The sequence below is a fragment of the Motilimonas pumila genome (genome assembly GCF_003596335.1).
Lineage (GTDB): Bacteria > Pseudomonadota > Gammaproteobacteria > Enterobacterales > CBDFNC01 > Motilimonas > Motilimonas pumila.
In genome coordinates, this window is record NZ_QZCH01000019.1 from 1 (window position 1) to 56,777 (window position 56,777).

Here is a 56,777-nt window from a genome sequence, read left to right on the forward strand (position 1 = left end):
GGAGATTTATGAAGCAAGATGTGGCCGCTTACATGAAGTATTACAACCTAGAGCGACTACATTCAGCCAATGGTGATTTATCACCAGTGGAGTTTGAAAATTCTCAACTAAAAGTGTCCAGTTGTAGTTGACCAGAACAGACTTCTCGTGCTTGCAACTTTCTTCTTCAATTTGTTCTTTGGTCGTGTGCACCACGTTAGCAGATGAAATGAACAACTCATGGGTAATCATTAATGCAACGACTATTAAACTGTCAAGGGTTTCAGTGTGAAGGAGGTGAACCTAGAGTGAGAATGGCGGATGTTAAGATTAACGGTCAAAACATATTATGTCTTGTGGCTGTTTGGTTTTTTATCTTTGTGAAGGCGAAACCCTTTGATATAACTCTGATGTGAGTTTGAGATTGTTGATAAATAAACAAGATAAAATAGCGCCAATTACAATACTCTAGCAGCAATATGCTGAAGGTTTGGGTCACTTGCGCATCATTCATCCATTTATGTTTCTTTTGTCTATTACAGGCGCTTTACCTGGCATGGCGATTGCGTCGGCGGGGATCGAGTTTTCTCAGTTAGTACCGAACTACTTTGGCCTTGCTGGTGGGGTGACCCCTGAGTGGGCGGGTGCTAAAGATAACATGGCGGGTGTTGTGCCTGGGGCACGGATCAAGCTTGAAAATAACCGTTACGCTGAGTGGTATGGACCTTATGCTGGCATCAAGGTGAATCAAGACCTCAATTTTGAATGGGGCCCCGCCATGGTCATACGATTAGGGCGCCAAGACGTGACGAATGACGCCGTCGATGCCTTACCTGATATTGGCTATGGTCTTGATCTTGGAGGCTTTGTTGGCTACGCAGTAACACGCACAGATACCATGATTCCTTTTTATAGTCGAGTGGGATTACAGCTTACGACGGCGGTAGCCGGAGACACAAAAGGAACCAATGCCAGTGTTTATGCTAATACTTGGGTGCCCCTTAGCAGGCAAGTGTTTGTTGGTTTAGGTTTAGGGGCCACGTGGGCGGATGACAACTACATGCAACATCACTTTGGTGTTGATGCTGTCGCTGCCGCACAATCGGGCATTGCTGAGTTTGAGGCCCGGGCTGGTATCAGGCAATTTTATGCTTGGCCTGCAGTGATGTTTCAAGTTAATCCACAATGGTATGTGGCAGCAGGCGCTTATTATCAGCGCTTAACGAATGACGCAGCCAACAGTACGATCGTGGTCGAGCAGGGTGACAAGCATCAACTGACATACGGGTTAGGTTTGGGCTACGCCTGGTAAACAATGACGGCTGTTCAGTTTAGAACTCCAGCTCCTGGATAAATGGGCTGATAATTTTACTGAGCCAAGTGATTTTAGGTTCATGGCGACGACTGGCTTTGCAGATGATGGCAACATCAAACGCAACCTTTGTATCTTCGGTCACGCCGGTGGATACCACGCAGGTTTTATGTTGGTCCATCAATTGGTCGAGTAGCGCGTAATTATCGACCACAATCCCCGGGTGCAAACTAGGATCAATTTGTTGAAACCAGTTTTGGTGCTCGTTAAAATCATTGATCATCATTTTTACGTACTCCCCCGATGGATTGCCAATAATCGTGCCGGTTAAGCTAATCAACTTTCGTTGATAAAACTGTTGTGAGCGTTCTGTCATGGCATGGACAGCGAGGTCAACGTCCGCGCTCAATAAATGATTTTGCGTTTCATAGTCCCATTTTCGAAGTTCTATTTGTGCGTCCGTTTGTTGGCGGACCGCTTGGATAATATTTTTACCCACGTAAGGGATCAAGGGAGAAACGATATTGAGTGTGACTTTATTCAGGCGAGAAGGGTCAAATTCGTCCGGTGCTAGCGCCTGTTGTAATTGCTCAAGCGCGCGCTCAATTTTAGGCGCAATACTGTGGGCATAACTGGTTGGCTCTAGCCCTTTTCCGGTGCGCACAAACAGCGGGTCTTGCAAATCTTGCCGCAATTGCATTAAAACTTTAGAAATATAAGACTGAGAACGAGCCAATCGCACCGCAGCGTGTTGTGTTGAGCCTGTTTTATATACCGCCACAAATGCTTTTAAATGATTTAAATCAAGGGTTTGAAATAAGCTCATGGGGCAGCCTTATAGCCTTATATATATATTCCAATATTATATATCATAACTTTCAATATTCCATATGGAATATATCAAATTATCATTTTCTTGCGGCTTATTCATATACTGAGCTCATCTAAAGTCTTCGGGCTATTTAATGTCCCTACTAACATGACAGGTGAATAATGAGTGAGATGACAAAAACACCAGCAGTTGCAGAGGGTAAACCCTGCGCAGCCATCAAGATTAAACGGGCTGTTATCAATTTACTTAAATTTTGCACGGTAATGGCGCTGATAGTAGGGATGAGCATTGCGTTATCTCATTTAGGCGCAATTCACGGTAAAGAGTTACCCGAGGAATACTTTTCCAACGGTTATCCGACTATTTTGAAATTGCTCGATTCTGAAGTGTTTATGGGTTTTATTTTTGTGGTGACAATCGGTGCATTTGGTTACGTGTTGTATTTGTTGTGGCAATTACACGAGGTGGCGGTGCATAAAGCCCAAGCCATGTCGAGTGCTCATACCCAATTAGTATTTGCATTGTCTTTATGTGGTTTATTTATTGATAAAACCTGGTGGGTGTTAGCCATTATTATTGCCTTTGCAAGGTGGGATATTTTGTCTGACAAGCTGTCGTTCATCATCAACAAAGGTGTTAAAGGAGACAAATAATGAAAGAGATAATGCTGCCTTATATCTTAGTTGTGTGGTTGTTAGTTAAATTAGGTGTGATCCAGTGGAATTTTCGTAATGCGGTGATCAGTACGGGTTTAGGATGTTTTATCGCATTTATGTTATTTACTGCCCACCGTTTTTGGTCGCCTGCTGACTTAACAGACAGTACGACGGTGAAAGCGCCTCATGCGGTGTTAAGTCCATTATTTGCCCAAGAGGTTGAACAAGTATTTGTAGTGCATAACCAAGAAGTGAAAAAAGGCGATGTCATCTATACCTTGGTGGCAACCGATAATGAAGAAGAAGTGGCGGCTTTGCAGGCGGATAAATTGGCCGCATTGGCCGATATTAAAGCCATTGACGTACAAATTCGCAACGATAAACGAAACCTAGACCGACTTGCCCGCTTAGATGACTTTGCCAGCCAAGCAGATCGCGATAACTTATCCGCCAGCATTGATGCTTCACAAGCCGGAAGAGTGGCAGCTGAAGCAAGGGTTAAAACGATCGATGCCAAGATTGCTAAAGCGCAGTGGCAAGAAGATCGTAATCGTGTTGTCGCGCCATTTGATGGCCAGGTATCAATTACGAACATCACCGAAGGCACTCGCGTGGGTAATATGCATTTATACGACACCAGCAAAAAGTTTGTTGAAATGCGCATCGCTGACCAAACGTATCGCAACATCGAAAAAGGGCAATTTGCGGAGTTCTACTTAGATGCATATCCGGGTGAAATTTTCCGTGGCCGCGTTCACAGCTTAACAGCGGGTACCGGTGAAGCCATGATAGATGTGCGCAATGGTGACCAACACGTTCGTCGTCATGTCGGCAACAACAGCAGCAGTCATGGCCGCACCGTGATCATCGAGTTCGAGCAACCGGAAGGCTACAATGTGCCTATCGGCGCCACTGGCTCCGCTTGGATTTCTGCTAATAAACCTCACGAAAAGCTTGGGTTTATGGATATCATCGGTGGCGCGGTAGTGCGTCTGAAGTCTTACAAAGCTTACTTAAGTGCGGTGTAAGAGAAAGGTAAGTATTTGCTGGTAGGTTAATCGATACCTACCAGCAGTTGCGGTATTTCTGTTTTATCGAATGTTGGGTATTGCCTAGCATATTGCAACGCGGCCTTAAACCGACTTGGTCCAAGTTTATTTACCAGGGCGACAAGGTAGTCTTCTAAGACATCAAATTGCTTCGCATGAGCGCTAATGGCCGATGCGACATTGTTATATTGAATACCGTCAAACTCGAAATGGCGGTCTGGCATAATGGCTAACTCAACGCCGTCAAGGGCCAATGGCCAACCCGCAAACTCCACCCTGTCTCTGGCAATTTCAAACATCATCCATGCACTTTTCTTAAAGCCTGCAAAACTTTTATCTTCAAATTCAGATAGTTCCAGCTCTTGCTTCGTCCAATTATTACCTATGTCTAAGTGTTTACGGTATTTTTGGCGAAGCGCTTGGTGCAGTTGCTGACGTAATTCAGTGGCGTCTTGCGCTGTTACTTTTGCACTATTAGCAAGGGATCCACACTCTTGGCAAACAGGTAAACTAAGAGGCGGGTGTGGGCAGTCTAATCCCTTTGATGGGTTTTGTGGTAAGGCTAACCAGCTTAAGCTGGGCTCGGCACATATCCAACAAGTGTGGCGGTATTTAAACGGGAGATCGATTTTAGGATAAGCCATGTAACTGATTATCACAGTGGTGTTGAGTTAACAAGAAAGATGCCAGAGCGTTGCTGTTAAGTCTAGCGAGCGACGGGATTAACCAGTAAAAAATCGGGGCTCTGCAATAAAAAACCACTGCCTTGGCAGTGGTTTTATAGAAGCAGATACATAATAAGGCCTATTAGCGAGCGCTGTTGCGGATGGGTTTAATTTGTTCGTCTGATTCAATGGGTAAAAATACGTGTTTAGGGTTCCATACACTGAACCATAAATGTCGTTGACGTAAGTTCTTTCTTTTATTTCTCATCATAATTCCTCTTTGTGTTGATGCGTATTCATCCTGACGCTTGTATATGACAAACCCGTGACAACTTGGTTCCCTAATTAAAAAAATTTTGCTGAGATACGATAACAACAGGCATATTAATTTAAAGCTGTTGTATTTTTTCGTCACCTTGATTAAAAAAACAGCAGGGTAGGGCGAACAGCGGCAAAAAAAAGCATTATTTTGCGAAAGAACAAAGAAAAAGTGGAATTATTACATCATAATACGCAAGCTAATAAGCTAGTATGAATTAGAGCATCGCTTTGGGTAAACCGACCCTGGTGTAACAAAGAAGCTAAGCGCTTTAGTAAGTGTTTACGATGCTCTAAAGGGGCAAAAAATGCCCCTGACATTGGTTTGTTCGGTATAATGGCAACGCATTAGCCAACAAGCACTCAAGCCATGTAGGTTGGCGAATAACGGTTTTTAGCGAGCTGGGTTTTCCGAGCTTGTAGATGGATTAGATTTATCAATTGGTCGAGGTAGCAAGTGATTAAAAAAATAGGCGTACTTACCAGTGGTGGCGATGCCCCAGGAATGAATGCTGCAGTACGTGCAGTGGTTCGAGCAGGTTTAGCCGAAGGCATGGAAGTGTATGGTATTTATGATGGTTACTACGGTATGTATCATGATCATATCGAGAAGCTTAACCGTCAAAACGTATCAGACATTATTAACAAGGGCGGTACTGTTCTTGGATCTGCACGTTTCCCTGAGTTTAAAGAGCCTAGCGTTCGTGAAGAAGCCATTAAAAACCTTAAAAAACACGGTATCGAAGCCATTGTAGTGGTTGGCGGTGACGGCTCTTACATGGGTGCGATGAAGCTGAGTGAAATGGGCTTTCCTTGTATTGGTCTTCCAGGCACGATCGATAACGACATTTCAGGTACAGATTACACCATTGGCTTTATGACAGCCCTGGATACAGTTGTTGACGCGATTGACCGTTTACGTGATACGTCTTCTTCTCATAATCGTATTTCTATTGTTGAAATCATGGGCCGCCACTGTGGCGACCTGACTTTATGGGCGTCGATTGCCGGTGGTTCTGAGTACATTATCGTTCCTGAAGTAGACTTTGACGAAGAAGAGTTACTACGCCAAGTTGCAGAAGGTGAAGCAAAGGGTAAGAAACACGCGATTATCGCGATTACTGAGCACGTCGCTGACGTCAATGCCATGGCCAAGCGCATTGAAGAGCAAACGGGTCGTGAGACGCGTGCTACCATTCTCGGTCATATTCAGCGTGGCGGCGCGCCAAATGCATGGGATCGCGTTCAAGCGAGTCGCATGGGAGGCTACGCGGTTGAGCTATTACTGAAAGGTGAAAGTGCACGTTGTGTTGGTATTCAAAAAGGTCAACTGGTGCATCACGACATCATTGATTGTCTCACTAACATGCGTCGTGCTTTCCGCCAAGACTTGTACGATCTTTCGAATCGCTTGTTCTAATGTAAAAAAGCCTGCTTCGGCAGGCTTTTTTATTTCCTATCCTGGCTCTCTACGCTCCCTTATTGTGAACGGTTTTATCGGCGATGACTGACGCTGAACTTGAAATTTTATTCCAACAACTTGATACCTGCTTATATCAGCATCGTGCGTTGTGGCAATTTGCCCCATTTGCTCAAGATGACGTGCCTTGGCAGGCTACTTACCCCGCACTTTACCAGGCATTATCCGCGCTAAGCGATGAAGATATTGCTCAGATAAGCACGATAGATGACGCTGTTTCACCTTGGCTAGAATCGTTGTCTGATCTTAAGGCATTATATCAATCCCCTTTATTACGGCATTCCAGTCATCAACCTGACACAACGGATGTCCCCTTTTGGCTGATGCAAGGTGTTAAAGGCAGAAAGCAAGATCAAATAGCGCGCTTTGTGTCAGCTTTACCAACGAATGCAGGGCAATCTCATTTACTAGAGTGGTGTGCGGGTAAAGGTCATTTAGGGCGTCTAGCAGCATTTGATCGACGGCAAGCTTGCACGTCTTTAGAGTGGCAATCGGACCTGTGTGATGACGGTCAGGCGTTATCCGCCAAGCTGGATATTGCGCAAGAGTTTGTCCATTTAGACGTGTTAAAGCAGAGTGTGGGGCCTTTTATCCAACCCCATTCGGGGGTGATGGCATTGCACGCTTGTGGCCAACTTCATCAGCGTTGTATTGATGAAACGGTCAAAGCCAATGCTGCTTGGTTAACTTTAAGCCCCTGTTGTTATCACCTCATTTCTGGCGAGCATTATCAAGGCATGAGCCAAGCAGCTAAAGCAAGCAGATTAACACTTTGCAAGCTTGATCTTAAGTTACCATTGCAGCAATTGGTCACAGGCGGTGAACGGCAACGGCTGTTACGGGAAAAAGAGTTACTTTGGCGGCTCGCATTTTCACATTATTGCCAGCTAACTCAAGTTGCTCAAGGTTATGTCAGTTTGCCTAATTTCCCCAAAATTTTACTGTCCGGTAATTATTCAGATTTTGTCTCCTGGGCGATCGCTGCGAAAGCGAAAAGTAAGCAGCCTTTGGCGCTAACATTTGTGCCTGAGCTGCTCGAATTGTCGTTACGCGTCGGCCAACAACAACAAGGTATGTTGGCGCGTATAGAAGTGGTTCGCCAGCTCTTTAGGCGGCCTTTAGAGTTGTGGTTGTTGCTAGATAAGGCTTTGTTTTTAAAACAACATGGTTATCATATTAGGTTGAATACTTTCTGCGACTTTAACGTCACTCCACGGAATTATTTGCTTATCGCACAGCGTCAATCTTTACCGCCTTGTTGATAAAATCGCTGTAGTTCGAATTCATCAGCAATGGCTCCAAAGGCCTGCTCAAGTTGCACCAATAGTGCTGGTGAAATTAGGTTTTCTGGGGTGATTTTAGCGGGATAATAGGCGTTGACCAAGTCGACCAAACGGCGGTATTTTTGTTCTGTTAGCCAAAAGCTGTCAGCAACACTGTCAATCTCTTGTTGGGTAAGTTGCAGCGATAGTCTTAAGCAAGCTGGTCCACCACCATTTTTCATGCTTTGTAGTAGGTCGACATAAACGACCTTGCTGATGCTGTTATCAGCAAGCGTTAATGCCGATAGGTAGCGAGCAACCTCCGGAATTTGCTGGCATTGAAGCGGACAAACTAACGCTTTTTGTTGGCCTTTCAAAGGCACTAATTGACTATTAAAGAGGTAGCTTTTCACTGCTTGTTGTAGCGATATTTCTGCCGATTTTACGGCAATCAGCTCAATTTTTTGAGTGCCAAAGTGTTGCGTAATTAAGGCCAAAAGAGCTTCGCTGTCCGTAAAGGCAGTTTGGTGATAAAAAAGCGTATTTCCTTGGCTCACTGCAATCACATCATTATGAAAAACGCCGGCTTGAATGGCGTCATTATGTTGTTTTACAAAGCCGGTATCGGCCGCTGGCAAACCGTGCAATCTTGCCACTGCTTGGCTGGCCAATAAACTCTGCCTGGGCGTAAAGCCATGACTGTATTTTTCAGTGTCATCATGAGCGCGACCATAGACAAAAATTGTTAGCTGTTTATCCGCTGTTTCCAGGCTCATTATGTTCGCTGCGCCTTCATCGGCAAACTGCATTTGCTGGGGTAAAGGCAAGTGATGAGTGAAATAGGCCGCGTCGTGAAAAATGCATTTCAGTAATCTTTGGGTTAACCGTGTTTCCAGACTGCGATGCAGTTGACTGACAAGATTGGCAGGGGTGATTTGTACCTTGTTATTGATACTATGTCGGCTGCTGCTAATGCTGGCGGCATTTGCAACCCACATGTTAGAAGCAGAATACGCGGGCTCAACAAGGCCTGTTAACTCACTGGCTTGGGCTATTTTTTGTGCTGCAGAGCCATGGCAACCAAGGCGTGATAAAAAATTGAGGTCAGGTCGAGGTAAGGGCGGAATAATGCCTTGAACCAAGCCGAGACTCTGCAACATGCGCATTTTTTTTAGCCCCTGTAAAGCGGCTTGCTTAGGGCTTGAATTATGGCGTGCAGACAGGGCGCTGGCGAGGTTACCGCTGGCCAGCCCTGCAAAATTATGGCTTGGGCCAATTAAACCGTCAAAATTCACGTAATGGCGGTGATTTTTAGACATTTATGACCTTCCAGCATGGCTAATTAGTTGATATGGTTGAGTATGGTTCATCAACCAGTATAAAAAAAAGCGTATTTCGGTAAAACGCACATTTTCTCAACAAAATTTACAATTTAATCTCTTGCAAAGGTCATAATGGCCGCTAAAATCCGCCTCGGATTGAATAAAATAAAAAAAAATATTGATCTTCACTGATTCACAAGCAATATAAATAAGAAAGGTCCTGAGCGCACGATCCTCAGCTATCAGGGAATATTTTTCGTCATTAAAATAGAGTTAAGCTGAATTTATGGGCAAATCGTTAGTTATTGTCGAGTCACCGGCGAAAGCCAAGACCATCAATAAATACTTAGGCAAAGACTTTGTAGTGAAGTCCAGCGTCGGACACATCCGAGACTTGCCAACCAGCGGCAGCGCTAAAAAAGCACCTGCTAAAAAGACGTCGACCGCTGGCATGACCCCAGAGCAAAAAGCTGCGCTGAAAAAGAAAAAAGATTATAAAGCGTTAGTGGCTCGTATGGGGATTGACCCAAATAAAGACTGGGAAGCCGATTATCAAATACTGCCGGGCAAAGAAAAAGTTGTTAATGAGTTAAAGTCACTTGCAGATAAAGCTGACACGGTTTATCTGGCAACGGATTTGGACCGCGAAGGTGAGGCGATTGCGTGGCACTTACGTGAGATCCTCGGCGGCGAAGACAAACATTATCAACGTGTGGTATTCAACGAAATCACCAAAAGCGCGATTCAAGATGCTTTTAGCCAGCCCAGTGAATTAAACATGGCGCGGGTGAATGCCCAGCAAAGTCGCCGGTTTCTTGACCGTGTTGTCGGTTACATGGCTTCGCCATTGCTTTGGAAAAAAGTAGCACGCGGTTTATCCGCTGGTCGAGTTCAGTCGGTAGCAGTGCGCTTGGTGGTAGACAAAGAAAGAGAAATCAAAGCATTCAACCCGGAAGAGTTTTGGGACTTGCACGCAGATTTAACCACCCCAAAAGGGGCGGAGCTGCGCATGGAAGTTGTGAAGCATCAGGGCGCGAGTTTTAAACCGGTTAATGAAAGCCAAACACAACAGGCTGTTGATGCATTAAAAGCCAGCCCATTTTTACTTGATAGCCGCGAAGACAAGCCGACTAAGAGCAAACCTTCTGCGCCATTTATTACGTCAACCTTGCAACAAGCGGCCAGTACTCGATTAAGTTTTGGCGTTAAAAAGACCATGATGTTGGCGCAACGTTTGTATGAGGCCGGTTATATCACCTACATGCGTACCGACTCCACGCATTTGAGCAAAGATGCCGTGGAATCTGTTCGTGATTACATCAGCGATAACTACGGTAAAAAGTATTTACCCGATAGCGCTAACATGTATGGCAGCAAAGAAGGTGCTCAGGAAGCTCACGAAGCGATTCGTCCTTCGGATGTAAATGTGTCTCAAACTGACATCAAAGGCTTAGACAGAGACGCACAGCGCCTGTACGAGTTAATCTGGCGCCAGTTTGTCTCATGCCAAATGGTTCCCGCTTTGTACGATTCATCAACGCTTTGGGTGAGCGCGGGTGATTATTTACTCAAAGCGAAAGGCCGAACCCTGCGTTTTGATGGTTGGACAAAGGTTCAAACTGCGGTTCGTAAAAACGCTGAAGATGTCCATTTGCCCGATATTGCCAAGGGTGAAACACTCAGCTTAGACAAGCTTGACCCACAGCAACACTTTACCAAGCCGCCGGCACGTTATAGTGAAGCCTCTTTGGTTAAAGAGCTCGAAAAACGTGGCATTGGTCGGCCATCTACCTATGCCAGTATCATTTCGACCATTCAAGACAGAGGCTACGTAAAAGTTGAAAATCGTCGCTTCTTTGCAGAGAAAATGGGCGAGATAGTGGCTGACCGTTTGCAAGTAAGCTTTAAGAAATTGATGAGCTACGACTTCACCGCTGAAATGGAAGGTGAGCTCGACAAAGTGGCTAACGGTGAACAAAATTGGAAAGCTCTGCTGAATGATTTCTACAGTGATTTCTCAAACCAACTGACCACCGCCGAATTACCCGAAGAAGAAGGCGGCATGCCACCAAACGAAATGGTGATCACCGATATTGAGTGTCCGACTTGTGGCCGTGAAATGGGGATCCGTACCGCCAGTACTGGGGTGTTTTTAGGCTGCTCGGGTTACAATCTACCGCCAAAAGAACGCTGTAAAACCACCATCAACTTGACCCCAGGTGAAGAAGCTGTTGCCGAAGGTGAAGACGCGGAAACCGAAGCGTTAATGGCCAAGCGTCGTTGTAGCAAATGCGGCACCGCGATGGACAGCTATTTGATAGATGAAACCCGCAAATTACACGTCTGCGGCAATAATCCTTCGTGTAGCGGCTTTGAAGTGGAGCAGGGCAAGTTTAAGATCAAGGGTTACGACGGCCCCATTGTTGAGTGTGACAAATGTGGCGCCGACATGCAGTTGAAAAATGGGCGTTTCGGTAAATACATGGGTTGTACCAATGAAGAGTGTAAGAACACCCGTAAGATCTTACGCAGTGGTGAAGTGGCACCGCCAAAAGAAGACCCGGTTCACTTACCTGAGTTACCTTGTGTTAATAGCGACGCGTATTTTATCTTGCGAGACGGCGCTGCGGGCATCTTTCTAGCCGCCAGTACCTTCCCTAAATCCCGTGAAACTCGTGCGCCGTTAGTGGCTGAGTTGGTGCAGTTTAAGGACCGTTTGTCGCCTAAATTTACGTATCTAACGGAAGCACCACAAGCTGATCCTGATGGCTTACCTGCGGTAGTGCGTTACAGTCGCAAAACCAAAGAGCAGTACGTGATGACCGAAGTAGAGAAAAAACCCACAGGTTGGGTTGCTAAATACGTCGACGGTAAATGGATAGAAGAACAAACGAAAAAGAAAGCAGCCAAAAAACCGGCTAAGAAGAAAAAAGCCAGTTAGTCACGATTAACTCGATATAGATCTAAAAAGCGACCCATAGGGTCGCTTTTTTATTGCGTCAACTCCCACTTTGAATCCTCTGTTACAGCATTTTGACAATCAGTTTCTAACATTAATTTAACGAATCATACTTTTTTCATCATTCTGGTGAAGTAAATGGGCATGGCCTAACTGATGAGACAAATGTTGGCAGGTAACACAATGGCAAACAGGTTTACCACAGCTTGGACAGACGTTGACAAAGAAATCTTATTATTTGGTCGCGAGGTCGAAGGGCGCAGTTCAACCTTTTGGAATAGTCAGCAATCTTTCAGCGATGAAGATATCAGTTACGTCAAAACCAAAGGGGAATTTGTGCTTTGGCAGCAAGGCAAACGCCCGTTTAGCGCGGAAGAAGTGTTGACGAACAAATGGGTAAAAACCAATCCCGGAGGCCATACCACGCAGCTGTTTTTTTATCCCGATGGTACGTTGCAAGACGTTTCTTTGTTTGATGGCGTTACACTTAGCGGGCATTGGCAACTCAATCACGGCAAAATTGCGGTTACTATTGAAGGCCAGTTTCACCACTACACGTTTGATATCGTGGCCAGTGAAGATGATCATATTCACTCCGCTGTTGAGTTTGAAGATGGTTCATTAAGCACGTATTTGAAAGTGTTTTGTATTCGCTAACTGATCCTTTGCCGCAAGTTAAAGGGTATTCACTATAGTTAACATAAAGTCAGACTGACTCAGTCGGCAACCACACGCAATTCCAACCTCAATGAAAGCAATGACGGCAAAGGAGTGATGTATGGGTATTTTGATTGTCATTATAAGTTGTCTACTGATTGTGTTGTTTTACTCTCCAATACGCAGGCAGTGGATCAGCGAACCTGTGTTTAAATATTTCAAAAGTATTCTGCCTCCACTTTCCGCCACAGAGCAAGAAGCCATGAATGCAGGCACCGTGTGGTGGGATGGTGAGCTGTTTCGAGGCAAGCCAGATTGGCAGGCTTTGTTGAACATGCCAAAACCGAAGTTAACCGAGCAAGAGCAAGCGTTTATCGACAATCAAGTCGCGACCTTGTTAGCCATGACAGACGATTACAAAATTGTACAGCAAGACAAGGACTTACCTGAAGAGATTTGGCAATACCTTAAGCAAGAAGGTTTTTTCTCTCTGATCATAGGAAAAGAATACGGCGGTCTGGCATTTTCTGCCCTCGCCAACTCCACGATTGTCAGTATTATTGCCAGCCGCAGCTTGTCTCTGGCGGTTACCGTGATGGTGCCCAACTCCCTTGGCCCAGGTGAACTGCTTTCTCACTATGGCACGCAGGAGCAAAAATCTTATTGGTTGCCTCGACTTGCCGATGGTCGTGAAGTCCCGTGTTTTGCCCTAACGGGACCTGAATCGGGTTCTGACGCAGGCAGTATCCCGGATAAAGGCATTGTTTGTGAGCAAATGTTTGAAGGTGAAATGACCTTAGGCATAAGCCTTACTTGGGATAAGCGCTACATTACGCTGGCGCCAGTCGCGAGTGTGTTAGGGTTAGCATTTAAGTTACACGATCCCGACGCGCTACTAGGTCAGCAAAGCGATTTGGGCATCACTTGTGCCTTGATACCGACTTCTCACCCAGGTGTTATCATCGGCAGACGTCATCTGCCGATGGGGTTGGCCTTTCAAAATGGCACCACGCAAGGCAAAGACGTATTTATTCCAATTGACTGGATCATTGGCGGCCAAAGTTACGCTGGCAAAGGCTGGCGAATGCTGGTGGAGTGTTTATCGGCGGGGCGAGGTATTTCATTACCAGCACTTGGCGCGGCATGTGGCCATTTAGGCACCCGTATGACAGGCGCGTATGCGTTGGTTCGTAAACAGTTTGGTTTGTCAGTCGGTAAATTTGAAGGGGTGCAAGATGCTATGGCACGCATCGGTGGTTTAACCTACCAACTTGAAGCAACACGCAGGTTAACCACGGCGGCACTGGATTTAGGTGAAAAGCCAGCCATAGTTACGGCAATTACCAAATATCATATGACAGAGATGGGCCGGACCGTGCTGAATGACGTGATGGATATTCATGCTGGCAAGGCTATTCAAATGGGGCCAACCAATTACTTAGGGCAAATGTACTTAGGTATTCCCATTGCGATTACCGTGGAAGGTGCCAATATATTAACCCGTAGCTTGATGATTTTTGGTCAAGGCGCGACGCGCTGTCATCCTTATGTATTGCAAGAATTAGAGGCCGCGGCAAATCCAAATGCTGCTGAGGGCTTAGACGCTTTTGACCAAGTATTACTCAAACATTTGGGGTACGCGAGCAGCAACATTTTTACCTCACTGGCTTATGGTTTAACCGCGGGCAGGCTAATCAGTGCGCCGACGCATGGCGTGAGTGCGCCATATTATCGCCAGCTTACACGAATGAGCCGAGGTTTGGCTGTGTGCGCAGACATTGCAATGTTGGTATTAGGCGGAAACCTTAAGCGCAGAGAGATGCTCTCTGCGCGCTTAGGGGACGTGCTAAGCCAGTTATACATGGCTTCAGCCACGTTAAAGTTCTTCCAAGACAGAGGATGCCCTGAGAGTGACTACGCGTTTCTCAGGTATGCGCTGGACAATAACTTGTACCAAATAGGGCAAGCATTTGAAGGCTTTTTTGCTAATTTTTCTAACCCTGTCATTGGGCAAGTGTTAAAACGCTTGGTATTTCCTTGGGGCATGTATTATACCCAGCCAAAAGACAGTTTAGCCGCTGATATTTGCCAGGTTATGATGCAGCCGGGTGAACTCAGAGATGCATTGACCCACTTGTGTTACATCGGTGACAAGGAGCAAGATCCAACCGGTATAATAGAGCGCAGCTTTGACGCCATGCATCAGTGTGTGAATATCGAGCAATTAATTGTCGCGGCGGTGCAAGCGGGAGAGGTTGTTAAAGGTAGCGCCAGTGAAATGGCTGCCAGCGCCGCAAAGCAAGGTGTGATCAGCCAAGAGCAATACCACCAATGGCAATCAATGGATACCCTAAGAAAGCAAGCCATTGCAGTGGACGATTTTGCGAGTTTGTAATCCAGTGAGCTTTTTCTAGGGCCAAAAAAATAGAGCCTTATGGCTCTATTTTTCTTTTCAGGCCGTATGAATACAGCGACAAAACTTACTCAACGGTTAAGATTTTGCACGTGTTGGTGCAGCCTTTCACGTATTCATCACCTTTGGTAAATAGTACCTGATCGCCGCTAGCCACGAGGCCTAAAGTTTTTAAATGTTCCACTGCCAATTGCGTGATTTTACCTGACTCCGTTTCAGCACCGCTGCAGAAATCAATAGGGGTCACACCGCGGTATAATGCACATAAACTCAAGGTTTTTTGTGAGCGAGACAAGGCGTAAATCGGCAGACCAGAACTAATACGGGACATTAGCTTAGGCGTGGTGCCAGATTCGGTCAGCGCCACAATGGCTTTTACGCCCTCTAAATGGTTCGCCGCGTACATGGTCGACATGGCAATGGTTTCTTCAATCGAACTAAATTTATAGTTGATCCTGTGGTTTGATACATTGATGCTTGGGTGAGCTTCTGCCCCCGTACATACCTCAGCCATTGCCGTCACTGTTTCAACGGGAAAGTCGCCGGCCGCTGTTTCACCTGATAACATGACCGCATCGGTTCCATCAAGTACTGCGTTAGCCACGTCCATCACTTCTGCGCGCGTTGGCATCGGCGCTGAAATCATTGACTCCATCATTTGCGTTGCGGTGATCACTACACGGTTCAGCTTACGCGTCATCCGGATCATTTTCTTTTGCACGCCCACAAGGTTAGCATCGCCAATCTCTACACCAAGGTCTCCGCGTGCTACCATTACAGCATCAGACGCTAGGATAATGTCTTCTAAGGCTTCATCAGTTGCTACCGCTTCAGCACGCTCTACCTTGGCGACTAACTTGGCATCACACCCTGCCGCCTTTGCCAACTCTCTGGCGTAGCGCATATCTTCGCCGTTGCGAGGAAACGAAACCGCGAGGTAGTCAACATCAATCAGCGCAGCGGTTTTAATGTCTTCTTTGTCTTTGTCGGTTAATGCTGCGGCGCTTAAGCCACCGCCTTTTTTATTGATGCCTTTGTTGTTTGACAAGTCACCGCCAATGGTGACTTTTGTAAACACTTTATTGCCATCAACTGAGTCCACTTGCAGTTGCACACGGCCATCGTCCAGTAGCAGGGTGTCACCTGGTGCAACGTCTTTTGGTAACTCTTTGTAATCCAAGCCTACGCTAAGTTGATGACCTTCACCTTTAGGCAAGTCGCTGTCTAGGCAAAAAGTATCGCCGACGGTGAGGTGCACCTTTTTATCTTTAAAAGTTGAGATGCGAATTTTAGGGCCTTGCAAGTCACCAAGAATCGCCACTTGCGTACTATGCTTTTTGGCTAACGCGCGCACTTCGTTGGCTCGTTGAACATGATCTTCCGGGCTACCATGGGAGAAGTTCATTCGCACCACGTTCGCGCCGGCTTGAATGATCTTTTCTAAATTGTTGTCACGATCCGTTGCTGGACCTAACGTGGTTACAATTTTAGTACGTCTACACATCTCAAAACTCCATTAACTGTCTTAATACACTCTTCATAACAAAGCCTAATAAATTTTAGGCAATAAAAAAGGCTCAATTGAGCCTTAAAAAATTGGTTTTTCGAAACGAGAGTCTTTAATACTCTCTTTTACTTTCTTCAAATTCTCTCTGAACTTCACCCCGCGTCTGAGGGTGAACCCCGTTGCTAACACGTCAATCAACACTAGCTGTGCCAGCCTTGATGCCATCGGCATGTAAATGTCAGTGTCTTCCGGTACATCCATGGACAAGACCAAACTCGATTCACGAGCCAACGGCGAGTCTTTCGCGGTTAAACTGATAACCGTTGCGTCATTTTCTCGGGCTAAGCTGGCGACTTCTACCAATGACTTGGTGCGTCCTGTGTGGGAGATAAGTACGATCACGTCTCCTGAGCCACTATTAATGCAGCTCATTCGTTGCATTAAAATGTCATCGAAGCATTGCACAGGAATGTTAAAACGGAAAAACTTGTTCAGCGCATCATGGGCGACAGAAGAAGACGCGCCCAGACCAAAGAATGATATCTTGTTTGCTTGCGTCAATACGTCGACTGCGCGATTAACGGTGCCAATATCTAATGAGCTTTTTGCTGCATCTAAGCAAGCCATTGACGACTCGAATATTTTAGATGTATACGCGTCAGGGCCATCTTCTTCATCAACGTGGCGATTAACGTATGGCGTACCATTAGCAAGGCTTTGGGCTAAGTGAAGTTTAAAATCGGGAAAGCCCTTAGTATCTAAACGGCGGCAAAATCGGTTCACCGTTGGCTCGCTGACATCGGCCATTTTTGCCAGTGCCGCGATACTGGAATGGATCGCCGTTTGTGGCGAAGCCAGGATCACTTCCGCTACTTTGCGCTCTGATTTACTAAAGCTGTCTAAACTTTTTTGAATTTTTTCTAAGGTGTTCATTATTATAATCCTGCTTGCTTCCGAGCTTTTGCTAAGTAGTGCATGTCCATGCGGTGTATGACTTAGGCTAAGCATGAGCTCACTATACTGAAAATGATGGACCTGTCGGGCTTTATCTAATAAAAGCATGATATAAGTCTAAAAAAATTTCAGAAAAAATGTAACTAGGTAACAAAAATGGCTCTTTTATGAGCTTTTTGCCACTTTTTTTGTTTTAAATTTACATTTGTGAATAGTAAATAGCCAGTTGAATCTACTGGTTTTACCTTAAGTAACTGTTGCTTATTGGGTTTTACTTCGAGTTGTCATTTGGTAAGTGGTCTTAGAATAATTACATTGAGCTAGGACAATAAATGTAAATAAATAACAAAAAAATAAACCAGCGCATGCTGGTTTATTTTTTATTAAAAAGGCTAAAGAGGAGGGCTTAAATTTTATCTGCCATCGCGTTTATCCCCGCTAAGGTGCTTTTGGGCAATACCTGAGCTAAGGCTTGTAAAGTATTTGCAAGCTCGCTACGGTCGGGAGCACTGACGTTAATATGCCCCATTTTCCTTCCAGGTTTATTGGTTTTGTTATACCAATGCAGCGCGACTTCTGGCAATGCCAACGCCGCTAAATCCACATGGTCTTCACCCAGTAAATTGATCATCAGGCTTGGCTGTATCAATCGCGTATCCCCTAACGGGTAACCGCACACTGCACGAATGTGATTCTCAAACTGACTGGTAAAGCATCCTTGTTGCGTCCAATGGCCTGAGTTGTGCACGCGTGGGGCAATTTCATTGACCAATAAAGCGCCGTCAAGGTCGAAAAACTCTACCGCTAACACGCCGACATAGTCCAGCGCGTCAACGATGGCGCTAAACATATTGCTGGCTTGTTGTTGTAAATGCGCATTGTCGCCGAGTGCCAAAGAGACACTTAATACGCCATTTTCATGGTGGTTTTCAGTTAACGGGTACGTTTTGATTTCACCGGCGGCATTGCGTGCGCCGATCATCGAAACTTCACGCTGAAAAGGAATGAACTTTTCTGCGACGATGGCTTGTTCGCCTTGGCTATCGGCAATCACTTGCGCCATTTCTGGCCATATATTGGCGGCGTCAGCAGCGTCCTTTAGACGCCATTGACCTTTACCGTCGTAACCGTCTTTGGCAGTTTTAAATACCAGTGGCAAGCCTAAAGTGGCGATGGCTTGCTCAAAGTCTGCCTGTTGGTTAATAATGAAGTACGGCGCATTAGCCACGTCTGCCTGTTCCAATAGTGCTTTTTCAATCCGGCGATCTCCTCCGGCTTGAATGGCTTTTGCCCCTGGCTTGAATTTGCCACTCGCATCTGCCAGCGCAAGTACATCTGCTGGAATATGCTCAAACTCAGCCGTGATCACATCCGCTTGCGCAATCGCTTGCTGATAGCTTAAGGGCTCAGGTTGTTGAGTCAGTGGATGAACAACCGTGTTGTTGCCGACGTCATAAGCCAAGGTTTTAATATTCAGCGGCTCAACCGCTAAGCACATCATGCGGGCCAGTTGACCAGACCCTAAGATTAACACTTGCATCTTAGTCCTCAGACGGATCAGGGTTAGCCAGTACAGTCTCTGTTTGCGTTTTTCTAAACGCGTCAATTTTCGCCATTAGTTCAACATCGCTGGTCGCTAAAATTTGAGCTGCAAGCAAACCGGCATTGGCTGCGCCTGGGTCGCCAATGGCTAAGGTGCCCACGGCAACGCCTTTTGGCATTTGCGCGATAGACAATAAAGAGTCTACTCCGTTCAGTGCTTTTGATTTGACCGGTACACCCAGTACCGGCAAGCTGGTGAATGCCGCAGCCATACCCGGTAGGTGAGCTGCGCCGCCGGCGCCAGCAATAATGACTTTAATACCGCGTTCACAAGCTTGTTCAGCGTATTGAGCAAGTAGATGAGGAGTGCGGTGGGCGGAGACGACTTTTGTCTCGTAAGCAATGCCAAATTGTTCCAACATTTGTGCTGCATTTTGCATGGTTGGCCAATCTGATTTTGACCCCATAATGATACCGACTTTCATATTGCTTCCTTTGTGCTTGTGATCTCATTTCGCCCATGGCTACCAATAGCGATAGCCGCCATTCACTTATCTGAGTGCATAGCGTCTGGGACAGTGATAGAATTTTGCCGGCATTAATACTACACCCTGTCTATCAGAGTCAAATAAAAGCGTGAATTTTAGGCCTTGCTAAAGCCGAATGTTGGTAGTGATAGTAGGGGGTAACTAACTGGATTTTATGGAGTTTGTGATGATCCAACAACAAATAGAAGAAAAACTGCAACAAGCTTTTGAACCTGACCATTTGGAAGTGGAAAACGAAAGTCATAAGCATCGCACCGAGCGCGGTGCAGAGAGTCATTTTAGGGTGGTGCTAGTATCGGATCAGTTTGAAGGGTTACGCTTGCTGGCGCGACATCGTGCGATAAATACCATTTTGGCGCAAGAGTTAGCCGGGCCTGTTCATGCTTTGGCGTTGCACACTATGACTCCTGCTGAATGGCAAGCGAAAGGCGAACAAGCGCTGCGTTCACCAGCCTGTCGTTAGGCGCGAAAATCGATGTCTGACTTATTACTCTCTGGCAGCCCCGTTGAGCTGTCACATTTTCAAGGGCAAGATTTTTACATCAAGCGTGATGATCTCTTGTCTGCCGACTTTAGTGGTAATAAGGCAAGAAAGTTTCATTTTTTACTTCAGCAAAAGCCTCATCAACTGCAACGGTTAATTGCTTATGGTTCGGCTCAAGCCAATTCTCTGCTCAGTTTAGCGGCGTTATGCAAGCACCAAGGGTGGCAGTTGGAATACTATGTTAACCGAGTACCGCCGATGGTGCAGCAAAGTGGCGCAGCCAGTAACTATCAACGTGCCATCGCGTTGGGGGCAAGCGTGATAACTTGGCCTGTGGAATTATCGTCCTCTCAGGTAGAAGGGTATTTACAGGCCAAAGCCGCTAAAGATAACACCAGCCTGTTTGTCAGTGAGGGGGGGCGCATCCCTGAAGCAGAAATTGGCATTGCCGAGCTTGCCAATGAATTGCAAGCTTGGGCTGACAAAAATAGTATTGCGGATTGGGTGGTCGTGTTGCCTTCAGGCACTGGCACCACCGCGCTATTTTTACAACAACACTTGCTCGTGCCGGTTTATACATGCGCCTGTGTGGGCGGAGAAAGCTACCTTAAGCACCAGTTTTCCTCCCTTATCAAAGATACGTCTCGCCATCCCAAAGTGATAAACGCGAAGCAAAAGTACCATTTTGGGAAGTTAAAATTGAGCAGTTACCAAATCTGGCTAAAGCTATTGGCAGAGACCCGTATAGAGTTTGAATTATTATACGACCCTATGGCTTGGCAAGTGATTATGCCTTGGTTACAGCGACATCGGCCCAATACCACTGTGGTATATATTCATCAAGGAGGGGTTCGTGGCAATGTAACCATGTTGCCCCGGTATCAACGAAAGTATCCTCTTGAAGGTGAATAAGCGCTTGGATTTCGAAGCGCAGCAGCCTAAAATCCTCACTCTTTTGAATGCAGAGAGCCAATATGACAGACGCAACCACCAAACGGCTAAATAAATACATCAGCGAAACAGGCTTTTGCTCTCGTCGAGAAGCCGACAAACACATTCAAGCTGGCGCGGTCACTATCAATGGTCAGCGGGCAGATGTAGGCTCTCAAGTGGCTGCTGGGGATGTGGTTAAGGTTCATGGTAAGGCGCTCAAAGCAAAACAACAGGCCGTGTACATTGCATATAATAAGCCGGTAGGTATTACCTGTACCACCGAGCGTCACATTAGAGGCAACATTGTTGATGCTATCAATCATCCATTACGTATCTTCCCCATTGGCCGCTTAGACAAGCCTTCAGAAGGGTTGATTTTTTTAACCAGCGACGGTGATATCGTCAATAAAATATTGCGCGCGGGCAATCAGCATGAGAAAGAATATGTGGTTACAGTCGACAAGCCCATTACCGATGATTTTATTCGCCGTATGGGGCAAGGGGTACCGATTTTGGACACCATCACCCAGCGCTGTAAAGTATTTAAACAAAGTCGTTATGTGTTTAATATTACCCTTACTCAAGGGTTAAACCGGCAGATACGTCGCATGTGTGAGTACTTAGGATTTGAAGTAACTAAGCTCAAGCGTGTGAGGATCATGAATATTAACCTCGATAAATTGGCGAAAGGGCAATGGCGCGAATTATCCACCGCGGAAATGGCTACCATCAATCAGATGGTGGCGGGCTCATCAGGGACCGAACAAGCTTCAACACAGGTATCACAGACTCAGCAAGCAAGGGCGAAACGCTTGGGCTCGAATGCTAATAAACCTGCAGCGAAAGGTCGCACGCAACACAATCAAAGTAACCGTAACTCATCGGCGGCCAATCCCAAAAGAAAGCCGAAAAAAACGGCTTATGGTAAAAAATCGGCGCCTACAGGCAAAGCTAAACCCACAGGTACGTTATCGCTTAAAAAGTCCGCGCGCTGACGGAGTCGCAAGATCAGTTGTTTTTTGCTACTGACTCGGTTTGTTGTTGCAGTTTTTGCTGGCAATCATGCTGCACTATTTCTAATGCTTGTAAAGCCAGCGCCATGTCAATCTGGTTTTCTTCTAATAACTGGATTAGATCAACGGCAAGTTGCACATGTTTAGGGGCGTTTGCTAGGCTCATCGTCTGACTCGTTCGTACATTTTCTGAGAAGGGTTTTGTTCGTTACGCCTGATCCAGGCTTGAAATGCTTGCTGATGGGATTCGTCAGCATTTTGATACAATAACTTCAACTGGGTGAGAATGGTGTCTTGATCGGGCAATTGCTTGCCTTTTTCCAATTCTTCAAGCAGCGCCATGTTGGGACCATTTTGCCAACCAAAACGCTGAGCAAGTACCGCCTCATGGGGCAAGATTTGACCGTTGCTTTTGTCTATTAGGTTCAATTTAGGTTGCGCCACATAAGCCGCCGCTTCCTTACGGTTTCGTGGCCGTTTGGCTTGTAGCACTATGGTTTGCTGACCTTGGACATAGAAATACAGCACTATAGGGGAGGACAAATAAGTACTGTCGGCTTCACCATCAAATGCCTGTTGGTACTGCAACACCATTTGCTGCCGACCAGGCGTTAGGGGCAATGGCGCGCGGTTATAAAAGCTTTTTTGCTGTTCTTCACCATTTAGGTAGAGCAGCTTAAACATTGGCGGCACTAAAACTTGACTGTTTTGTGCCCAGCTGCAAAGTGGCAGCAGTAAGAGTATTGTTAATCCCAAAAATCGCATTAAAAATTCCCAATATATTCGCTTGAGGCTTCGTATTCTCTGACTTTTCGTTCAACGTCACGAGTTGCTGCTTGGCATCGTTGCAAGCGCTGTTTTAACGTGTCTAATTGCGTTTGTTCGTGATTTCTCGCAGTGCCGTACAATGCTTGTATTTTTACTTGGCTTTGCTCAATCATTGCCCCTAAACGCTGTTCATATTCATATTGCTTATGCAGCTTATGGTATAGAGCCTTCTCAACTTGGCTGGGTTTGTGGCTAAACAATGCTCCATTACCTTGCTGCGTTTGGCTTACCAATTTATTGAGTGCGGTAAATTGGTCGACTAAGGTTTCGCACATATGGCTGATTTTTGCTTCCGTCACCCCTTTGGCTTGATTTTCTTCTATCAATTGCAAGCTGCGGCTTACTTCTAAGGCGTAACCTGTGAGACTGTCGTGGTGCTGACTGAACAAGGCTCGGTTAAAATGAAACTTGCCATTGAGCTTTTTACTCAATTGATGGTCCAGTTGCTCACACGTGTTTTGTAATTGTGATACGCGTTGTTTTATGGGCGCCAGGTTTACCATGCTTCAACCGCCAATTTAATTGCCATTACCATTACTACGGTCACAAAGACAGGGCGAATAAACTTGCTGCCAAAGCGAATTGCAGAGTGCGCGCCAATGTAGGCTCCGAGCATTAAACACACGCCCATGCTTAGACCTAACACCCAATTGATGTGGCCTAACCAGATGAACGTTAATAGAGACAAAAAATTACTGGTAAAGTTCATTGCTTTGGCTAAACCAGAAGCAAGTAGAATATTGATTTTGTATAGCACTGCGCTGGATACTGTCCAAAACGCGCCTGTGCCAGGCCCTGCGACACCGTCGTAAAAACCAAGTGTTAAGCCTTGTAGCCATTGCTTTTGCGTCAGTACTCCGCCCTTTGTGGGCAGTTTACTTTTGTTATCCGGTGGGAATTTACTCACCATGGTATACACAGCGGTTGCCAAGATGACAATGGGCAATATTTTATCTAATAGTTCAGTAGAGAGTCTATCAACGATTAACGTGCCAACAACCGCGCCGATGGCAGTAGCGATAAACGATTTGCGCCAAAACATCGGGTTAAATAATTGTTTGCGATAATAGGTCCAGGCAGCTGTCGATGAAGCAAATGTGGCCGCTAATTTGTTGGTGCCTAAGGCAAGGTGCGGAGGCAGCCCGGCACTGAGTAAGGCGGGAATTGTCAGCATACCGCCGCCGCCAACCACGGCGTCAATAAATCCGGCAATTAATCCCACCGCGCACAGCATTAAAATTACGTTTAGTTCGATACCAATTTCTAGCATTATTGCTCTATATTTCGGGTAAAAGGAGGTAATGCGTCGAGCAGCCCTTGTCCATAACGGCGGGTGACCAAGCGACGGTCGAGGATAGTGATTCTACCCCAATCGTTTTCTTTTCTCACTAAACGGCCACAAGATTGGATCAGTTTTTTACTGGCCTCGGGGATCGTGATTTGAATAAAAGGGTTACCACCTTTACTTTGGATCCATTCGGCGTGAGCCTCTTCAACGGGAGATGTAGGGACAGCAAAAGGCAGTTTGGTGATAATTAAATTCGTCAAGTAATGGCCTGGTAAATCCAAACCTTCTGACAAACTGCCTGTGCCGAACAGTATGGCGGTGGTGCCTTTGTCACAATATTTTTTATATTTTTCGAGTAAGGCTTGGCGTGATAACTGACCCTGTTGCAGTATTTCTGCGTCAAGCTTGCCGTCAAGCTTTTCTGCTACCAAACGCATTTGCCAATAAGACGCAAACAAGATTAAGTTACCTTGATTCGGTTCAATGAATTGTTTGACCTTGTCACACAATTCGCTGTCAAAATTATCGGTTCCTGGCTCATAACGCATTTTAGGCAAGCTTAAGGTGACTTTGCGGTAATCAAAAGGCGATTTTAAGCGCAGGTATTGAGTGCCATCTTGTTGTTTTAATCCCGTTTGTTGGCGAAAAAAATCAAAGCTGCTTAAAGCAGACAACGTTGCTGAGCATAATACGCAGCCTGCAGCTTGTGACCAAAGTTGATGCTCTAATAGGCCCCCGACTTCAATGGGAGAAGCTGCCAGTAATATATCAGGCTCTTGTGCCTGTATTTTTTTAGCCCAGCAGGCCAAAGGCGCTTGCTTGGCGGAAGGCTCTTTCGCCAACATGTACCAAAGGTTAACAAAATTCTCTAATCGCTGAACCGCAATCCCTACCTCGGCCATCAAGGGCTCTGCTACTTTGGTTTTGACGCTGCCATCTTTTAATGACTCGGTAATAATACTGAGTATTTTATTGAGGGCTTTGAGACAAATTTTGCTTTCGTCTCGGATGGCGGCAGCAAACAGATTCAACGCATCGGGTAGCTCACCCATTGCAAAACGGCAACTATCATCTTGACTGAATAACTGAGCATTGGCGTTGAAAAACTCAGCCACCTTCGCCAGCTCTTTTTTCACCGCCAAACCTGATTCCACCATTTCAATGCCAGGGCCAATGCAGGAACGCGCAGTGACTTGCTGCGCCACTTTTCGGTTGAGTTGCTCTAACTTAGCAAACCAACTGATACTGCTGTTCAATTGAATATTGGCGCTGGAAAAGTCACGGGCGATACTGGGAATGTGGTGCGCTTCATCCATGATATAAAAGCACTGATCTGGCTCAGGTAAAATTACCCCACCGCCTAATTCAGTATCAGCCAGTAGCAGGGCGTGATTGACTACCAGCAAATCACTTTTATCCAATTCATCGCGAGCACGGTGAAAAGGGCAGTGCTGATGGTGAGATAAGGCGCGACTGCAGCTGTGCTTATCAGCAACGATCAGTTGCCAGATATTATCGCCGATGGGCGTCGGCCAACTGTCCCGGTCGCCTTGCCACTTGCCATCGCTATACGCTTTGTGAAGACGCTTGACCATAGCCAGATCTTGCTTAGTAGGTTTGTCTTGCCATAAAGGTAATTGATCGTTATTCGCGTCGGCCAGCTGAAACAGTTTATGCTCACAGCAATATCTTTGCCTGCCTTTTACTAAGGCAAATTTAAAGTTCAACGGACTGTGTTGTAAAAAGAAGGGGAGATCCTTGTTTATCAACTGCTCTTGTAAAGTCACAGTAGCGGTGGATACCACCAGCTTTTTATTTAATTGCATGGCGACCGGTAAAGCGCCGAGTAAATAAGCCAGAGATTTGCCTATGCCCGTGCCAGCTTCTGCCACCATGATCCGGCGCCGTTTGTCGTACTCTCCAGCCAAGGTTTTGGCGATTTCTGCCACCAAATAGTTTTGCTCTTTTCGTACTTGGTAATCTGGCAGCGCTTGGCTGATGTTTTGGTATGACTGTCGAATTATCTTCTTAACTTTATCGGCTAGCATGGCTTAGTCAGTGACGGAGGAAGGTTTGCAGTGTAGCAAGTTGCTCCTTGAGTGAATAGCTATCTGGTGAAGGTAATTAAGTTAGTAACGCTCATAAAAATGAAAACAAATCAAAGATGCAATTCACAATAAAGGAATCAAAGTGTTATGGATTTTCTAAAAAGTTCATTAAATCACACTTTTTTTTGAAAAAAATAGCAGGCTGAACTACGTTTAAATAACCTGATGTCAACATAAATCAGTTTTAACAACTGAAATATTAAAATAAATAAGTGATATCAGTTGCTTAAATCGTCCTATTGAGTGGATAAATAGGTTCGAGCGAGTTAATTTAACTTGCGAAATTGCTCAAGGAATGAACAAAAACTAATTCTTGTGACTCGTTTTGAGAAGAGTTGATGTTTTTTTGTCTATTGACGCAGAATTTTGACTTTGTCATTATCTGCGCCGCTAAGGAAGCACTGCACGTTTAATGGATTGAACAGATAAGAACACAATTCTTTCTGAAAACAATACTAATAGGCAGTGAAAACAATGAAAAAGACAATTCTTGCAGCGATGGTACCGGCACTTCTTGCAACAGGTACGGTAAATGCCGCTGAACTCTACCGCTCTGAAAATGGCTCAGTACTTAACATGTACGGCCGTATCGAAGCAAACTTCGTAAATCAAGATATCTATGATGCCAATGGTGACAAAGACAGCGAAACAGACGGTTCAGTCTACGCCCGTCTTGGTTTTAATGGTCGCCAATTAATCACTGCAGACACCGCCGTGATTGGCCAAGCGCAATATCAACTCAGCCAAGAGCCAGGCTCTAGCAGCACTGAATGGAATGCACGTTACGTGTGGGCCGGTTTAGATCTTGCTGAAGCGGGTCGTATTGAAGCGGGTCGTGTGGCATCGGGTTTGATCATGTTCACGGACATTGGTGATATTTTCTACGCCGGTGGCGACGTGGTAGCGGGTGCAAACGTTAACACCGTTGATACTGGTGCAGCGTTAGTCTTTCGCCAAGACGGTACTTTGCAATACCGCAACAGTCTAGGCGATTTTGACTTTACCCTTGCTTACATCACTAACAGCTCAATCGATTACGGCTATAACACAGCACTGCGTTACAGTTTTGATATGGGTAATGCCGGTTTACTACAGCCAGTGGCTATGTACCAATTCAACAAAGCCGACAGCGATGACAAAGCAAACTCAGGCGTAAAGGAATACCAAACGTACGGCGCAGGTTTACAGTACTTCTTGGGTGATTTTTACGCGGGTGCCACTTACGTAGAAGAGAAGTTTGACTTCTTTGGTGGCGGTAATGATAAAACCAAAGGTACAGATATTGTAGCGGCTTATGACTTTGGTCAATGGGTAGCGCGCGCGGGTTACCGTTACCAGAAGCTAGATGATGCAATGGCGGGTGAAAAGAAAATTCAAGACACTTGGATCATTGAAGGTCAATACAAGCTGACATCTCAATCTTCACTTTTTGCTAACTACAGCGATAACTCTGGTCATGGCGTGACAGGTGCCGATATGATCAACGGTTCGGGTAACCTAAACAAAGAGAAGGGCGGTGTAGCCTCTATTGGTATTCGTTACGAGTGGTAAAGTCCACTAACTAGTGCTATTAATTAAGCCAGCCACCGCGCTGGCTTTTGTCGTTTAAGTGCTTTATAAATTGAGGTTTTTTTAATGATAATAAAGAATAAGTGGTTACTGGTTTCGTGCCTAAGTTGGGCTTCTTGGTCTGTGGCGGCTGCAGAGTTCAGCGTGCCAGATAATTTTGAAATGCTGGTAGTCAACGGCAAGGGCGAAGGCAACATGTTTTATAAAAATGACGGTGATGTGACCCTTGAAGATAACAAGATGCAGCAAGTGGTGGTGCGTTTTACCGCACCAAGGGGCGTGACAAATACCGAAGACATGCGGGGCATTGCCAAGTCTCAGCCAGTGGTGTTGACCTTTGATACCAGTGGGCACAGCAAGATTGCGGTGGTGAAACCTCAGCTTCATACCGAGAAAATGGTCGATAAATACGCCAAAAAACCTGTCATTAAGTTGATTAATGACCAAGGTCAGGCCGTCAACTTTAAGCAAGACATGTTACTTACTCCAGGCATGCAGCTCACCCGAGATTACCCGAAAGAAGTGGCCATTTATAATCAAAGCACGGGCCCTGCAGCATTGGCAGAAATTGTAGCGCCGCAGCCTGTGATTGCGACCAGCAGTGGTCAAGCCATGGCCGCAACCACTGCGACTGATACCCGTCAGGCTGTCACGACTTCAGGAAAAGCAGCGGCTGTTACCTCTGCTAGTGTAGCGGCAAACAATAATAAAGCAGAAAAAACATCACAGACAGAGAGTGTGTCGCAATTAAAAGCCAATTTCTCTGAATTGTCTGAGCAAGACAAAAAAGCATTTATTCAGTGGGCTATTGGCCAGATGTAGGTCGAGAAAGGGCCAATAGGTTAGCGTCCTTGCTAACCTGCTCGTCTGAGTGTCATAGGCGAATAAAACCGTGTTTATTGTCGTTATTTTGCTGACATTTTTGGCATCGCTGCGCGGTGACTTGCGCGGCTAATATGTCGGCCTCAATCATTTCTTCACAGTCAGAGCATATACCGAACAGGCCCATGTCCATTTGACATAGTGCGGCGTCGATTTGTTTCAAATGTTGTAAAGGCTGGCCTATTTCATTCAAGGCAATAGGCTCTAGCGCATCGACTAAAGCGCTACTGCTCATTGTTGCGATTTGCGCTAACCAATGGGGCGTAACCGGCGCATGCTTTAAGATCTTAATCAGGCTTTGCTTACACGAGGTAAGCTCGTCTTCTAAACGGCTTTGATAAAGCGCCAATTCAGCTTGGGATAAATGTTCCATAACCATTATTCTGAGACAATTTGTTGCGATACATTATAGTGACTGATTCTTTATACAGACTGATTTATGTCAAATCTGACTTTTATAGCCGCTGTTTGGCAGCATTTTCAGCTTAAAACTTGCGCCAGATTAATGTTTAATCAATCAGTTAGCTAAGTGGTTCGGAATCAGCTACACGCTATGCGGTGACTTTTGCATGAGAAACCACTACACTGCCGCCGCAATCTGAGAGAGGTAATTATGCGTGTGATACTGGCGCCGATGGAAGGCGTAGTTGACCCATTAATGCGGCAAGTGCTTACTGCTATTAATGATTATGACTTATGCGTGACGGAGTTTGTCCGTGTGGTAGACATGCTGCTACCTAACCGGGTATTTCTAAAACTGGCCCCTGAGCTGACCCAAGGTGGCAAGACGGACTCTGGTACCAATGTGCGAGTGCAGCTATTAGGACAATCTCCAGAGTGGCTTGCTGAAAATGCGTTTCGTGCGGTTGAGCTAGGATCTTTTGGCATTGATTTAAACTGTGGCTGTCCGTCAAAAACGGTGAATGGTTCAAAAGGTGGGGCGGCTTTGTTAAAAGAGCCCGAAATCATTTATCAAGCTACTAAAGCGATGCGCGCTGCAGTGCCAGACAAACCGGTCACGGTAAAGGTACGCCTTGGCTGGGCTTGTAAAAATCAGAGCTTAGAAATAGCTGACGCTGCATACCAAGGCGGAGCGTCGGAATTAGCCGTGCATGGGCGGACTCGAGAGGACGGTTATCAAGCCGATAAAATAGATTGGCGAACAATTGGTAAAATCAATCAAGCGATTCAGATCCCAGTGGTAGCTAACGGCGAAATTTGGCACGCTGAAGACGCCAAATTGTGCTTGTTACAAAGTGGCTGTGACGATCTAATGATTGGCCGCGGCGCCTTGGCGATGCCAAATTTATGTGACGTGATTAAGCACCAAGCTCAACCCATGCCTTGGGGTGAGGTATTAGCCTTATTATTGAAGTACTCAGGGTTAGAATGCGCAGGCGATAAACATAAATATTTTGGTAACCGGATCAAGCAGTGGCTTAAATACGTCGTTAAGTCATACCCGCAAGCCGAAGTTTTGTTTACTGAAGTGCGCCGTCTGAAAAAAGCCGACGAGATACTAAAGGTGCTTGAAACACACTGGCAGCGAGCGCAAAGGTAATCCATGGTGTGGCAAAACGCAGGGCACCAATGACATGAAACGCGCATTTTATTTTTGTATCGGATTATTGAGTTTAGGCTTGGGGATCTTAGGCATCCCTCTGCCCGTGTTGCCTACCACCCCTTTTGTATTACTGGCGGCTTTTTGTTTTGCCAAAAGTTCGCCTAGGTTTCATCAGTATTTATTAACCCACCCTTGGTTTGGCAACATGATACAAGATTGGCAACAGCATCGACGTTTAGCGAGAAAAACGAAATATAAAGCCATCATAATGATGACGTTAACCTTTGCTATCTCTGTCTATTGGGTGCCTTTATGGGCGGTGAAAATTGGCTTGATCGTTTGTTATTTCATCTTGGCAACCTATATTTGGCGTTTAAAAGAGCGCTGATTTTGAAATTGCTAAGGCAGCACTTGCAAGGGGAGAGGCGAGTGAATAAGCTTATGCCAATCTGCCCACTCACATTTTTAGGCTCACTCATGGACCAATCTCGTTTAGACCTTATTACGAACAGTATTAAAACTATCCCCGACTACCCAAAACCGGGCATCATGTTTCGCGATATCACCAGTTTGATTGAAGACGCCGAGGCCTTTGCCGTTACGATTGACCTGTTGGTGCAAAAGTACAAAAACCAAGGCATTGTTAAAGTGGTGGGTACTGAGGCGCGTGGATTTATTTTCGGTGCACCTATCGCTGCCGCAATTGGCGCAGGATTTGTACCGGCCCGCAAACCCGGCAAACTGCCTCGCGCGACCGTTGTTCAGACTTATGAGCTGGAATACGGCACGGATATGTTGCAAATTCACAAAGACGCCATTTTACCGGGCGAGAAAGTACTTTTGGTCGATGACTTACTTGCCACTGGCGGTACACTCGAAGCCACTGTTAAGCTGATTCGAGAACTGGGCGGTGATATTCATGATGCCGCGGTTGTGATTGAGTTGCCAGCTTTGAATGGCCAGCAAAAGCTGCGTCAACATGACGTCAATGTATTCAGTTTGATCCAATTTGAAGGCGAATAACAACACATGAGTTATCAGGTTTTAGCCCGTAAATGGCGACCGCACAATTTTAAGCAAGTGGTTGGCCAGCAGCACGTGTTGACTGCCTTGATCAATGCTTTGCAACAACAAAGGTTGCATCATGCGTATCTATTCAGCGGCACCCGAGGCGTGGGTAAAACCAGCATAGCGAGGATCTTAGCTAAAAGCTTAAACTGTGAAACGGGCGTAACCGCTGAGCCTTGTGGTCAGTGTGACCACTGTCAGGCCATTGAGCAGGGCCGCTTTGTTGACTTGTTAGAAATTGACGCGGCCTCTCGTACCAAAGTAGAAGACACGCGGGAGTTGCTTGATAACGTGCAGTACAAACCTGCACAAGGGCGATATAAAGTGTACTTGATTGATGAAGTGCACATGTTATCCAAACATAGCTTTAACGCCTTATTAAAAACCTTGGAAGAGCCTCCGGAATACGTCAAATTTCTGTTAGCGACGACCGACCCTCAAAAACTGCCCATTACGATACTGTCTCGTTGCTTACAGTTTCACCTGAAAAGTCTCACTAAGTCAGATATTTCGGAACAATTGAGCCATATTTTACAACAAGAGCAGCACGGCTTTGAGCCACCTGCACTGGCTTTGTTGGCTAAAGCGGCTAATGGCAGTATGCGTGATGCTCTCAGCTTAACCGACCAAGCCATCGCATTTGGTAATGGCTCGGTACAATATGACAGTGTGTTAAGCATGCTTGGCACGTTAGATCATAAACAAGTCTATGAATTGCTGCGCAGCATTAGCCAAGGCGATGTGAATCTTGTATTTGACCAAGTGGCGCAGTTGGTCAGTTTAGGTCCGGATTTTGACCAAGTCCTTAATGAGTTGGCCAATGCGTTACATCAAGTTGCATTGGCACAGATGCTGCCTTCTACTGCCAGCGGCAATGATGATCATGAAGCCATAACCGAGTTAGCACGCACATTTTCGGCAGAGCAAGTGCAGCTTTGTTATCAAATAGCCCTAAAGGGACGTCAGGATTTACCGTTGGCGCCAGAGCCTAGAGTTGGCTTAGAAATGACTCTGATGCGCATGTTAGCGTTTCGCCCGGCCCCTTTAGTAGATATCGAGCCTACTATGATGGCGCCTGCGAATCAGAGCGCGCCCACAGCTGAGCTTCGAAGCCACGCGCAAGGGACGTCACAACGACAAGCGAGTACGCCAATCGCAAAGGCACTTCCTGCGCCTGAAGCCATTGCTAAGACCTGTGGGCAAAATGTCTCCGTTATGCCTGTTACACCTGAGCAGGAAAGCAGCCCTGCGAATAGCCCTGGACCCGCTCCTGAGCCACGGGTTAGGCCCCCGAAAGCCGATAATCAGGAGACTGCTAGCCATCACGCGCCTGCCTTAGACAGCGCAGATCATAGTATGCGCGAAGATAAACAGGCTGCTGAATCAGCTCCTTTGAATGAAAGTGTTGAGCGCGATACGCAACAAAATGCGGCAGTAAATACAGCAGAAACAGCAGGGCCGGAGCAGGCGAAGCAAACACAAAATGATGATAAGCCAGAGGTTAGCACTGCAGCTTCTGAACCTGTTTTGGGCGCGTTGGCGAAGCGAAATATGCTTCGCAGTAGAAAAAAGGCGCTGCAATCAGGGGAAAAAAAAACAGCCATCACGAGCCCTAAAGAAGCGCCAGCCGCTGCGCTGACGGCGTCAAAAGAAACGAATAGGATGGCAACGGCACAAGATGCTGCAATTTCTCAGCCTGCATCGGTAAAGCAGCCCGCATCCGTTGCTACGCCTTCCCATGAGCGCTCAATTGCTCAAGCTACGCCCCCATATTCGCGTCAGCCCGGCTCTGGCGAGACGCGCGATAAAGCGCCGATAAGTTCAGCGCCACAAGCGGATCCCCCGTCTTCGAGTAGCACGGGTCATCATCAAATTTCTCCTGCTATGGACCCTGAATTACCGCCATTAGATGCGTACAGTCAAGATTACCAAGCTTACTTTCAAGCCGACAACATGCCGGCACAAATGCCCGATGAGGCTTTTTCAGACGCGGTAAGTATGGCTTATGACCACAACAGTTCAAGTCAGCAACAGGATTACGGTCAAACCCATTTGCCTAAAACGGCCGAACCTGCTGTGGAGACCGAGCTTAATGCGGGCCAAATAGGTGACTCCGACAACGGCCAGCAAAGCCGTCATCTAATCCATAATCCGAGCAGCGACTCCAGTGGTAACCCAAGCAGTCATGATACTGCAATGCTGCCGGTGCCCAATACGTTTTCCCAAAGCAACCAAGATCCTTGGTGCCAGCAAATCAACCAACTGGGTTTATCGGGTATCTTACGCCAATTGGGTCTTAATAGTGTGGCGCAGACATTAGCGCCGCAACTGGCGTTAGTTTTACAACCGGCGCATCAACATTTAAATAACGAGAAAAATCAGCAGGCCTTGCTTAGCGCATGTCAGCAAGTTTATGGTGATAATGCGAGCGTCGCCATCACTATAGGACAAGTGCCAGAGCAGCAAACTCCGGTGGAGATTGAACAAGCCATTTATTTAGCGAGACTCAACCAAGCGAAGCAAGACATTGCAGAAGATGCTGCCATTCAATTTTTCATTCAGCGCTTTGCTGCGGTGGTCGATGAAGACAGCATAAAACCGATTTAATCCTTGAAAAAGATTGTTTAGGCCCCAATAGTCTAAATATAATCCCATGTAACAATGACAGCAGTGAGAGATAACTATGTTCGGTAAAGGCGGAATGTCAGGGCTAATGAAGCAAGCCCAACAAATGCAAGACAAAATGCAACAAGCGCAAGAAGATATCGCGAAAATGGAAGTCGTGGGTGAAGCGGGCGCTGGCATGGTCAAAGTCACCATGTTGGGTAACCATAACGTTCGTCGTATTGAGATTGACGAAAGCCTGATGGAAGACGACAAAGAAATGATTGAAGACTTGGTTGCTGCGGCAATCAACGATGCTGTTCGTCGAGTAGAAGAAGAAAGCAAAAGCAAAATGGCCGATGTTACCGGCGGAATGCAGTTACCACCTGGCATGAAAATGCCATTCTAACGGGTGGGGTGATGAATAAAAAAACCAAGGCTTGCCTTGGTTTTTTTGTTTTTGGCCAGGCACAATATGCATGACTCAACAGGAGCTAAGATGAATATTACAGAGCAAGAGCGTGATGCGGTCTATAAAACCATTTTTTCTCGTCGTGACGTACGCGGTCAGTTCTTACCAGAGCCGATTTCACAGCAAGTGATTATGCGTATTCTAAAAGCGGCACATCATGCTCCTAGCGTTGGCTTTATGCAGCCTTGGGATTTTATTTTGGTGCAAAATGCCGAGACTAAACAAGCTATAAAAAATGGCTTTGAGCAAGCGCACCAAGCCTCTGCCGAGATGTTCACTCAAGACAAGTCAGAGCAGTACCGGCAATTAAAACTCGAAGGTATTTTGGAAGCTCCATTAGGGATCTGTATCACTTGTGATCGCAGCCGCAATGGTCCGGTGGTAATAGGGCGAACCATTAAGCCAGAAATGGACTTATACAGCGCTGTTTGCGCGGTACAAAACCTATGGTTAGCCGCGCGTGCTGAAAACTTGGGCGTAGGTTGGGTCAGTATTATTGAAGATGAGGTATTACGCAGCGCGCTAGGGATACCACAAGATATCGACATTATTGCATACCTGTGTATCGGCAGCGTGTCTCACTTTAAAGATAAACCCGAATTGGAAACTGCGGGTTGGTTGCCGCGCCGGGCCTTGGAAGAGGCAATCCATCACGACGCTTGGCAGCCACATCAGGTTAACAATAGCAGCGAACGTTAAGCTTAACTGAGGTAAAGACACTGCGAAGTCGGGCTGAGAATAAACTAGCCCGAGCGCTGGTGGCCTCAATAAACTTTAACAACCAAACCTTTTAAATAAAAGCCTTCTGGGTAGCTGGTTCTGATTGGGTGATCGCCAGCTTGTGACAATCGCTCAACAATGTAGGCGTCTTTATTGGCATCCACCGCAGCGTCGGCTACTACTTTTTGGAACAGCTCGCTGGAAATTAAGCCAGAACAAGAGAACGTCAGCAGAGTGCCCCCTGGATTAAGCAGCTGCATCGCCACCATATTGATGTCTTTGTATCCGCGACAGGCTTTGACTACTTGGGATTTATTTTCCGCAAATTTTGGCGGATCCAAAATAATGGTATCGAACTTTTTACCCTCTTTGCGGTAGCGGCGCAGTAACGCAAACACGTCTTCGTTAATGTATGCGGCTTTACTGGTATCTAGCTGATTCAGTTCTGCATTTTTCTTTGCTGTACGTAAGGCTAGATCGGATACATCGACGTTTTCTACGTAATTTGCACCGCCTTTTAGCGCGTATACGCCAAAGGTTCCTGTATAACAAAAGCAGTTTAGCACTTGTTTGCCCTGACAGTATTTGGCGGCAATGGCGCGGTTATCTCTTTGGTCAAGGTAAAAGCCGGTTTTGTGGCCATTGACCACGTCAACGGAGATTTTTACGCCGTTATTTTCTTCAATGATCACGCTCTCTTGGGCAAGCTCTCCAAGCAGTGGCCCTTGGCTCAGTTCTAAACCTTCTTTTTTTCTTACCGCGACATCAGAGCGGTCATACACCACGCAATCTGGATATAGATTCGCCAATGCTTGTACAAGTGTTGATTTGTGGTATTCCGCCCCAGCGGACAATAATTGAGTCACCAATACGTTATCGTATTTGTCGATGGTAATGCCTGGCAAGCCATCAGCTTCAGCAGCCACCAGTCGATAGCCGGTTAGGCCTTGTTCGCTGATGAGTGGCTGACGCAGTGCTTGTGCTTGTTGTAATCGACGCTCAAAAAATGCCAGATCGATGATTTCGTCTTGCTGAAAGCTCCATACTCGCGCGCGGATTTGCGAGCTGGGAGACCATGCTGCTTTCGCCAGCCATTTGCCCTGATAATCCAGTATATCTACCGTTTCTCCCAGCTCAGCATCGCCTTGTGTTGTTTTGATTGCTCCGGAAAAAATCCAAGGGTGGCGTCGGCGCAACGATTTTTCTTTGCCTTTCGCTAAGGTAACGGTCAGGGTCATAATGGTCTCTTTTGATGTTTTGCGTGATTTTAAGTGTTATCAGCACCTTTGCCTACCAAAAAGAGCATAAATATGGGGTACAGCGCGAAGAAATGTCGTCATGCATTGGCTACACTGAATGCAAAAAGGGGGAAATATTATGGCTCATATTGGAGTGGAAGTACTCGTCTCTGGGGTAGTGCAGGGAGTTGGGTTTCGGTTCTTTACCACTCGAGAGGCAGAAAAGCTCGAGATTACAGGTCATGTCAGTAACTTGGCTGACGGTGATGTGAGAGTAGAAGCCTATGGTGACCCAGCTAATATAAAGACACTACTGGCTTGGTTAGAGCACGGTCCGAACAGTGCTAAAGTCGCGCACTTAGTCGCCAAAGAAATTCCGTTTAAGCAGGTGCATGCATTTACGGTCGAATAAAAAGATTGCTTTTCCAAGTCGTTAGTTGCTAAAAAGCCTGCTAAGAAGCAGGCTTTTTAAAGCTTGTGTAAATGAGCAGGCGCATTACATAATGCGCATACCCGGTTGAGCGCCTTCATCAGGACTTAAAATCCAAAGTTCATCGCCGCCTGGGCCTGCAGCCAGTACCATGCCTTCAGACACGCCAAATTTCATTTTACGCGGTGCAAGGTTGGCAACCATGACAGTCAGTTTACCTTCCAATTGCTCTGGTTCATAAGCGGATTTAATCCCGGCGAAGACTTGGCGAGTCTCTGAGCCAAGATCAAGGGTTAACTTGAGCAGCTTTTTGGCTTCTTTAAGTGATTCAGCTTTTACTATCTTGGCCACGCGCAAATCTACTTTGGCAAAATCGTCAAATGTGATTTCAGGAGCGATGGGCTCTTTTTCAAGCTCAGATTGCTGCGCTTTTTGCTGTTTCGCTTCGGCTTCCAGCTTAGCTTTGTTAGCCTTTTCAAAATTGGCTTTTTCTTCTGCCACCATGGCTTCAACGTGTTTAGGATCCACGCGTTGGAATAGGGCTTTAAATTTGCTGATTTCATGGCCAACTAACGGTTGACTTACACCATTCCAAGTTAACTCTTCGTTTAAGAAGCCCTCGGCACGTTTTGCTAGCTCAGGTAGCACAGGTTTTAGGTAAGCCATCAAGATGCGGAATAAGTTGATGCCCACAGAACATACGGCTTGTACTTCTGCCTCTTTGCCTTCTTCTTTGGCCAGTACCCACGGCGCCTTCTCATCGACGTAGCGGTTGGCTACGTCAGCCAGCGCCATGATTTCGCGAATGGCTTTACCAAACTCACGGTTTTCATAAGCGTTGCCGATACTATCAGCAGCATCCACAAAGCTCTGGTACAGTTCAGGCTCAGCAAACTCGGCCGCCAATTTACCGGCAAACTTTTTGCTGATAAAGCCGGCGTTACGAGAAGCTAAGTTAACCAACTTGTTAACCACATCTGAGTTTACTCGTTGTACAAAATCATCAAGATTAAGGTCTAAATCATCGACTTTATTGGTCAATTTTGCGGTGTAATAATAACGCAAACACTCAGGGTCTAAATGTTTGAGGTAGGTTTCAGCGTTAATAAACGTACCTTTAGACTTTGACATTTTCGCACCATTGACGGTGACGTAACCGTGCACATTGACCGCGGTAGGCTTGCGATAGCCCGCCCCTTCAAGCATGGCAGGCCAAAAACAACCGTGGAAGTTCAAAATATCTTTGCCAATAAAGTGGTACAGTTCAGCGTCACTGCCTTCAGCCCAATATTCGTCAAAGTTTAAGTTGTCTCGACGGGCGCAAAGGTTTTTAAACGTGCCCATATAGCCAATCGGGGCGTCTAGCCAGACGTAGAAAAATTTACCCGGCTCACCCGGAATTTCAAAACCAAAATATGGCGCGTCGCGGGAAATATCCCACTGGTTTAGACCCGAATCGATCCACTCAGCAAGCTTGTTCGCCATTTCATTTTGTAACGTGCCACTGCGAGTCCACTGTTTGAGCATATCGGCAAATTGTGGCAGGTCGAAGAAAAAGTGTTCGCTATCTTTCATCACTGGCACCGCGCCAGAGACAGCGGATTTAGGATTGATCAAATCTGTGGTGTCATAGGTTGCGCCACACACGTCACAGTTATCGCCATATTGGTCCTCGGCTTTACACTTCGGACAGCCGCCTTTGACAAAGCGGTCTGGTAAAAACATTTCTTTTTCAGGATCGTATAACTGAGAAATGGTGCGGCTAGTAATATAGCCTTTGGCTTTGAGTTGAGTATAAATGTGCGCAGACAACTCACGGTTTTCTTCGCTGTGAGTAGTATGGTAATTATCAAAACTGATGTTAAAACCGGCAAAGTCACGCTGATGCTCTTGGTTCACTTTGGCAATCATATCTTCTGGCGCAATACCTAGCTCTTGCGCTTTTAGCATCACTGGTGTGCCATGAGTATCGTCGGCGCAGATAAAGCTGATGGTGTGGTTACGCATTCGTTGATAACGCACCCACACATCTGCTTGGATGTGCTCCATCATATGACCTAAGTGAATTGAGCCGTTTGCGTAGGGCAGGGCACAAGTAACCAAAATTTTGCGTTCTTCGTTTGCCATAATTTCCATTTCTAAAATTAACCGGATTTATCTAAGGGAATGTTACCTGTTAGCGCCGTTAAATCCCAGCGCATCAGGTGAAAATAGCGCTTATTTTGTTACACTATGGAAAATTTCGGCTAGAAAATTAAAAAATGACCTTGTTAGAAAAAGTTTCCAAGATCCTTGGTGTATCGGACTGTGATAACCGGGTAGAAATGCTACCGGCTTCGGCAATCACCCTTGAAGCGACAAAGGTTTACCTCCAGGTGCCTTTTCTTGATCCTCATTGGAACGAACAACTGGTATTAAAAACCCAGTCTAAAATCGCAGCACTTGGACTTTCGTTGACGATTGAGACAGATATTCCAGCGTTTCAAACACAAAAGAGCACAGCTAGCGTACCTGGGGTAAAGAATATTATTGCCATTTCGTCCGGCAAAGGCGGCGTTGGCAAGTCTACGGTGACGGTGAACTTGGCTCTTGCGTTAGTCAAGCTGGGAGCCAAAGTGGGCATTTTAGATGCTGATATCTATGGCCCATCGATGCCGATAATGTTGGGCCAAGCCGAGGCTCGACCGGGCAGCCATGATGGCAAGACAATGGAACCCATTACCGCACACGGCGTAGTGGCAAACAGTATCGGGTTTTTAGTACCAAAAGATGATGCCACGGTATGGCGAGGACCAATGGCCAGTAAAGCATTGTCGCAAATCATTCGTGAAACGCAATGGGGCCAACTCGACTATCTAATTGTGGATATGCCGCCAGGCACTGGGGATATTCAGTTAACCATGTCTCAGCAAGTGCCATTAACCGCTGCCGTGGTCGTTACAACGCCGCAAAACATAGCCCTTGCGGATGCCAGTAAAGGCATCAGTATGTTTGAAAAGGTATCCATTCCTGTGCTCGGCGTGATTGAAAATATGAGCAGCCATGTGTGCAATCAATGTGGTCATGAAGAAGCCATTTTTTCAAGCGGCGGGGGGCAAACTTTGGCCTCTGAACGCACGTTACCATGTTTAGCTCAGCTACCTTTGCATATTCAATATCGCCAAGACACAGACAATGGTTTGCCCACTGTCAGCGCAGAGCCAGAGTCTGTATTGAGCCAGCATTATTTGAGTCTGGCCAGTAGGCTGACTGTAGAAATGGCTAAAACGTTGCACGCACAACCCCAAGTGATTGCAGTTAAACAATTGTAATGAATATTAAAGTTCCTTGCTGGAACGCTCGGCAACTTCCATAATAAAACTATTATTAGGCGATGTAAGTGAACACGATGACGGCGACAACACAACAAGCTGTGATCATTGCGATTGCAGGGGCGTCAGCCTCTGGCAAGAGTCTGATTGCCCAATCTATTTACCGTAAATTACGTAAAGATTTTGGGCCCGATGAGATTGGCGTTATCTCCGAAGACAGATATTATCGAGATCAAAGCCATTTACCTATGGAGCAGCGGGCATTAACCAACTATGATCACCCGTGTGCCATGGAGCACGAATTGCTTGCAGAGCATTTACGAACCCTGCAGCAAGGCAATACGGTTCACTTACCCAACTATTCGTACTCGCAGCACACCCGAGTCGCTGAAACCACCGAGTTCAAGCCGAAAAAAGTGATCATTTTAGAAGGCATTTTGCTCCTTAATAATGCCGAGGTCAGAGACATAATGCACACAGGGGTATATATGGATACGCCCCTTGATATTTGTTTTCTGCGCCGCTTGCAGCGTGATGTGCAGGAACGAGGCCGGTCAATGGAATCGGTGATCAAACAATACCAAGAAACGGTGCGGCCGATGTTTTTACAGTTTATCGAACCGTCCAAACAATATGCCGACCTGATCGTGCCAAGAGGCGGCAAAAATAAAATTGCCATCGACTTGCTGGCAGCCAGAATTAGACAATTTTTAAAGACTTAGAGAGAAGTACCTATGCGTTTATGCGATACCCACATTGAGCAATATTTAGATGAAGGCAAAATTATTATCGAGCCAAGGCCCGGTCAGGATCAAATATCCGGGGTCAGTGTGGATGTGACCTTAGGCAACTCTTTTCGAGTGTTTAACGACCATACTGCGCCTTACATTGACTTAAGTGGTCCTAAAGAAGAAGTGGCGCAATCTCTGGACAATGTCATGAGCGACGAAATTACGATTGCAGATGGCGAAGCTTTTTTCTTGCATCCAGGCGAGTTAGCTATTGCGGTCACTCATGAAAGCGTGACCTTACCTGCCGACATTGTGGGTTGGTTGGATGGCCGCTCATCGTTAGCGCGTCTTGGGCTAATGGTACATGTTACTGCTCACCGTATTGACCCAGGTTGGTCAGGAAGAATTGTGTTGGAGTTTTATAACAGCGGTAAACTGCCTTTAGCGCTGCGACCAAAAATGAAAATTGGCGCGTTAAACTTTGAAACTTTGTCGGCTCCTGCGGCGCGCCCATACAACAAACGTGAAAATGCGAAATACAAAAATCAACAAGGTGCAGTGGCCAGTCGCATCAACCAAGATTAATCTTCAATAAATGGAATATTCATGAAAAAACTGCTTTATGTAGTGGCCGGTTTAGCCGGACTTTTTGTTGTCGCTGCGGTAGTGATTACGCGTTTAGTCGATACCGAACGAGTGAAGTTGCTCTTGATTGCGGAGGTAGAACAAGCAACGGGGGCAGAGTTAGTCATTGAGGGCGACTTAAGTTGGCAGTTTTTCCCCCGTTTAGGCTTTGAATTGGGTCAAACTGAACTGCGTAACCCCGCTGGTTTTTCTGAGCCAAATTTTGCTTCTTTTGACAAAGCCAGTATGGATGTGGCGCTGATGCCTTTGTTGGATAAGCAAGTTGAAATTGGCGAACTGGTGTTGACCGGTGCCAGTGTGAATATCCTAACCAATAAAAAAGGTCTGTCTAACCTTGAGATGTTGACCAGTAAGGAACAGGAAAACGCCGCTCAAACAGAACAAGGCGAGCAAACAAGTGCCGGCGCTGCTGGCCAAGACATCGCAATCAGCTTAGCGGGCATTCGTATTGAAAACGGCCAGTTGCTTATTCGCGACGAAAAAACGCAACAACAACAACAAGTGTCTAACATGCGCTTATTAGTGGCCGCGTTTACTCCGGGAGAACGTGTGCCGGTAACCTTGGGAGCGGATTATGCCACTGAAGGACTGGCAGCGCGCTTGGAAAGCCAGTTTAACTTATTGTTGTCTAAACAATTTGACAGCATTGCCATCACTGAAATGGTGACCGAGTTGGACGTGGCAGGAGACAGCATAGTTGAAGGGCAGCAGGTCATTGGTTTAAAAGGCGACCTGACTTACGATGTTGCCAAACAACAAGCCAAGTTTGAAAACTTCGTGTTGAGCGCATTAGAGCATGAGTTTACTGGCTCGGCTAGCGTCGTTCATAGCGCCATACCTGTGATCCGTTATCAGCTTAATGCTAAAACACTGGACTTAGATGCCATTTTGGCAAAAGTGAATGGCGTTGATGATTCACAAAAATCTGCTGACTCCAGTGCAAGCAATCAGGCTTCGCAGCCACCACAAGAGCCAGATTTATCTGCGTTAAAGACGCTTGATCTTAAAGGTAAAATGCAGGTGGATGAAGTTAAGGTTGCCAATGCTACTGTCACCCAAGTCGGTTTCACTACCCAAATCAAACAAGGGGTTGCGAAATTATCGGATGTGTCCGCTCAGCTTTATCAGGGCACATTAAAAGCTTCAGCTGAACTTAATGCAAACCAACAACCCGCTACATTCAAATTCAAGCAGCAGTTAGCGGGTGTACAAGCGCGGCCATTGTTAACGGATGTGGCTGAATTAGATATGCTGGCGGGGGCAATGAAAGCCAACATTAACCTATCAGGCCAAGGCTTGAGCGAATTACGCATTCGTCAGACATTGGCTGGCAAGGCGTCTTTTGAGTTCAGCGATGGCGCATTATATGGCGTAAATATCCCATTAATGGTGCGCAAAGGGCAGGCTCAGCTGAAAGGTAAAGGAGGCAACTTTAAAGGTGAAGAAAAAACTGACTTCTCCGCGTTGTCAGGAACCTTTAACGTTGGCAAAGGCAAAGCCAGCACCAAAGATTTGCATTTAACCTCGCCGTTAATTCGAGTAAAAGGCACAGGCCATACTGATCTTGTCGCAGAAGCTTTAGACTTTAAAGTTAATGTAAACGTGGTCGGAAGCCTGAAAGGACAAGGCGGAAAATCGGAGCAAGAGCTTGCCGGTTTAGACATTCCATTAATGATCACTGGTACTTGGCAACAGCCTAAATATACCCTTGATATGGAAGCTTTAATGGCTGGTGAGTTAAAAAAAGAGTCTGAAAAAGTAAAACAGAAAGTGGAAAAAGAATTGAGTAAGAAATTGGGTGATGAAACGTCCAAAGAGTTACTCAAGCAACTGCCGCTAGATGGATTATTTAACTAAATACTCAGTTTCACAAAGCCAGCTTAATGCTGGCTTTTTGTTGATTAGTCACAATAAAGGTAAGTCATGACTCAACCGGTCGCAATTTTAATGGTGTGTATGGGAAATATTTGCCGTTCGCCGACGGCGGAAGCCGTGATGCGTTTCAAAGCCAAGCAACAAGGCATAGCGGTGACACTGGACTCTGCGGGGACTATCAGTGCTCACAAAGGTGAAAAGCCTGATCAACGTTCTATGGTAGCAGGACAAGCAAGAGGCTATGACTTTTCCGGGATCCGTTCTCGTAAGGTGAAACCCAGCGATTTTGCCTCATTCGATATTATTCTGGCGGCAGATCATCAAAATATCACGGATTTATTGGCCATCTGCCCACCAGAATTTACGCATAAAGTCAGCCTGTTACTCAGTCATACTGAGCAAAGTATGGATGAAGTGCCTGACCCTTACTATGGCGGTGTAAAAGGCTTTGAGAAAGTGCTTGATTTAATCGAGCAAGGCTGTGAAGGTGTGCTGAAAAAGATAAGCATGAAGATAACATGAGTGAAGAATACGAAATAGAAGCCATTGGCGTTGAAGTATCGAGCCAGCCAATAGAATTATACAAAGTGTTAAAAATCGCTAACGCGGTCAGTGGTGGCGGAGAGGCGAAAGTGGTGATTGCCGATGGCTACGTGGCGGTGAATGGTGAATTAGAGCAGCGTAAACGATGCAAGGTTTATGACGGCGACTTGGTGGAGTTTAATCAAGAGTTTTACTTGGTAATATGCAATGAACCAGTCAGTGAGCCGGTGCGTAAGAGTAAAGTTTCGGTGGCGAATACGGGCCCTCAAAACCCAAACAAAACCAGAAGTAAAAAGGCGAAGAGCAAAAAATCCAGCGCTAATCAGCCCCGCACCAAAGCGGATAAAAAGTCAGAAGGTAAAACGGACTCGACCACAGGGCGTAAGCCAATCTTGTTTTAAACTCTGTGAGTTAAATCGGCTTTAGCCTCTGAATAAACAGAGGCCAAAGTCTTTATGCCTTTAAGACGCTATTTCGGCGGCAATAACTGAAATTTCTACTAGCAATGCCTCTCTAGCCATATCTGCAGTGACGCAGGCTCGTGCAGGCGCGTGTCCAGGCTCAACCCAATTATCCCAAACTTCATTCATCGCAGCGAAGTCGTCCATTGTTTTAATGTAAATGGTGGCTGAAAGCATGTGCTTTTTATCACTGCCAGCTTGCAGCAGTAACGTTTCAACCTTATCTAGCATGGTTTGCGTTTGCGCTTGAATACCTTCGCTAGCATCTGCACAAACCTGACCGCAAAGGTAAATGGTGCCATTATGCTTCACAATTCGGCTCATGCGTTGTTTGGTTTCTTGGCGTTCTATCATGACTTTTTAAACTCGGATGTTAAGATGGGCGCAGTTTAGCAATTATCAAAGGTATGTCTAGGCCTAGCATGCTTTTCAAGGTAAAGGCCACGGAGTTAAGATGAAGTTGGTGTACACCCATGAAAATCCGATAATGGTGAACAACATTAAAAATATATTGGCGCAAGCAGGCGTTGAAACCCTGCTGAGAAACGAGTTTAGTCAAGCCGGACTGGGCGAGATCCCCGCTTTTGATACTTGGCCTGAGTTATGGGTGATCGAGCCGTTGCAATATGAAAAAGCACAACAGTTAGTGGAAGCCATCAAGCAACAGCATAATGCACCGGCTTGGTTTTGCACTCAGTGTCATGAAGAAAACGATGGCAGTTTTGAAATTTGTTGGCAATGCCAGCATGAAAGAGAAGAGTAAACATGAATATTTGGGTGGATGCCGACGCGTGTCCTGTGGTGATTAAAGAAATCTTATACCGCGCGGCGCAGCGTACATCGATACACACAACTTTTGTTGCTAATTGTTATTTATCTTTGCCACCGTCACCGTTTTTACACGGATTACAAGTCTCGTCCGGTTTTGACGTGGCTGACGATGAGATAGTGGAGCGGGTGGAGCCAGGTGATCTGGTGATCACGGCAGATATTCCGTTGGCAGCTGAAGTCATTGAGAAAAAAGCCGCAGCACTTAGCCCAAGGGGTGAACTGTTTAATAAAGAAAATATTCGCTCGCGTTTGAATATTCGTGACTTTATGGACACCATGAGAAGCAGTGGTGTAAATACCGGTGGGCCTCCACCGTTAGGAGCAAAAGATAAAATGCAGTTTGCAAATGAATTGGACAGGCTGTTAGCGAAGCGGAAAAAATAATCGAAATAAAAAAGGGCTCTTAAGAGCCCTTTTTCGTGATTTACGGTCCAGTGGTTTAACCCAAGGTGTCGGTAACAACCTTATAATTAGGGTCTTCAATCATATTCACTTCAACCAAATCACCAGCGCGTTTTAGCAATTGACGACACTCTGGGCTTAGGTGCTTAAGGTGCAGCGTTTTACCCACCGCAATATAACGCTCGGCGAGGGTATCGATGGCTTCGATAGCTGAGTGGTCAACCACACGAGAGTCCGCGAAATCAATGATGATGTCCTTAGGATCGTTTTTGGTGTCAAACAGCTCAAGGAAGTTACTGACTGAACCAAAAAAGAGTGGGCCATGCAAACGGTAAATTTTATGCTCGTCGTCAGGTTGCGTGCTAGAGGCATAAATATGTTTAGCATGCTGCCAAGCAAATACCAATGCAGATACGATCACACCGACAAAAACAGCGATAGCTAAGTCTGTTAACACTGTGACCACAGTAACCAAAATGATGACAAAGGCGTCATGTTTTGGCACTTTACGCATGACTTTGAATGATGCCCATTCAAAGGTGCCTAACACCACTATGAACATAACACCGACCAGCGCGGCAAGTGGTACCACTTCAATAATGTTGGATGCGAACAAAATAAAGGCGAGTAAGCCTAGCGCTGCGGTAATACCAGATAACCGACCACGGCCCCCTGAATTAATGTTGATCATTGACTGGCCAATCATGGCACAGCCACCCATGCCGCCGAATACGCCGTTAGTCATGTTCGCCACACCTTGCGCCACACATTCTTTATTACTACGGCCTCGGGTACCTGTCATTTCATCTATCACAGTGAGGGTTAAGAGTGACTCGATTAAGCCTACAGCCGCTAAGATAAGTGAATAAGGAAGGATAATCTTCAACGTTTCTAAACTGAAGACCACGTCAGGTAACGCAAAACTTGGCAAGCTGCCTTGCACAGTTGCATTGACGTCGCCTGTCATGTTGATCAGGTAATCCTGTACGTTACGGGTATCAAGATCCAAACCAATCGCCAATAAAGTCACCGTTGCAATGGCCACCAGTGAAGAAGGCACCGCAGTGGTCAGTTTAGGCAAGAAGTGGATGATAGCCATGGTTAATAAAATTAAGCTGCCCATGACTATGAGATCTGTATTGCCGAGCCATTGGTAAACATTATTACCGGCATCATCAATCCCGACCTTTTCTTTGAATTGGCCAAATTGAGCGAGGAAAATGACAATTGCTAAGCCATTGACGAAGCCGATCATCACTGGGTGAGGCACAATTCTGATAAATTTACCTAGTCGAAATACCCCGGCAAGCACTTGAATAATACCTGCCAGTAAAACGGCAGCAAACAAATACTGTACGCCATGTTCAGAGACAAGGGACACCATGACCACCGCCATGGCACCGGTAGCGCCAGAAATCATGCCTGGACGGCCACCAAAAATAGAGGTGATTAAACCTACCATGAAGGCCGCATAAAGCCCAACCATAGGTTCAACACCAGCTACAAAGGCAAAGGCAACGGCTTCTGGCACTAATGCCAGCGCCACGGTTAATCCAGACAGCACGTCGTTCTTGACACTGGCGCTGGAGAATTTGGGGAACTCAAACATGTCTCAATTTTTCTCTTTAATGGCAAGACCTCATGTCTCACCTGTATACACTAAAAAAGACCGCCGAAGCGGTCTTTGTCATTGCCGATAGTCAAACCAATTATTGGCTAGTACGGCTCATGTCGCTACTGGCCTTGCTGGTCGCAAACAAACTGCCTGCTTGTTTCACCGACTTATTGATAGCCGCACGGTCACAAGCGATTCCAGGTACCACGGTTTCTTTTGCTGCAGGGGCAAAGTTCGGTTTAGTCATTCCCGAACAAGCGTGGCCACCGCTTTTAGCTGCGGCTTTAACTACAGGCTTGACCTTGGGCTTCTCCGTAGCCGGCTTTTTAGTGGCTACTGATTCAGCCTCTGCCGTTTCCGGCACTGCTGGTGGCGCTTTTTCTTGCGTAGCGCCAGGCTGCTCAGCTGTCTGCGTTGCTAAACTTGAGTCAGTTTGTTGAGAAACGGCAGCGATAGCTGGTTTAGACTCAGCGGGTTCAGTTGTGGCGTCATTTTCTTCAGGGTAACGAGATTGTATCGGATCTTCCGTTTTTTGCTCATTACGTTGGTCGCTGAAGCGTTTACGGCGGTAATTGCCAGTGCGAAGATGACGAGAGCCACGACGTGGGCGAGATTCTTTATCCGACTCGGTGTTATCCGCCTCAGCATCGCCGGTTTGACTATTGTTAGTCACTTCGTCGCTAGCTGCTGCAGGTTTGTTAGCTTCAGCTGTTTCAGCGTGAGGCGCAGTCTCTTCAACAACAGGCTTATCAACCGTTTCTACTTGAGCGGGTGTTGCTTCAGCGACTTCAACGGTTGGCTTAACTGCTGGCTCTACCACAGGTGTCGATTCAGCTGTTTTGGCCGATACCGTTTCGTTCACTGCAGGTGAGTTTTTCTGATCTTGCTCGTTCGCCTGAGTGTTATCGGCTTTAGGCGTTTTTTGACGAGGACCACGCTGACGACGAGGCTTCTTCTCTGTCGGCGCTTTTTCAGTTGCTTCAGCTTGTACAGCAGCCGCTTCTTGTTGTGGGTTCTCATCTTTCACGCGTACTTTTTTGCGCAAATTACGACGCTGTCTGCGCTCTGCAACAACCTGCTCTTTGTCTTGCGACTCAGGGCTGCGTTCTTGGCGCTTGCGTTTAGGCTTTTCTTTACGCTCTTGACGTTCTGGACGTTCATTTTTCTTTTGATCGTCGTTATCGCGGGCTTGATCCGGTTTGTTACCACGACGTTTATTGCCGCGCTCTTCACGACTACGCTCATTGCGGTCGTTACGGTCTTCACGATTGCGATCATCACGATTGCGGTTATTACGACGGCGACGACGTTGATCGTTATTACGGCCCGAGTTTGCCTTTTTCTCTGGCGCGGCTTTTTCTTCCTCTTGTTGCTCTTGAGGGCTAGAGAAGATAGAGCCAATAGCAGCAAAGATACGGCTAAAAATGGAAGGTCCTGCCGTTTGTTCTGCCTTAGGTGCGGGAGCTGCCGCTTCTGGGTTACGAGCAAACCCTTGAATCGCAGGCTCTTCGGCAGCAGCTTTAGCTGCGCTTATCTGCCCTGGTTGATAAACTTCTGCAGTGCGCTCTAAGCTGTTGTAGTCAATCACTTCAACTTCATCGTTCTTACGTACTCGCGACACTTCAAAATGCGGAGATTGCAGGTTTTCGTTTGGAATGATGTAAGTTTCTACGTTGTGGCGCTTTTCGATTTTAGCCACCGCGCGGCGCTTTTCATTCAACAGGTAAGCCGCGACAGGCACCGGCACCATAGCTTGTATTTGCGAAGTATTTTCTTTGATCGACTCTTCTTCAATCAAGCGCAAAATTGCAAGTGCTAAGGACTCGTTGTCACGAATAGTGCCTTGGCCATTACAACGAGGACAAACGTGAGAAGCCGATTCACCCAATGAAGGGCGTAAACGCTGGCGAGACATTTCCATTAAGCCAAAACGAGAAATACGACCAAGTTGCACGCGTGCGCGATCTTGACGGACAGCTTCACGCATGCGGTTTTCAACTTCACGTTGATGGCGAACCGGAGACATGTCGATAAAGTCAATAACGACCAGGCCACCTAAGTCGCGTAAGCGCAGTTGACGAGCGATTTCATCAGCGGCTTCAAGGTTGGTGTTTAAGGCCGTTTCTTCGATATCACCACCGCGAGTCGCGCGTGCGGAGTTAATATCAATAGAAGTTAACGCTTCTGTTGGGTCAATAACGATTGAGCCACCAGAAGGTAAACGCACTTCACGCTGAAAAGCCGATTGAATTTGGCTTTCGACTTGGTAGTGAGTAAACATTGGCGCTTCAAGCTGATACAACTTCACTCGGCTTAAGAAGTCTGGGCGAACCATTTCAATGTGCTGCTTAGCCAACTCGTAAGTTTTAGCGTGATCAATCAGGATTTCGCCGATATCGCGGCGTAAATAATCACGAATTGCACGAACAATGACGTTAGACTCACGATGTATTAAGAAAGGAGCAGGGCGTTTGGCTGACTCATCAGTGATGTGTGACCAGTGGTTGATCAACATTTTTAAGTCGTGCTCTAGCTCTTCAGCAGATTTACCCACACCGGCAGTACGGACGATGAGCCCCATGCCTTCTGGTAATGTCAACTGACTTAACGCTTCTTTAAGTTGGGTGCGCTCGTCTCCTTCAATGCGACGAGAAATACCGCCAGCACGAGGGTTGTTAGGCATCAATACCAAGTAAGAGCCAGCTAAACTAATGAAAGTGGTTAACGCTGCGCCTTTATTGCCTCGCTCTTCTTTTTCAACTTGAACAATCACTTCTTGGTTTTCTTTTAGAACGTCTTTAATGTTGGGACGTCCTTGGTAAGTGTAACCTTTAGGAAAGTAGTTTTTAGCGATTTCTTTTAGTGGCAAAAAGCCATGACGTTCAGCACCATAATCCACAAATGCAGCTTCTAAACTCGGTTCAATACGAGTGATTTTGCCTTTGTAAATGTTTGCTTTTTTCTGGTCGTGGCCTGGGCTTTCAATGTCTAGATCGTACAAGGTTTGCCCGTCAACAAGGGCAACACGCAACTCTTCTGCTTGAGTCGCGTTGATTAGCATTCTTTTCATATTTTCTCAATTAAATTCGGTTTCATTTTTATTCGCCACATCCACTGGCTGCTGCGGGCCCCGGGTCTTTAGCAATGTAATGCAACCTCACGGTTGGAAATGCATGGGGCGCTGTCTTGGCAGCGTACAATTTGTACTAGTTTATAGTTGAACGCTTAACGTGCCTGGCAGGCTTATAATGGTTGAATGCGGCGCTCATACAACGCTATTTTTACTACGTTAGATATTAAAATAGCGGTTGTTTTGTTTTTTTCCTCATTTTCCATGGGAAAAAACCAGCCGATTATCCCACTTTGTAGGTTGATATAGCAAGGCATTATTTTTTCAATTATTGGCTAGATCATCTGTTATTATGTGCGCCATGAACGATATTTATAAAACAGTACAAATGTTGACCATCGATGACGAGTATCAAGGTCAGCGTATCGACAACTTTTTGATAGCACGCTTAAAAGGCGTGCCCAAAAGCATGGTATATCGCATCGTCAGAAAAGGCGAAGTGAGGGTCAATAAAAAACGCATCAAACCGGAATACAAGCTGCAAGCAGGTGATGTCGTGCGAGTGCCACCTGTGCGTGTGGCTGAGCGAGACGCTCCACCTTCTCCAAAACTTAATCAAATTGCCGCCCTTGAACAACAAATTGTCTATGAAGATGATTATTTGATTGTGCTGAATAAACCTTCGGGTTTAGCGGTACACGGTGGCAGCGGGCTGAGCTTTGGAGTAATAGAAGGTTTGCGAGCCTTGCGGCCCCAGTGCCGTTTTTTAGAGTTAGCTCATCGTTTGGACAAAGATACTTCCGGTTGCTTGATGATCGCTAAAAAACGCAGCACATTAAAAGCGCTGCATGATCAGCTACGTAAAAAGACGATGCAAAAGCGTTATCACGCCTTGGTGTTGGGCAATTGGCCTAAAACCAAACGTTTGGTTGACGCACCATTGTTAAAGCAAGCGGAGCAATCGGTCGTGCGGGTTCATCCTGAAGGCAAGGCATCTGAGACGCGTTTTAAAATTATTCAACGTTATCAAGGGGCGACATTGGTCGAAGCGAGTCCTATTACCGGTCGAACCCATCAGATACGGGTGCACACTGCTTGTAACGGACACCCCATTGCCGGCGATGATAAGTACGGCGACGACGGTTTTTCTAAGAAAATGGCTGAGCAGGGCCTAACTAGGTTATTTTTACATGCTGCTGAGTTGAATTTCTTTCACCCTGGTATTGAGCAAACGCTGCAAGTCAAAGCTCCTGTATCCGCCGATTTGTTGGCGGTGTTGGAAAAGCTTGCTCGAGCTTAACGTGATGGAGCCGGTCATAGCCGGAGCAGCCTAATATAGCGGACTGCTGCAAACGAGGTGCAACCCTGCGAGGTGCACCTGTGAGCAGGCCGTTTATATCACTTGGATCCCTTCTTGTTCTAACATGGCAATCAGGCTAATGAGAGGCAAGCCAATTAAGCTATTGGGATCTCGGCCATCAAGTCGAGAAAACAAGCTGATGCCTAAGCCTTCACTTTTAAAGCTCCCTGCGCAATTGTAAGGTTGCTCGGCGTGTAAGTAGCGAGTGATCATTGCTTCGTTTAATTGACGAAAGTGCACATGAAAGGGTTCAACTAACGACTGAACCTTACCTGAGTCCGTATTGATGAGCGCGAGGCCGGTGTAAAAGCTAATGACTTTGCCACTGGCATTGCTAAGTTGCTCCAATGCGCTTTCGAAATTGCCGGGCTTACCTAAGATCTCTCCATTATTTACACATACTTGGTCTGAGCCAATGACCAGGGCATTGCTGGACGAGTCAGCAACAGCTTTGGCTTTGTCGATGGCTAACCGTTCCACCAGTTCAATGGCTGTTTCGTCTTGTAAAGGCGTTTCATCTGTCTGCGGCTTAGCAGTTTCAAAAGGCAGTTGTAACTTTTCTAAAAGCGCTTTACGAAATGGCGAAGTAGAAGCCAAGATTATTTTTTTATTCATATTAATATCTGGAATTTAGCTAGGATGAGGCTATTGTATTTTAAGCAAGCTACAGAAAGCGAGAATAACAGTAAAAAACGCGTTTTTCCTTTGACTCTAATTGTCTGAATCTATATTATGCGCGCCTTATGCAAAGACTTAAGATACAAATTAGCGTTGATCCTATCCGCGCGGCGCAAAAGAAGATAGACATGCAGGGTATTATCCCCGCGGCTTCTTTGAACCGTTTAGCGGAATCAACCCTTGGTATTTGCAATGATATTGAAGCAAACTTGAGTTTTGAGTTTGATCACCAGAGACTGCCGGTTGTTAAAGGTAATGCTAAGGTTGATTTAATGCTTGAGTGTCAGAGATGCGGCGAAGCATTTCAGTATACTTGTGAAACCGAGTTTATTTACAGTCCTGTGCGTGCCGACGCAGAGGAAGTCGATTTACCAAGCGCTTACGAGCTTGTTGAACGGGATGAAGAAGGTGAGATAAATCTTTTTCAGCTTGTAGAAGATGAACTGATTTTGAATCTGCCATTGATTGCGATGCATGATATTACAGATTGTAAGGTCAAAGACTTTGATACCTCGTTTGGCGAAATCGTAGAAGAAAAGCGCGTTAACCCATTTGCGGTTTTAGAAGATCTAAAACGCAATAGTAAGTAAGGAGTCAGCCATGGCTGTTCAAAAGAGCAAAAAATCTCGTTCTAAGCGCGGCATGCGTCGTTCACATGATGCACTAGGAACATCTCAACTATCAGTAGACGCAACGTCAGGTGAACTTCACCGTCGTCACCACGTAACTGCTGATGGTTACTACCGTGGCGAAAAAGTAATTAACCAGTAAGGTTAAGTACTGCCTTGCACGATCTCTCGGTCGCGCTAGATGCCATGGGGGGCGACTATGGCCCCCAGGTTTCTGTGCCTGCTGCTAAGCAGGCACTAAACACCTTCCCAGAACTTCATATACTCATGGTTGGCGACAGTGCCGTCCTTGAACCTCTATTAGTTCAGCATCAGCTTCAGCACCACTCGCGTTTACGCTTGATTCATGCCAGTGAAGTGGTAGGAATGAACGATAAACCTTTGGTAGCCTTGCGCAGTTTAAAAGACTCTTCAATGCGTGTCGCGCTCAACCTTGTCAAGACAGGGGAAGCAAAAGCATGCGTCAGTGCAGGTAACACCGGTGCTTTAATGGCGCTATCTAAAACTATCTTAAAGGTATTGCCAGGTATTGACCGACCCGCATTAATTTCAGCCTTGCCCAATTTACAAGGCGGTCATACCTATTTGCTCGACCTAGGTGCAAATATCAGTTGCGATGCGGATACTTTATTTCAATTTGCCTTGATGGGGTCAGTAATGGCTGAAGAGGTGGAAGGTCGCGCATTTCCCAAAATTCATTTGTTAAATGTTGGCGAAGAAGAAATCAAAGGCAATGACCAAGTCAAGCAAGCCGCACAGCTCTTGTCTCAATGCCAGCAAGTCAATTATTGTGGCTATATTGAAGGGAATGACTTATTCAGCGGCAAAGCCGATGTCATCGTCGCAGACGGTTTTGTCGGCAATGTTACCTTAAAAACTTGTGAAGGCTTGGCTAAACTGTTTAAACAACAGATGATTTCAAGTATAAATCATAATTGGTTTAGCAAATTATGCGGTTGGCTGTTAAAGCCGGCTCTCAAACCGCAACTCGCATACATGAACCCAGATTTATATAATGGTGCCAGTTTGATAGGCCTAAGAGGCATCGTCATTAAAAGTCACGGCAGCGCGCAACAAAATGCCTTTTTTAATGCCATTGGTGAAGCGATTAAAGAAATTGAACGTCAAGTTCCCGCTCAGATAACTGATAAGTTAGAAGCGGTATTATTAGAAAGAGATTGTTGATTCCTTATGTATACAAAAGTGATAGGAACCGGGAGCTATCTTCCCGAAGCAGTACGCACGAACCATGATTTAGAACGCATGGTGGAAACCAGTGATGAGTGGATCACTGCGCGAACTGGCATTAAAGAACGCCGAATTTCTTCACAAGAAGAGTCGGTGGCGTATATGTCTTATCAAGCGTCGTTAAATGCCATTGACGCCGCCGGCATTCAAGCCCAAGACATCGACCTCATAGTCCTTGCCACGACTTCTGCTAACAATGCATTCCCAGCTGCGGCTTGTGAGGTACAGGCCTTATTGGGTGTACCATCCATTCCTGCGTTTGATTTAGGTGCAGCGTGTGCCGGTTTTACTTATGCACTTAGCGTTGCCGATAACTTTATTCGCAGTGGCATGTACAAAACCGTATTAGTGATTGGCGCAGATGCGCTGTCTCATACATGTGACCCGGAAGATCGTAGCACCGTTATCTTATTTGGTGATGGCGCAGGTGCTGCCGTTGTGCAAGCGAGTTCGCAACAGGGTATTTTATCTACTCAAATCAATGCCGACGGCCGTTACGGCGAATTACTCAAATTACCGAACCCACAACGTGGGGTATCCGGCAGCGAATTAGACTCTTTCATGTTTATGAAAGGCAATGACGTCTTTAAAGTTGCGGTAACAAAACTGAGCGAGCTGGTTACCCAAACGTTGGCAGCGAATGGCATCGATAAATCGGAGCTAGATTGGCTGGTCCCTCACCAAGCTAACTTTCGCATCATTAAAGCCACCGCAAAAAAACTCAACATGCCCCTTGAGCAAGTTATTTTAACCCTTGATAAACACGGTAATACTTCTGCTGCGTCGGTGCCAATTGCTTTTGATGAGGGGATTCGAGACGGCCGAATAAAACCCGGGCACCTTGTATTATTAGAAGCTTTCGGCGGCGGTTTCGCTTGGGGCTCAGCTTTAATTAGAATGTAAAAGGAACAATAATGGCCACATTTACTATTGCTTTTCCAGGTCAAGGCTCACAAGCCGTTGGCATGCTTGCTGATTTAGCGGAAAAGTTTGACGTTGTCACAGATACTTTTAAACAAGCCAGCGATGTTCTTGGATACGACTTATGGCAATTGGTGCAACAAGGCCCGGCTGAAGAGTTGAATAAAACGTTTAAAACCCAGCCTGCGTTGCTGACCGCTTCGGTAGCTATTTGGCGTGTCTGGCAAGCTCAAGGTGGTGCTACGCCAAGTGTCATGGCGGGCCACAGCTTAGGCGAATACTCAGCCTTAGTATGTGCGGGTGTGATTGATTTTCAAGATGCCATCAAATTGGTAGAATTGCGCGGAAATTTAATGCAGCAAGCAGTGCCAGAAGGCATTGGCGCCATGGCCGCCATCATTGGCCTTGCCGATGATCAAATCGCTAAAGCGTGTGAGCAAGGCGCGGAAAATGAGGTGGTAGCACCGGTTAACTTTAACTCGCCAGGACAAGTCGTCATTGCGGGTAATAAGGCTGCGGTTGAGCGTGCTGGCGACTTGTGTAAGGAAGCGGGCGCAAAACGCGTGCTACCTTTACCAGTGAGCGTACCTTCTCATTGTGCGCTGATGAAACCAGCTGCCGATGAATTGGCTAAAACCCTTGCGGATATGAGCTTTAATACGCCTGACATCCCGGTCATCAATAACGTTGATGTCGCTGCTGAAACAGATCCTGCGGCGATCAAAGACGCGCTAATTCGCCAGTTATACCGTCCTGTACGTTGGACTGAAGTCGTGACTAAAATGGCGCAAGACGGTATCACCCTAGAGATTGAAATGGGTCCTGGTAAAGTGTTGTCAGGCCTAGTACGAAGAATTGATAAATCCATTGCAGCAGCAGCTGTCAATGATGTAGCCAGCCTTGAACAAGCTTTGGTTACGGTAACAGGGGAATAACATGAATTTTGAAGGCAAAGTTGTCTTAGTCACTGGCGCAAGCCGTGGCATTGGTCGTTCGGTTGCGGAGTCATTTGTGGCAAAAGGCGCAACAGTCGTTGGAACCGCTACCAGTGAGAAAGGCGCCGCCGCCATTGCTGAATACCTTGGCGATAATGGCACCGGGCTGGTTTTGAACGTCACCAGTGCAGAGTCCATTGAGCAACTATTTACTGACATTAAAGCGCAGTTTGGCGATATCGATGTATTAGTAAACAATGCCGGTATTACCCGCGACAATTTAACCATGCGTATGAAAGACGACGAATGGCAAGATATCATGGACACCAACCTTACTTCGATTTTCCGCCTGAGCAAATCAGTATTACGTGCTATGATGAAAAAACGTAATGGTCGTATTATTAGTATTGGCTCTGTAGTGGGAACTATGGGTAATGCTGGACAGTCTAACTACGCAGCAGCTAAAGCCGGTGTGATAGGTTTTACCAAATCACTTGCCAGAGAAGTGGCTTCCCGTGGCATTACCGTGAATGCGATTGCCCCAGGTTTTATTGAAACAGATATGACTAAGGCCTTGAATGATGAGCAAAGAGCCTCAATATTAAGTCAAGTGCCAGCGGGACGCCTTGGCGACCCGAAAGAGATTGCTGACACTGTATGCTTTTTAGCCTCTGACAGTGCGGCTTATATTACCGGCGAGACGCTACACGTCAACGGCGGTATGTATATGGTTTAAAACCATAATGTAACCGAGATGTTGAGAAATCGTATTTTTTAGAGAAAGTTCACGAAAATACCGGATTTAACAGCGTCTCGGGGTTGAATCTTTCATGCGATGGAATACACTATCGCGACTAACGCAAATT

General features: G+C 46.2%; 56 protein-coding genes. 36 read left to right on the forward strand and 20 right to left on the reverse strand.

The genetic code is table 11. The annotated features are described in order from the left end of the window. Together D1Z90_RS13960 and D1Z90_RS13965 are read left to right on the forward strand one after the other, a co-directional pair. On the forward strand, positions 1-131 hold a 131-nt coding region (locus tag D1Z90_RS13960), incomplete at its 5' end, for an IS3 family transposase (protein ID WP_147378772.1). 347 nt (positions 132-478) lie between these two features. Next, on the forward strand, positions 479-1,291 hold the full coding sequence (locus D1Z90_RS13965; RefSeq protein WP_147378773.1) for a MipA/OmpV family protein: 813 nt from the start codon (positions 479-481) through the stop codon (positions 1,289-1,291). Between the two features lie 19 nt (positions 1,292-1,310). Here D1Z90_RS13965 and D1Z90_RS13970 read toward each other — a convergent pair whose 3' ends face one another. Further along, a complete protein-coding gene (locus D1Z90_RS13970; protein WP_119911397.1) occupies positions 1,311-2,117 on the reverse strand; it encodes a LysR family transcriptional regulator in 807 nt (268 codons plus the stop codon). Positions 2,118-2,284: 167 nt separating this feature from the next. On the opposite strand from D1Z90_RS13970, the gene D1Z90_RS13975 reads away from it, so the two are divergent. Both D1Z90_RS13975 and D1Z90_RS13980 read left to right on the forward strand, forming a co-directional pair. Next, complete coding sequence (locus D1Z90_RS13975; protein WP_119911398.1) at positions 2,285-2,776, forward strand: magnesium transporter; 492 nt, start codon at positions 2,285-2,287, stop codon at positions 2,774-2,776. After that, the gene (locus D1Z90_RS13980) at positions 2,776-3,807 is read left to right on the forward strand and encodes an HlyD family secretion protein (RefSeq protein ID WP_119911399.1); all 1,032 of its coding nucleotides are present in this window, start codon (positions 2,776-2,778) and stop codon (positions 3,805-3,807) included. Before D1Z90_RS13975 ends, D1Z90_RS13980 begins: the two co-directional genes overlap by 1 nt. A 26-nt stretch (positions 3,808-3,833) precedes the next feature. Here the strand turns inward: D1Z90_RS13980 and D1Z90_RS13985 are convergent, their stop codons facing one another. Further along, positions 3,834-4,472, reverse strand: a complete 639-nt coding sequence (locus D1Z90_RS13985) for a hypothetical protein (RefSeq protein ID WP_119911400.1) — start codon at positions 4,470-4,472, stop codon at positions 3,834-3,836. Positions 4,473-4,635: 163 nt separating this feature from the next. After that, on the reverse strand, positions 4,636-4,764 hold the full coding sequence (locus D1Z90_RS21980) for a hypothetical protein (protein WP_269777042.1): 129 nt from the start codon (positions 4,762-4,764) through the stop codon (positions 4,636-4,638). A gap of 504 nt (positions 4,765-5,268) precedes the next feature. On the opposite strand from D1Z90_RS21980, the gene pfkA reads away from it, so the two are divergent. Together pfkA and D1Z90_RS13995 are read left to right on the forward strand one after the other, a co-directional pair. Beyond that, positions 5,269-6,231, forward strand: coding sequence for a 6-phosphofructokinase (gene pfkA / locus D1Z90_RS13990; RefSeq protein ID WP_119911401.1), 963 nt, complete (start codon positions 5,269-5,271; stop codon positions 6,229-6,231). Positions 6,232-6,314: 83 nt separating this feature from the next. Further along, positions 6,315-7,553: a methyltransferase gene (locus D1Z90_RS13995; protein WP_119911402.1), complete on the forward strand. Its 1,239-nt coding sequence runs from the start codon at positions 6,315-6,317 to the stop codon at positions 7,551-7,553. Here D1Z90_RS13995 and D1Z90_RS14000 read toward each other — a convergent pair. Next, on the reverse strand, positions 7,532-8,872 hold the full coding sequence (locus D1Z90_RS14000; protein ID WP_119911403.1) for an N-succinylarginine dihydrolase: 1,341 nt from the start codon (positions 8,870-8,872) through the stop codon (positions 7,532-7,534). The two genes, D1Z90_RS13995 and D1Z90_RS14000, sit on opposite strands and share 22 nt — an antisense overlap. Before the next feature lie 289 nt (positions 8,873-9,161). Between D1Z90_RS14000 and topA the strand changes: the two genes are divergently transcribed. From topA to D1Z90_RS14015, 3 genes are all read left to right on the forward strand, one after another. Then, positions 9,162-11,816 (forward strand): type I DNA topoisomerase, encoded by a 2,655-nt coding sequence (gene topA / locus D1Z90_RS14005; RefSeq protein WP_119911404.1) that lies wholly within the window; start codon positions 9,162-9,164, stop codon positions 11,814-11,816. A gap of 201 nt (positions 11,817-12,017) precedes the next feature. Beyond that, positions 12,018-12,491 (forward strand): hypothetical protein, encoded by a 474-nt coding sequence (locus tag D1Z90_RS14010; protein ID WP_119911405.1) that lies wholly within the window; start codon positions 12,018-12,020, stop codon positions 12,489-12,491. A gap of 121 nt (positions 12,492-12,612) precedes the next feature. Beyond that, on the forward strand, positions 12,613-14,886 hold the full coding sequence (locus D1Z90_RS14015; RefSeq protein ID WP_119911406.1) for an acyl-CoA dehydrogenase: 2,274 nt from the start codon (positions 12,613-12,615) through the stop codon (positions 14,884-14,886). A gap of 85 nt (positions 14,887-14,971) precedes the next feature. Here D1Z90_RS14015 and pyk read toward each other — a convergent pair whose 3' ends face one another. From pyk to purE, 4 genes are all read right to left on the reverse strand, one after another. Continuing rightward, on the reverse strand, positions 14,972-16,408 hold the full coding sequence (pyk, locus tag D1Z90_RS14020; RefSeq protein ID WP_119911407.1) for a pyruvate kinase: 1,437 nt from the start codon (positions 16,406-16,408) through the stop codon (positions 14,972-14,974). Positions 16,409-16,492: 84 nt separating this feature from the next. Beyond that, the gene (locus D1Z90_RS14025; RefSeq protein WP_198419193.1) at positions 16,493-17,344 is read right to left on the reverse strand and encodes a MurR/RpiR family transcriptional regulator; all 852 of its coding nucleotides are present in this window, start codon (positions 17,342-17,344) and stop codon (positions 16,493-16,495) included. 427 nt (positions 17,345-17,771) lie between these two features. Then, positions 17,772-18,905 (reverse strand): 5-(carboxyamino)imidazole ribonucleotide synthase, encoded by a 1,134-nt coding sequence (locus tag D1Z90_RS14030; RefSeq protein ID WP_119911408.1) that lies wholly within the window; start codon positions 18,903-18,905, stop codon positions 17,772-17,774. Between the two features lies 1 nt (position 18,906). After that, positions 18,907-19,392: a 5-(carboxyamino)imidazole ribonucleotide mutase gene (purE, locus tag D1Z90_RS14035; protein ID WP_119911409.1), complete on the reverse strand. Its 486-nt coding sequence runs from the start codon at positions 19,390-19,392 to the stop codon at positions 18,907-18,909. A 226-nt stretch (positions 19,393-19,618) separates the two neighbouring features. On the opposite strand from purE, the gene D1Z90_RS14040 reads away from it, so the two are divergent. The 3 genes from D1Z90_RS14040 to rluF all read left to right on the forward strand — a co-directional run bounded on the left by D1Z90_RS14040 (position 19,619) and on the right by rluF (position 21,867). Continuing rightward, complete coding sequence (locus D1Z90_RS14040) at positions 19,619-19,918, forward strand: BolA/IbaG family iron-sulfur metabolism protein (protein ID WP_198419198.1); 300 nt, start codon at positions 19,619-19,621, stop codon at positions 19,916-19,918. Positions 19,919-19,930: 12 nt separating this feature from the next. Then, a complete protein-coding gene (locus D1Z90_RS14045; RefSeq protein ID WP_119911411.1) occupies positions 19,931-20,851 on the forward strand; it encodes a 1-aminocyclopropane-1-carboxylate deaminase/D-cysteine desulfhydrase in 921 nt (306 codons plus the stop codon). Positions 20,852-20,913: 62 nt separating this feature from the next. Continuing rightward, complete coding sequence (gene rluF, locus D1Z90_RS14050; RefSeq protein ID WP_119911412.1) at positions 20,914-21,867, forward strand: 23S rRNA pseudouridine(2604) synthase RluF; 954 nt, start codon at positions 20,914-20,916, stop codon at positions 21,865-21,867. Positions 21,868-21,880: 13 nt separating this feature from the next. Here rluF and rsmS read toward each other — a convergent pair whose 3' ends face one another. Genes rsmS through dinG form a run of 5 tightly spaced genes read right to left on the reverse strand, consistent with a single transcriptional unit; the run spans position 21,881 to position 26,049 of the window. Further along, entirely contained in the window at positions 21,881-22,051 is a 171-nt protein-coding gene (gene rsmS, locus D1Z90_RS14055; RefSeq protein WP_119911413.1) for a pleiotropic regulatory protein RsmS, read from the reverse strand. Further along, on the reverse strand, positions 22,048-22,650 hold the full coding sequence (locus tag D1Z90_RS14060; protein ID WP_119911414.1) for a DUF2057 family protein: 603 nt from the start codon (positions 22,648-22,650) through the stop codon (positions 22,048-22,050). Before D1Z90_RS14060 ends, rsmS begins: the two co-directional genes overlap by 4 nt. Further along, positions 22,650-23,216 carry a primosomal replication protein PriC gene (gene priC, locus D1Z90_RS14065; RefSeq protein ID WP_119911415.1) on the reverse strand — a complete coding sequence of 189 codons (567 nt, stop codon included), beginning with the start codon at positions 23,214-23,216 and terminating at the stop codon, positions 22,650-22,652. Before priC ends, D1Z90_RS14060 begins: the two co-directional genes overlap by 1 nt. After that, positions 23,210-23,983, reverse strand: a complete 774-nt coding sequence (locus D1Z90_RS14070) for a sulfite exporter TauE/SafE family protein (protein ID WP_119911416.1) — start codon at positions 23,981-23,983, stop codon at positions 23,210-23,212. Before D1Z90_RS14070 ends, priC begins: the two co-directional genes overlap by 7 nt. Continuing rightward, positions 23,983-26,049 carry an ATP-dependent DNA helicase DinG gene (gene dinG / locus D1Z90_RS14075; RefSeq protein WP_119911417.1) on the reverse strand — a complete coding sequence of 689 codons (2,067 nt, stop codon included), beginning with the start codon at positions 26,047-26,049 and terminating at the stop codon, positions 23,983-23,985. The genes D1Z90_RS14070 and dinG overlap by 1 nt, the downstream gene beginning before the upstream one ends. Positions 26,050-26,583: 534 nt before the next feature. Here dinG and D1Z90_RS14080 point away from each other — a divergent pair. Further along, complete coding sequence (locus D1Z90_RS14080; RefSeq protein WP_119911418.1) at positions 26,584-27,660, forward strand: porin; 1,077 nt, start codon at positions 26,584-26,586, stop codon at positions 27,658-27,660. A gap of 84 nt (positions 27,661-27,744) precedes the next feature. Further along, positions 27,745-28,500: a YccT family protein gene (locus D1Z90_RS14085; RefSeq protein ID WP_119911419.1), complete on the forward strand. Its 756-nt coding sequence runs from the start codon at positions 27,745-27,747 to the stop codon at positions 28,498-28,500. Positions 28,501-28,552: 52 nt separating this feature from the next. Here D1Z90_RS14085 and D1Z90_RS14090 read toward each other — a convergent pair whose 3' ends face one another. Beyond that, positions 28,553-28,933, reverse strand: a complete 381-nt coding sequence (locus tag D1Z90_RS14090; RefSeq protein ID WP_119911420.1) for a TraR/DksA family transcriptional regulator — start codon at positions 28,931-28,933, stop codon at positions 28,553-28,555. A gap of 240 nt (positions 28,934-29,173) precedes the next feature. Between D1Z90_RS14090 and dusC the strand changes: the two genes are divergently transcribed. From dusC to bluB, 6 genes are all read left to right on the forward strand, one after another. Continuing rightward, complete coding sequence (dusC, locus tag D1Z90_RS14095) at positions 29,174-30,121, forward strand: tRNA dihydrouridine(16) synthase DusC (RefSeq protein ID WP_119911421.1); 948 nt, start codon at positions 29,174-29,176, stop codon at positions 30,119-30,121. Between the two features lie 34 nt (positions 30,122-30,155). Further along, the gene (locus D1Z90_RS14100; protein ID WP_119911472.1) at positions 30,156-30,512 is read left to right on the forward strand and encodes a YbaN family protein; all 357 of its coding nucleotides are present in this window, start codon (positions 30,156-30,158) and stop codon (positions 30,510-30,512) included. Positions 30,513-30,601: 89 nt separating this feature from the next. Continuing rightward, positions 30,602-31,147: an adenine phosphoribosyltransferase gene (gene apt / locus D1Z90_RS14105; protein ID WP_119911422.1), complete on the forward strand. Its 546-nt coding sequence runs from the start codon at positions 30,602-30,604 to the stop codon at positions 31,145-31,147. 6 nt (positions 31,148-31,153) lie between these two features. After that, a complete protein-coding gene (dnaX, locus tag D1Z90_RS14110) occupies positions 31,154-33,799 on the forward strand; it encodes a DNA polymerase III subunit gamma/tau (protein ID WP_119911423.1) in 2,646 nt (881 codons plus the stop codon). 76 nt (positions 33,800-33,875) lie between these two features. Then, entirely contained in the window at positions 33,876-34,205 is a 330-nt protein-coding gene (locus D1Z90_RS14115; protein ID WP_119911424.1) for a YbaB/EbfC family nucleoid-associated protein, read from the forward strand. Between the two features lie 90 nt (positions 34,206-34,295). Beyond that, positions 34,296-34,967, forward strand: a complete 672-nt coding sequence (bluB, locus tag D1Z90_RS14120; RefSeq protein WP_119911425.1) for a 5,6-dimethylbenzimidazole synthase — start codon at positions 34,296-34,298, stop codon at positions 34,965-34,967. A gap of 65 nt (positions 34,968-35,032) precedes the next feature. Here bluB and D1Z90_RS14125 read toward each other — a convergent pair whose 3' ends face one another. Next, entirely contained in the window at positions 35,033-36,226 is a 1,194-nt protein-coding gene (locus tag D1Z90_RS14125) for a class I SAM-dependent methyltransferase (protein ID WP_119911426.1), read from the reverse strand. A gap of 139 nt (positions 36,227-36,365) precedes the next feature. Between D1Z90_RS14125 and D1Z90_RS14130 the strand changes: the two genes are divergently transcribed. Continuing rightward, complete coding sequence (locus D1Z90_RS14130) at positions 36,366-36,638, forward strand: acylphosphatase (RefSeq protein WP_119911473.1); 273 nt, start codon at positions 36,366-36,368, stop codon at positions 36,636-36,638. 84 nt (positions 36,639-36,722) lie between these two features. Here the strand turns inward: D1Z90_RS14130 and metG are convergent, their stop codons facing one another. Further along, the gene (gene metG / locus D1Z90_RS14135) at positions 36,723-38,792 is read right to left on the reverse strand and encodes a methionine--tRNA ligase (RefSeq protein ID WP_438941747.1); all 2,070 of its coding nucleotides are present in this window, start codon (positions 38,790-38,792) and stop codon (positions 36,723-36,725) included. A gap of 125 nt (positions 38,793-38,917) precedes the next feature. On the opposite strand from metG, the gene apbC reads away from it, so the two are divergent. From apbC to D1Z90_RS14165, 6 genes are all read left to right on the forward strand, one after another. Continuing rightward, positions 38,918-39,967, forward strand: a complete 1,050-nt coding sequence (gene apbC, locus D1Z90_RS14140; RefSeq protein WP_119911428.1) for an iron-sulfur cluster carrier protein ApbC — start codon at positions 38,918-38,920, stop codon at positions 39,965-39,967. Between the two features lie 77 nt (positions 39,968-40,044). Next, positions 40,045-40,689, forward strand: a complete 645-nt coding sequence (gene udk, locus D1Z90_RS14145) for a uridine kinase (RefSeq protein ID WP_119911474.1) — start codon at positions 40,045-40,047, stop codon at positions 40,687-40,689. Between the two features lie 12 nt (positions 40,690-40,701). Then, complete coding sequence (gene dcd, locus D1Z90_RS14150) at positions 40,702-41,283, forward strand: dCTP deaminase (RefSeq protein WP_119911429.1); 582 nt, start codon at positions 40,702-40,704, stop codon at positions 41,281-41,283. A 21-nt stretch (positions 41,284-41,304) separates the two neighbouring features. Next, on the forward strand, positions 41,305-43,200 hold the full coding sequence (locus D1Z90_RS14155) for an AsmA family protein (RefSeq protein WP_119911430.1): 1,896 nt from the start codon (positions 41,305-41,307) through the stop codon (positions 43,198-43,200). A gap of 66 nt (positions 43,201-43,266) precedes the next feature. Further along, on the forward strand, positions 43,267-43,740 hold the full coding sequence (locus tag D1Z90_RS14160) for a low molecular weight protein-tyrosine-phosphatase (protein ID WP_119911431.1): 474 nt from the start codon (positions 43,267-43,269) through the stop codon (positions 43,738-43,740). Beyond that, positions 43,737-44,162: an RNA-binding S4 domain-containing protein gene (locus tag D1Z90_RS14165; protein ID WP_119911432.1), complete on the forward strand. Its 426-nt coding sequence runs from the start codon at positions 43,737-43,739 to the stop codon at positions 44,160-44,162. The genes D1Z90_RS14160 and D1Z90_RS14165 overlap by 4 nt, the downstream gene beginning before the upstream one ends. A gap of 60 nt (positions 44,163-44,222) precedes the next feature. Here the strand turns inward: D1Z90_RS14165 and D1Z90_RS14170 are convergent, their stop codons facing one another. After that, a complete protein-coding gene (locus tag D1Z90_RS14170; RefSeq protein WP_119911433.1) occupies positions 44,223-44,576 on the reverse strand; it encodes a RidA family protein in 354 nt (117 codons plus the stop codon). Positions 44,577-44,676: 100 nt separating this feature from the next. Here D1Z90_RS14170 and D1Z90_RS14175 point away from each other — a divergent pair, with 100 nt between their 5' ends. Both D1Z90_RS14175 and D1Z90_RS14180 read left to right on the forward strand, forming a co-directional pair. Further along, on the forward strand, positions 44,677-44,985 hold the full coding sequence (locus D1Z90_RS14175) for a putative signal transducing protein (protein WP_119911434.1): 309 nt from the start codon (positions 44,677-44,679) through the stop codon (positions 44,983-44,985). Between the two features lie 2 nt (positions 44,986-44,987). Then, positions 44,988-45,437 (forward strand): YaiI/YqxD family protein, encoded by a 450-nt coding sequence (locus D1Z90_RS14180; RefSeq protein ID WP_119911435.1) that lies wholly within the window; start codon positions 44,988-44,990, stop codon positions 45,435-45,437. Positions 45,438-45,492: 55 nt separating this feature from the next. On the opposite strand, the gene D1Z90_RS14185 is transcribed toward D1Z90_RS14180, so the two are convergent. Together D1Z90_RS14185 and rne are read right to left on the reverse strand one after the other, a co-directional pair. Continuing rightward, positions 45,493-47,064, reverse strand: a complete 1,572-nt coding sequence (locus D1Z90_RS14185; RefSeq protein ID WP_119911436.1) for a SulP family inorganic anion transporter — start codon at positions 47,062-47,064, stop codon at positions 45,493-45,495. A 100-nt stretch (positions 47,065-47,164) separates the two neighbouring features. Next, entirely contained in the window at positions 47,165-50,140 is a 2,976-nt protein-coding gene (gene rne / locus D1Z90_RS14190; RefSeq protein WP_119911437.1) for a ribonuclease E, read from the reverse strand. A 361-nt stretch (positions 50,141-50,501) separates the two neighbouring features. Here rne and rluC point away from each other — a divergent pair, with 361 nt between their 5' ends. Then, on the forward strand, positions 50,502-51,440 hold the full coding sequence (gene rluC / locus D1Z90_RS14195; protein ID WP_119911438.1) for a 23S rRNA pseudouridine(955/2504/2580) synthase RluC: 939 nt from the start codon (positions 50,502-50,504) through the stop codon (positions 51,438-51,440). Positions 51,441-51,533: 93 nt separating this feature from the next. Here rluC and D1Z90_RS14200 read toward each other — a convergent pair whose 3' ends face one another. Next, positions 51,534-52,115 (reverse strand): Maf family protein, encoded by a 582-nt coding sequence (locus tag D1Z90_RS14200; protein WP_119911439.1) that lies wholly within the window; start codon positions 52,113-52,115, stop codon positions 51,534-51,536. A gap of 128 nt (positions 52,116-52,243) precedes the next feature. On the opposite strand from D1Z90_RS14200, the gene yceD reads away from it, so the two are divergent. Genes yceD through fabG form a run of 6 tightly spaced genes read left to right on the forward strand, consistent with a single transcriptional unit; the run spans position 52,244 to position 56,647 of the window. Continuing rightward, positions 52,244-52,768 carry a 23S rRNA accumulation protein YceD gene (gene yceD, locus D1Z90_RS14205; protein ID WP_119911440.1) on the forward strand — a complete coding sequence of 175 codons (525 nt, stop codon included), beginning with the start codon at positions 52,244-52,246 and terminating at the stop codon, positions 52,766-52,768. A 10-nt stretch (positions 52,769-52,778) separates the two neighbouring features. Continuing rightward, the gene (gene rpmF / locus D1Z90_RS14210; RefSeq protein WP_119911441.1) at positions 52,779-52,949 is read left to right on the forward strand and encodes a 50S ribosomal protein L32; all 171 of its coding nucleotides are present in this window, start codon (positions 52,779-52,781) and stop codon (positions 52,947-52,949) included. 14 nt (positions 52,950-52,963) lie between these two features. Continuing rightward, positions 52,964-53,992: a phosphate acyltransferase PlsX gene (plsX, locus tag D1Z90_RS14215; RefSeq protein ID WP_119911442.1), complete on the forward strand. Its 1,029-nt coding sequence runs from the start codon at positions 52,964-52,966 to the stop codon at positions 53,990-53,992. Positions 53,993-53,998: 6 nt separating this feature from the next. Then, positions 53,999-54,958: a beta-ketoacyl-ACP synthase III gene (locus D1Z90_RS14220; RefSeq protein WP_119911443.1), complete on the forward strand. Its 960-nt coding sequence runs from the start codon at positions 53,999-54,001 to the stop codon at positions 54,956-54,958. An 11-nt stretch (positions 54,959-54,969) separates the two neighbouring features. After that, the gene (gene fabD / locus D1Z90_RS14225; protein WP_119911444.1) at positions 54,970-55,911 is read left to right on the forward strand and encodes an ACP S-malonyltransferase; all 942 of its coding nucleotides are present in this window, start codon (positions 54,970-54,972) and stop codon (positions 55,909-55,911) included. A 1-nt stretch (position 55,912) separates the two neighbouring features. Next, complete coding sequence (fabG, locus tag D1Z90_RS14230) at positions 55,913-56,647, forward strand: 3-oxoacyl-ACP reductase FabG (protein WP_119911445.1); 735 nt, start codon at positions 55,913-55,915, stop codon at positions 56,645-56,647. Positions 56,648-56,777: the final 130 nt, after the last annotated feature.

What these genes read in the sequence shown, in the direction of transcription:
- D1Z90_RS13970 (WP_119911397.1), bottom strand. Translation starts at nt 2,117, where the DNA reads ATGAGCTTATTTCAAACCCTTGATTTAAATCATTTAAAAGCATTTGTG.
- D1Z90_RS13975 (WP_119911398.1), top strand. Translation starts at nt 2,285, where the DNA reads ATGAGTGAGATGACAAAAACACCAGCAGTTGCAGAGGGTAAACCCTGC.
- D1Z90_RS13980 (WP_119911399.1), top strand. Translation starts at nt 2,776, where the DNA reads ATGAAAGAGATAATGCTGCCTTATATCTTAGTTGTGTGGTTGTTAGTT.
- D1Z90_RS13985 (WP_119911400.1), bottom strand. Translation starts at nt 4,472, where the DNA reads ATGGCTTATCCTAAAATCGATCTCCCGTTTAAATACCGCCACACTTGT.
- D1Z90_RS21980 (WP_269777042.1), bottom strand. Translation starts at nt 4,764, where the DNA reads ATGATGAGAAATAAAAGAAAGAACTTACGTCAACGACATTTATGGTTC.
- D1Z90_RS13995 (WP_119911402.1), top strand. Translation starts at nt 6,315, where the DNA reads ATGACTGACGCTGAACTTGAAATTTTATTCCAACAACTTGATACCTGC.
- D1Z90_RS14000 (WP_119911403.1), bottom strand. Translation starts at nt 8,872, where the DNA reads ATGTCTAAAAATCACCGCCATTACGTGAATTTTGACGGTTTAATTGGC.
- topA (WP_119911404.1), top strand. Translation starts at nt 9,162, where the DNA reads ATGGGCAAATCGTTAGTTATTGTCGAGTCACCGGCGAAAGCCAAGACC.
- D1Z90_RS14010 (WP_119911405.1), top strand. Translation starts at nt 12,018, where the DNA reads ATGGCAAACAGGTTTACCACAGCTTGGACAGACGTTGACAAAGAAATC.
- D1Z90_RS14015 (WP_119911406.1), top strand. Translation starts at nt 12,613, where the DNA reads ATGGGTATTTTGATTGTCATTATAAGTTGTCTACTGATTGTGTTGTTT.
- pyk (WP_119911407.1), bottom strand. Translation starts at nt 16,408, where the DNA reads ATGTGTAGACGTACTAAAATTGTAACCACGTTAGGTCCAGCAACGGAT.
- D1Z90_RS14025 (WP_198419193.1), bottom strand. Translation starts at nt 17,344, where the DNA reads ATGAACACCTTAGAAAAAATTCAAAAAAGTTTAGACAGCTTTAGTAAA.
- D1Z90_RS14030 (WP_119911408.1), bottom strand. Translation starts at nt 18,905, where the DNA reads ATGCAAGTGTTAATCTTAGGGTCTGGTCAACTGGCCCGCATGATGTGC.
- purE (WP_119911409.1), bottom strand. Translation starts at nt 19,392, where the DNA reads ATGAAAGTCGGTATCATTATGGGGTCAAAATCAGATTGGCCAACCATG.
- D1Z90_RS14045 (WP_119911411.1), top strand. Translation starts at nt 19,931, where the DNA reads ATGTCTGACTTATTACTCTCTGGCAGCCCCGTTGAGCTGTCACATTTT.
- rluF (WP_119911412.1), top strand. Translation starts at nt 20,914, where the DNA reads ATGACAGACGCAACCACCAAACGGCTAAATAAATACATCAGCGAAACA.
- rsmS (WP_119911413.1), bottom strand. Translation starts at nt 22,051, where the DNA reads ATGAGCCTAGCAAACGCCCCTAAACATGTGCAACTTGCCGTTGATCTA.
- D1Z90_RS14060 (WP_119911414.1), bottom strand. Translation starts at nt 22,650, where the DNA reads ATGCGATTTTTGGGATTAACAATACTCTTACTGCTGCCACTTTGCAGC.
- priC (WP_119911415.1), bottom strand. Translation starts at nt 23,216, where the DNA reads ATGGTAAACCTGGCGCCCATAAAACAACGCGTATCACAATTACAAAAC.
- D1Z90_RS14070 (WP_119911416.1), bottom strand. Translation starts at nt 23,983, where the DNA reads ATGCTAGAAATTGGTATCGAACTAAACGTAATTTTAATGCTGTGCGCG.
- dinG (WP_119911417.1), bottom strand. Translation starts at nt 26,049, where the DNA reads ATGCTAGCCGATAAAGTTAAGAAGATAATTCGACAGTCATACCAAAAC.
- D1Z90_RS14080 (WP_119911418.1), top strand. Translation starts at nt 26,584, where the DNA reads ATGAAAAAGACAATTCTTGCAGCGATGGTACCGGCACTTCTTGCAACA.
- D1Z90_RS14085 (WP_119911419.1), top strand. Translation starts at nt 27,745, where the DNA reads ATGATAATAAAGAATAAGTGGTTACTGGTTTCGTGCCTAAGTTGGGCT.
- D1Z90_RS14090 (WP_119911420.1), bottom strand. Translation starts at nt 28,933, where the DNA reads ATGGAACATTTATCCCAAGCTGAATTGGCGCTTTATCAAAGCCGTTTA.
- dusC (WP_119911421.1), top strand. Translation starts at nt 29,174, where the DNA reads ATGCGTGTGATACTGGCGCCGATGGAAGGCGTAGTTGACCCATTAATG.
- D1Z90_RS14100 (WP_119911472.1), top strand. Translation starts at nt 30,156, where the DNA reads ATGAAACGCGCATTTTATTTTTGTATCGGATTATTGAGTTTAGGCTTG.
- apt (WP_119911422.1), top strand. Translation starts at nt 30,602, where the DNA reads ATGGACCAATCTCGTTTAGACCTTATTACGAACAGTATTAAAACTATC.
- dnaX (WP_119911423.1), top strand. Translation starts at nt 31,154, where the DNA reads ATGAGTTATCAGGTTTTAGCCCGTAAATGGCGACCGCACAATTTTAAG.
- D1Z90_RS14115 (WP_119911424.1), top strand. Translation starts at nt 33,876, where the DNA reads ATGTTCGGTAAAGGCGGAATGTCAGGGCTAATGAAGCAAGCCCAACAA.
- bluB (WP_119911425.1), top strand. Translation starts at nt 34,296, where the DNA reads ATGAATATTACAGAGCAAGAGCGTGATGCGGTCTATAAAACCATTTTT.
- D1Z90_RS14125 (WP_119911426.1), bottom strand. Translation starts at nt 36,226, where the DNA reads ATGACCCTGACCGTTACCTTAGCGAAAGGCAAAGAAAAATCGTTGCGC.
- D1Z90_RS14130 (WP_119911473.1), top strand. Translation starts at nt 36,366, where the DNA reads ATGGCTCATATTGGAGTGGAAGTACTCGTCTCTGGGGTAGTGCAGGGA.
- metG (WP_438941747.1), bottom strand. Translation starts at nt 38,792, where the DNA reads ATGGAAATTATGGCAAACGAAGAACGCAAAATTTTGGTTACTTGTGCC.
- apbC (WP_119911428.1), top strand. Translation starts at nt 38,918, where the DNA reads ATGACCTTGTTAGAAAAAGTTTCCAAGATCCTTGGTGTATCGGACTGT.
- udk (WP_119911474.1), top strand. Translation starts at nt 40,045, where the DNA reads ATGACGGCGACAACACAACAAGCTGTGATCATTGCGATTGCAGGGGCG.
- dcd (WP_119911429.1), top strand. Translation starts at nt 40,702, where the DNA reads ATGCGTTTATGCGATACCCACATTGAGCAATATTTAGATGAAGGCAAA.
- D1Z90_RS14155 (WP_119911430.1), top strand. Translation starts at nt 41,305, where the DNA reads ATGAAAAAACTGCTTTATGTAGTGGCCGGTTTAGCCGGACTTTTTGTT.
- D1Z90_RS14160 (WP_119911431.1), top strand. Translation starts at nt 43,267, where the DNA reads ATGACTCAACCGGTCGCAATTTTAATGGTGTGTATGGGAAATATTTGC.
- D1Z90_RS14165 (WP_119911432.1), top strand. Translation starts at nt 43,737, where the DNA reads ATGAGTGAAGAATACGAAATAGAAGCCATTGGCGTTGAAGTATCGAGC.
- D1Z90_RS14170 (WP_119911433.1), bottom strand. Translation starts at nt 44,576, where the DNA reads ATGATAGAACGCCAAGAAACCAAACAACGCATGAGCCGAATTGTGAAG.
- D1Z90_RS14175 (WP_119911434.1), top strand. Translation starts at nt 44,677, where the DNA reads ATGAAGTTGGTGTACACCCATGAAAATCCGATAATGGTGAACAACATT.
- D1Z90_RS14180 (WP_119911435.1), top strand. Translation starts at nt 44,988, where the DNA reads ATGAATATTTGGGTGGATGCCGACGCGTGTCCTGTGGTGATTAAAGAA.
- D1Z90_RS14185 (WP_119911436.1), bottom strand. Translation starts at nt 47,064, where the DNA reads ATGTTTGAGTTCCCCAAATTCTCCAGCGCCAGTGTCAAGAACGACGTG.
- rne (WP_119911437.1), bottom strand. Translation starts at nt 50,140, where the DNA reads ATGAAAAGAATGCTAATCAACGCGACTCAAGCAGAAGAGTTGCGTGTT.
- rluC (WP_119911438.1), top strand. Translation starts at nt 50,502, where the DNA reads ATGAACGATATTTATAAAACAGTACAAATGTTGACCATCGATGACGAG.
- D1Z90_RS14200 (WP_119911439.1), bottom strand. Translation starts at nt 52,115, where the DNA reads ATGAATAAAAAAATAATCTTGGCTTCTACTTCGCCATTTCGTAAAGCG.
- yceD (WP_119911440.1), top strand. Translation starts at nt 52,244, where the DNA reads ATGCAAAGACTTAAGATACAAATTAGCGTTGATCCTATCCGCGCGGCG.
- rpmF (WP_119911441.1), top strand. Translation starts at nt 52,779, where the DNA reads ATGGCTGTTCAAAAGAGCAAAAAATCTCGTTCTAAGCGCGGCATGCGT.
- D1Z90_RS14220 (WP_119911443.1), top strand. Translation starts at nt 53,999, where the DNA reads ATGTATACAAAAGTGATAGGAACCGGGAGCTATCTTCCCGAAGCAGTA.
- fabD (WP_119911444.1), top strand. Translation starts at nt 54,970, where the DNA reads ATGGCCACATTTACTATTGCTTTTCCAGGTCAAGGCTCACAAGCCGTT.
- fabG (WP_119911445.1), top strand. Translation starts at nt 55,913, where the DNA reads ATGAATTTTGAAGGCAAAGTTGTCTTAGTCACTGGCGCAAGCCGTGGC.